Here is a 57,671-nt window from a genome sequence, read left to right on the forward strand (position 1 = left end):
AGTGTTATAGGTTGTTACATATTATATGCAAAAACCATAGATCATGTGGTGTTTTTGCCAGCAATTACTATTGGTTTATTAAGCGCAGCTGTTTTAAACCTTAACAATATGCGTGATGTTGAATCGGATAAAAAATCGAATAAAATAACCTTGGTTGTTAAAATGGGTATTGAAAATGCTAAAATATACCATACAGTAATTATTGGTTTAGCTATCGTTCTATCGGGGTTATTCGGCATATTATATTTCACTTCATTCTATAATTTAATGTTTGTGGTGGCATATATTCCTTTAATTATTCACATAAAAAAAGTATTAAAAAATACAGATTCTAAATTATTAGATCCCGAATTGAAAAAAGTGGCTTTAACAACGGTGCTTTTAGCTATACTGATGGGGATAGGGCATTTGTTATAGAACTTCAATAAAATTAAGTCATGAAAAAAACATCAATTCTACTAGCATGTTTTGCTTTATTTATAGGCTTTTCCCAAAACAAAACAGCGCTTAAGGTTTTAGAAAGTCCAGAATTTCATGACGAAGTAAAATCAGGAGAAGTTCTTTCAATGCATACTTCTGAATCAGGTTTGATAGGTGTCGTTAGAAATAGTCGAGACCATTTGTTGTTTGATATTTTTAATGAATCATTAGGAAGAATTAAAAATGTTCAAATTGAAACAGACAGAAATGAAAATTATTGCGGCAATTTATCTTTTGATAATATTATAAAGATTTTTACTGTTTTTTCACCATCAAGAAAAGAACGCATTTTGTATTGTCACGAATTTAATATTAATGATGGTAGTCATAAAAAAACGGAACTTTTTAAAGCCGAGGCAGAAAAGAACCAACCTATCTTCTCTGGTAGCAACAAACGCCAAACAGGGTTTGCCATGTCTCCTAATGGAGCATATTTTGTTGTTTCAACAGATGACATAAAGAAAAATTCGAACTCATATACCGTTCGTGTGTATAACACAAAAGATTTAAGTTTGGTCTACACAAAAAAATATCAAGAAAATATTGAAAAGTTTTATGAACCAAATGATTTATCAATAGATGATAAAGCGAATGTTTACGCGCTGGGAAAATTATTTTTGGAAGGTAGGTCTCAAAAAAGGGGAGGCAAAGCGAATTACTATTTTGTTTTAAATAAACTAACAGCTTTAACATATAAAACCACAAAAGTCGAATTTAGCAATAATCTACATATCAGTTCTTTAATTATAACAAATCGAGAGAATAAAATACGCTTAATTGGTTTTTATTCTGAAGAAAACGTTAGAGGTATTAAAGGCGCATTATTTTTTAATGTAGATTCTGATAATATGACGATATCACAGAGCAAATCATTCAACTTACCAGAATCTGTTTATAAAGATTTATATACTGAAACCAAAGCAGACAGAAAAAAGGATGATGAATTATCTAACTTTTATGTAGATTATGTTATAAAAGATAATCTAGGGAATACTTATATTTTGGCTGAAGAATTTTTTGTAACTTATGTTTACGTTTCAAATGGTATGGGAGGTGGTTATACACAAGCGGTGTATCACTACAATACTGTTTTAGTTTTGAAACTCAACCCTAATGGTGATTTAGAATGGGGTAGAAGCATCTTTAAAAGAGATAAGTTTCCTTCTTATAATGCCTTTTTAAAAGATGGCGAATTACACGTTATTTTAAATTCTGGAAAAAATTTAACCGATAAAGAAGACGGAAGGGTCAAAGTTTCAAAGGGATGGTTTGAATCTACTTCGTTATATGACATTGTGTATAATTCCAACGGCGATGTGATTTATAATAAGATTCAGGATAACAAAAATAATACTTATTATTTGCCTTTTTATGGTATCTTTAGTGACGAACGTTTTATTACCATTAGTAGTGGAGTAGAAAAAAAGCAATTCTTAATTTTAGAATAACTAATTATAGTATGAAAATCACATTTTACGGTCACGCTAGTTTAGGCATACAAGTTAATGACGTAAATATTCTTGTAGACCCTTTTATTTCGGCAAATCCCAAAGCATCTCATATAAATATCGATGCACTTAAAGCAGATTATATTTTATTAACCCATGCACATCAAGATCATATTGTAGATGTGGAAGCGGTAGCAAAACGGACCAATGCTATAATTGTATCTAATTTTGAAATTGTGTCGCATTTTGAAGCTTTAGGTCTGGAAGGACATCCAATGAACCTTGGAGGAAGTTGGGATTTTGAATTTGGAACCGTAAAATACGTCAATGCCATTCACACGTCATCGTTTCCCGATGGCAAATATGGTGGTCAGCCCGGAGGTTTTGTTATTGAAGGTGAACATAAAAACATTTATATAGCTGGAGATACAGCTCTAACCTCCGATATGAAATTAATTCCCATGAGAACGGATTTAGATCTCGCCATTTTCCCTATAGGCGATAATTTTACTATGGGAATCGATGATGCCATTATTGCAAGCGATTTTGTAAAATGTGATAAGGTTTTAGGTTATCATTTTGATACCTTTGGCTATATTGAAATAGACCACGAGGAAGCTAAACGTAAATTTTTTGATAAAGGCAAAGATTTGATGCTTTTGGAAATTGGTGAAAGCATAGAACTATAGATGATACTTGCATCATACAAAAAACATATTTTAAACTTTAAACAAGCCAGTGGGACTTCTCGAGGTATTCTTAAAACCAAGGAAACCTGGTTTATCCTTTTAAATTCCGGCGAAAAACAAGGTATTGGTGAATGTGGTGTTTTTAGAGGATTGTCGGTTGATGATAGAACCGATTATGAAGAGAAACTACAATGGGTTTGTGAAAATATCTCTTTAGGATTAGAAACTTTATTGGTTGAATTAATCGAGTTTCCAAGCATTCAATTTGGTCTGGAAATGGCTTTTAAATCTTTAGAAAGCAAAAATACATTTGAATTATTTCCTTCAAAATTCACACAAAGTCAAGATTCAATTGCTATAAATGGATTGATTTGGATGGGTTCTGAAGCATTTATGAAACAACAAATTCAAGATAAAATCGATAGTGGTTTCAATTGCATAAAAATGAAAATTGGCGCAATCGATTTTCAAACGGAAATCAATCTTTTAAAATCAATCAGAAAAGAATTCACTCCAAAAGACATGGAACTTCGGGTAGATGCCAATGGTGCTTTTACGCCTTCAGAAGCTTTAGAAAAACTAAAAACACTATCAGATTTAGATATCCACTCCATAGAACAACCCATAAAACAAGGGCAAGTTGAAGCTATGGCAACACTTTGTGCACAAACACCGTTGCCCATTGCTTTAGATGAAGAATTAATAGGCGTGTTTACTGTAACAGAAAAGAGAAAGTTGCTACAAACCATAAACCCACAATATATTATTTTAAAACCAAGTTTAGTTGGTGGTTTTCAAGGGTGTGATGCGTGGATTGAAATTGCAGAACAAAACCAAATAGGGTGGTGGATTACCAGTGCTTTAGAAAGTAATGTAGGGTTGAATGCTATAGCGCAATACACCTATACAAAACAAAATAAACTACCACAAGGTTTGGGTACGGGCGGTTTATTTACCAACAATTTTGATTGCCCATTACAAGTAAAAAACGGTACTTTACGGTACAATAATAAAATAGATTGGAACTTTAATTTATAGATATGTATATAGCTCAGGCATTTAATGTATTACACGATTGGTGGCGGTATTTAGTAGGACTTGTGATTGTTGTTATTGCTGTAATAATAGGTCAGATTCCTTTTACCGCAGCGGTCATGTTAAAAGCTGTTAGGAATGGGGATAATTTATTAGGAATGGATGAAACGAAAATGATGACGCTCTTGGAACCAAATCTAAATCTATTTTTAATGTTACTGTCATTTGCTGTTGGTTTATTAGGGTTATTATTAGTTGTTAAATACATGCATAATCAATCGTTTACCAGTTTAACTACATCAAGAAAAAAGATTGATTGGAAACGCTTTTGGTTCATATTTTTTGTTTGGGGCATTATTTCAAGTGGTTTAGTGATAGTCGATTATTTTATGTCTCCGGAAGATTATATGATAAACTTTAAACTCATACCATTTTTAATACTATGTGTTATTGCCATTATTTTTGTGCCACTCCAAACAAGTTTTGAAGAGTATTTATTTAGAGGGTATTTGATGCAGGGAATTGGAGTTTCTAGTATTAAAAAGGAATTTCCTTTTATATTAATATATACTATAGCTTCAATTTTAGGATTTATTTATTTGAATAGTTTATTTTCGTTTGGAGTGTTTTTAAGCTTACTGATTTTTATAGGTTTATCTATAATTTTAATGCTAATTCTTAATTATAAATTATTTGATAATTTTTTTAATTCAAACACTTATTTTGTATTAATCAAGATTTTTAAAAGAAATTCAACACCACTAATCATAACATCATTAGTTTTCGGGTTATTACATATAGCAAATCCAGAAGTAGATAGATTAGGATCTGTAATTATGATTTATTACATAGGAACGGGTTTGTTTTTAGGAATTATGACTTTAATGGATGAAGGCATGGAACTAGCTTTAGGTTTTCATGCAGCTAATAATTTATTTACGGCTCTTTTAGTAACTGCAGATTGGACTGCTTTTCAAACGCATTCTGTTTTAAAAGATATGTCAGACCCAACAGAAATGGGTTTTACTGAAATTTTTATGCCCGTTTTTATTGTATTCCCCATACTACTTTTTATTTTGGCTAAAATATACAAATGGACCAATTGGAAAGAAAAACTATTCGGAAGCGTAGTTGAACCATTAAAAGAAGATAGTTTAATTTTAGAAGATAGCCATTCAAGTGATAACTAGTTTTAAATTCATTCACGAAAAATTCAAATTAAATGGAGTTCATTATTCCAATGAAGCCCTTTTGCGTGTTGCCTCTAATTTTATAAAAGAAGGTGAGCCATACGAAAAAGAAGTTGGCAAGTTTTTACAATATTGGTTAGATGAAAATGAGTTTATGGAAGTCAATACCTCTGGCTCAACAGGAACACCAAAATCCATAAAAATAAAGAAACAAGCTATGGTTAATTCAGCCTTAGCAACAGGTGAATTCTTTGATTTAAAACCAAGTGACAAAGCATTGCATTGTTTGCCGACATGGTTTATTGCAGGAAAAATGATGTTGGTTAGAGCGATGGTTCTAGGTTTGGAATTAGACTTGGAAGCACCAACAGCCCATCCAGATTTTAATATTTATAGAGCATATAACTTTTGTGCCATGGTTCCGCTGCAACTTGATAACATCTTAAAGGATTTTAATCTTATTAAAACCATTATTGTGGGAGGGGCTCCAGTTTCAACGGCATTAATAGAAAAACTTCAAGGCATCGATTCCCATGTTTATGAAAGCTATGGCATGACAGAAACAGTTACCCATATCGCACTTAAAAAACTAAACAATCTACCGCCATCGCTAAGAGGCAAGGCGAAGCAATCTGCGGAATCTTTCAAAACACTTCCAAACATTAGCATTTCAAAAGATGAAAGAGGTTGTTTGGTCATTGATGCACCAAAACTTTCAGAAGAAAAAATAATAACCAATGATATCGTAGAAGTCTATTCTGAAACCGAGTTTAAATGGCTGGGACGTATAGATAATGTGATTAATTCAGGCGGATTGAAATTTTTCCCAGAACAAATAGAAGCCAAACTTCAAGATAAAATACAAGCACGTTTTTTTATTGCTTCAAAACCCCACGATACGCTAGGGGAACAACTTATTTTACTTATAGAAGGTGATATAGAATCAATGGATCCTTCTGCCTTTTCAAGCTTAAAAAGAAACGAAAGACCTAAAAACATTTTTACCTTAAAGCAATTTGCTGAGACTGCTTCCGGTAAAGTTCAACGTAAAAAAACAGTGGCGTTAATAAGCCATAATTGGAGTTAATAAACTTTAGTTAACTCACTCAAAAGTACACTTCCCTCATTGGTGGTTTTATTGTAAAGTGATTGGGTTTAGTTTTATGCTAAACTTTAAAATCGACTACAATGAAAGCACTATTAAAAATCATTTTTGTGTTGACAATTTCAATGCAAATACAGGCACAGGAACGACTAATTACGGGTAAAGTAACAGCAGCAGATGATGATTCGCCCATTCCAGGAGTAACTATTGTAATAAAAGGAACATCTACAGGTGTAACAACAAATTTTGATGGGTTATACCAAATTAAAGCGAACAGTACAGATGTTTTAGTGTTTTCATTTATTGGTTATAAAACTGAAGAAAAGCTAGTTGGGAAACTAAATACCATTTCGGTAGCACTACAAGCAGATGTTTCACGCTTAGAAGAAGTGGTAGTTGTTGGCTATGGAACACAAAGAAGTCGCCATGTAACTGGATCTGTAACACATGTTTCTGCATCTCAAATTAAAAAAAGCAAGCAAAAGGCCTATCATAATAAATTGGCAAACCAAATGCAATATCATTCGGTTTCTAATTCACTGCAGGGTAAAATTGCAGGTGTTGCTATTACAAATGGTACAGGGAATACCGGTTCAAACACGCATATAGTTATACGAGGGACTTCAGCCATCTCTAAAAACAGCGAACCGTTAGTGGTTGTAGATGGTAAAATAATGCCTTATAATACAGTAGAATCTATAAACCCGAAGCAAATAAATGACATAACGGTACTTAAAGATTCTAATGCAACGGCTATTTACGGAAATAGGGCTAATAATGGTGTTATTATAATTTCAACAAAAAATAATGATGATACATCAAAAGAACCATTATACATTGTTGATGGTGTTCCTATTAAGAAAGAGCATAATTACATTATTAAAAACCTTCCTGAATCTGATATAGAAAATAAAACAAGCTACGGAAAAGCCGAGGCTAAAGATAAGTTTGGTAAAATAGCAAAAGATGGATGTGTGGTCATTACAACACATCAAGGAAATTTTAGATTAAACAATCAAGAAAGTTATGCTGTAATTGAGGAGAATGCATTTGAAAGAACCTCGCTTGCTCCACTTTCAACATTTTCAATTGATGTTGATAAAGCGTCATACAGTAATATTAGACGTATGATTAACAATGGAATAGCTATTGATCCAGACGCGGTTAAAATTGAAGAAATGATTAACTATTTTGATTATAACTATCCACAACCAACAGGTGAACACCCATTTTCAATTAATACTGAAGTCGCTGAAACACCTTGGAACAATACGACTAAAATTGTTAAAATTGGCTTACAAGGAAAAACCTATGACAATGAAGAATTACCAGCCTCGAATCTAACTTTTTTAATAGATGTGTCTGGATCTATGAGTACGCAAAACAAGTTACCGTTGCTAAAATCGGCTTTTAAGTTATTGGTAAATCAGTTAAGAGACCAAGACAAAGTATCTATTGTAGTGTATGCAGGTGCAGCGGGCGTTGTATTAGAACCAACTTCAGGAAAACATAAAGAGAAAATTATAAGTGCTTTAGACAATTTGAACTCTGGCGGTTCAACCGCTGGTGGTGCAGGTATTTTACTGGCGTATAAATTAGCTGAAGAAAATTTTAAAAAGAATGGGAATAATAGAGTGATTTTGGCAACCGATGGCGATTTTAATGTTGGGGCTTCTAGCAATAAAGCGATGGAAACCTTAATAGAAGAAAAGCGTAAATCGGGTGTGTTTTTATCGGTTTTAGGCTTTGGTTATGGAAACTATAAAGATGCAAAATTGGAAATTTTAGCCGATAAAGGAAACGGAAACCATGCTTATATTGACACTATGCAAGAAGCGCAAAAGGTTTTTGGAAAGGAATTTGGAGGTACTTTATTTACCATTGCAAAAGACGTAAAAATTCAAATTGAATTCAACCCTAATAAAGTACAAGCATATAGATTGATTGGTTATGAAAACAGAATGCTAGAAGATGAAGATTTTATTGATGACACAAAAGATGCAGGTGAATTAGGCAGCGGACATACTGTTACTGCACTATACGAAGTGATTCCTGTTGGTGCAAGAAGCGATTATTTAAAAGATGTTTCCGATTTAAAATACACAAAACCGGAAGTGACTAAAGCGTATTCAGATGAATTGTTTACTGTGAAATTTCGCTACAAAAAACCAGATGGTGATAAAAGTATTGAAATGGTACATGTTCAAAAGGATGTGGTTTCAGAAGCTTCAAAAGACTTAGAATTTGCATCAGCAGTAGCGTTGTTTGGAATGCAATTGAGACATTCTAAATACCATAACAATTCAAAAATAGAAGATGTTATTATACTAGCAAAATCGGGCAGGGACAATGATAAAGATGGCTATAAATCAGAATTTATGCGATTGGTTTCTTCCTATCAAAATTTATAGATAAAAATAAGAGGCTAAAAAGTCCTTTAAATTTATTAAAACAAATCTAAAAGAGCTCGTTAAAATTTATACTGATTACCAGTAAGTTAAAATATTTTGACAAGTTATATGACATAGAGCTAGACTTTTTAGCCTCCTTTTTTATTGCTGCATTTTAAAATAATAATCTAAAGAATGCTTTCCAGAGCCATACAATAAAAAGAATGCACTTATTAATAAAATTACAATGGCTAAAATTAAATTGTTAGCATGCATTTCTCCAACAAAATTTATTAGTATTGCCCCAATTAAAATAGGTAACTGTGCAATTATTGCCCATCGTGTTAGTAAACCAAAGGCAATTAAAATACCTCCAATAAAATGTGCAGGAGCAACATAGTGTACAACGATCATACCTCCAACCATATTTTCCATTGGTTTAAAAAGTTGTAAAAGCATCATACTGTCGGCCATAAAGCTAATTCCTTTAATAAAAAGGAATATGCCCAAAGCAACACGGAGCAAATCAAGCGGGAAATAGGTATGCCCATTCGCCCACTTATTGAGTGTTTTTATTGTTTCCATGATTGAAATTGTTGATTTTCAATACAAAAGATACAAAATTATAATGAGAAGTTAAAATTTAAACCTGTAAAACACCCAAATTGAATGGCTTTTCAATAGGAGCGTGGTTAGCAGCTTCTATACCCATACTAATCCATTTTCGGGTATCCAAGGGATCTATAATGGCATCTGTCCAAATGCGTGATGCAGCGTAATATGGAGAAACTTGCGCATCATAGCGGTCTTTTATTTTATTGTAAAGTTCGTCTTCTTTTTCTTTTGTGATTTTTTCTCCTTGTTTTTCTAAAGAGGCTTTTTCTATTTGAAGCAGTACTTTGGCTGCTGAGTTACCGCTCATTACAGCAAGCTCTGCACTTGGCCATGATACAATCAATCTTGGGTCGTATGCCTTTCCACACATAGCATAATTACCGGCACCATAACTATTGCCTATAATTACTGTAAATTTAGGTACTACGGAGTTACTAACGGCATTCACCATTTTTGCACCATCTTTTATAATGCCTCCATGCTCACTTTTGCTGCCCACCATAAAACCAGTAACATCTTGTAAAAACACTAAAGGAATTTTTTTCTGATTGCAATTAGCAATAAAACGGGTCGCTTTATCGGCACTGTCGTTATAAATAACACCTCCAAATTGCATTTCGCCTTGTTTGGTTTTAACTAATTTTCGTTGGTTAGCCACAATACCAACTGCCCAACCATCTATTCTGGCGTAACAGGTAATGATGGTTTTTCCATATCCTGCTTTATATTCGTCAAATTCGGAATTATCAACCAATCGCTTGATAATCCCATGCATATCATATTGATCTGTTCTTGATTTCGGCATGATGCCATAAATATCTTCGGGCTTTTCTTTAGGTTTTTTAGAGGCTATTCGGTTATAACCTGCTTTATCATAATCACCAATTTTTCCAATGATACTCTTTATGGTATCTAAAGCATCTTTATCATCTTTGGCCTTATAGTCGGTTACCCCAGAAATTTCACAATGTGTAGTAGCACCACCAAGCGTTTCATTATCAATCGTTTCTCCAATAGCTGCTTTTACTAAATAACTACCAGCTAAAAAGATGCTTCCCGTTTTGTCGACAATTAAGGCTTCGTCGCTCATAATAGGTAAGTAGGCACCACCAGCAACACAGCTTCCCATAACTGCAGCTATTTGGGTAATACCCATACTGCTCATTATGGCATTGTTTCTAAAAATACGCCCGAAATGCTCTTTGTCTGGGAAAATCTCGTCTTGTAAAGGCAAATACACCCCGGCACTATCTACTAAATAGATGATAGGCAACTTATTTTCAATAGCAATTTCTTGGGCTCTTAAATTCTTTTTTGCTGTAATAGGAAACCAAGCACCTGCTTTAACGGTGGCATCGTTGGCAACGACAATGCATTGTTTTCCATTAACATAACCAATTTTCACAACAACACCAGCTGAAGGACAACCGCCATGGGATTCGTACATGCCTTCTCCTGCAAAAGCAGCAATTTCAATAGATTTCGAGTTACTGTCCAATAAATAATTTATGCGTTCGTGTGCCGTCATTTTTCCTTTGGCACGATGTTTTTCAATATTACTTTTTCCGCCTCCTAAATGTACTTTAGCTAGACGTTTGTTAAGTTCTGATACTAATAGTTTATTGTAATCTTCGTTTTTGTTGAAGTTTAAATCCATTGACATTTTGTTTGAAGCTAAAATACAAAAGTTTCAATTACGGAATAACGAATGTTAATGTTTTATTAAATTATATTACATGGAAATAGTTTCCTTGGAAACTAAATTGTTTTACATTACATTTGTATCAACAAAAAGATAATTACATGAAACGCCTATGATAATGGCATTCATATACTAGGATGATTATTCAGGGTAATCCGTGTAACCAAATTAAAACAAAAATACAAACAGATGAAAAAAATCATAGTCTTTGCGGGTACAAATAGTAGAGAATCAATAAATAAAAAATTAGCAACTTATGCTTCAGGTTTTGTAGATAATGTTTCCATAGATATTTTAGACTTAAATGATTTTGAAATGCCCTTATTTGGTGTTGATTTGGAAAAAGAGAAAGGTATTCCTGAAAACGCACATAAGTTTTTAGATTTAATAAAAGCTTCAGATGGTATTATAGTATCATTGGCAGAACATAATGGAGCTTATTCAACTGCCTTTAAAAATATATTTGACTGGATGTCCAGAATTGATGGTAAGCTTTGGAACAACAAACCCATGTTGTTGATGGCAACATCACCGGGAGCTAGGGGCGGTGCAAGTGTGTTGGAAATTGCAAAAAGTAGATTTCCGTTTATGGGAGGCAATATAGTATCGGAATTTTCATTACCAAGTTTTGGAGAGAATTTTAAAGAGGGTAAAATTGTGGATCCTGGACTTTATTCAAGTTTGTTAAAGGCAATAACAGAATTTCGAAACAATTTATAAGATGGAAATAAAGCAAATAGACAATGGGAAAAAAGGGGCTTTTTATGTAGAAATTGATAATGTAAAGCTAGCAGAAATGACCTATTCACATGCTGAACCTAATAAAATTATAATAGACCATACCGAGGTGAGCGAAACACTAAAAGGACAAGGTGTGGGGTATAAATTGGTTGAGGCATCGGTAGATTATTTGCGAGCTAATAACTTAAAAGTAATTCCTTTATGTCCATTTGCTAATGCTGTTTTTAAGAAAAAATATAGTGAGTATGCAGATGTTTTAGTCTAAATAAGTTATAAAATGGGGGACATTAGTAAAGATATTAATTCAAAGTTTGCAAATAACAGAATTAAAGCGCTGTTAAACATTTTATATACAGCGAATTGGATTTCAAGTTACCAAAACGCTTTTTTTAAAACTTACGGAATATCTCCACAACAATACAACATTCTTAGAATATTAAAAGGAGCCGGAGAGCCTATAAATGTTCAGGTTGTTAAAGATAGAATGATTGAACGTTCACCAAACGCTACACGATTGATGGATAAACTATGTTCTAAAAACTATATTGAACGTTTAGCTTGCGACCATGATAGGCGCGTAGTTAAAATAACAATTACAAAAGAAGGAAATGCCCTTTTAGATGCCATTCCAGATGATTTAAACAAAGAATTATTAAAAAATTTAAGTGAAGAAGAAGCAGAACAATTAAGTAATCTGCTAGATAAAATGAGATAATTATTCCTGCGCAGGCAGGAATCTTATGAAAGTTATAGTAATTAATAAAAAGATTTCCGCCTTCGCGGAAATGAAAAAAAAAAGGAAGAATACATAAATGAAAACAATAATTCATAAAGCCGATAGTAGGGGATTTGCAAACCATGGTTGGTTACAGGCAAATCATTCGTTTAGTTTTGCAAATTACCATAATCCGGAAAAAGTGCATTTTGGTGCATTGCGCGTGTTGAATGATGACATTATTGCGCCAAAAATGGGTTTTGGAACACACCCGCACGATAATATGGAAATAATTACCATTCCGTTAAAAGGTGTTTTAAAACATAAAGACAATATGGGTGACGCATGGTTATCCGTGTTGCCAGGAGAAGTGCAGGTTATGAGTGCTGGTACTGGTGTACAACATTCCGAGATTAACGGGTCTGTAGACGAACATTTGAGTTTGTTCCAAATTTGGATATTTCCCAATAAGCAAAATGTAGCACCGCGATACGACCAAAAATCGTTTGATATCAATGAAAGAAAAAATAAACTTCAAACATTAGTAAGTTCTATAGATGAAAACCATGAAGGTAGTTTGAAAATCCATCAGGATGCCGTAATTTCTAGAATTGATTTAGACGAAAACACCTTGTTTGAATACAAACTTAAAAGTGAAAATCATGGAGTTTATATTATGACTATTAGCGGTAAAGTGTTGATTGATGACACTGTTTTAGAAACACGTGATGCAGCGGGTATTTCTGAAACGAAATCTTTTACGATTAAAGCAGAAGAAAGCTCTAGTTTGGTGTTTATTGAAGTGCCTATGGAATTTTAGCGATAGTTTAAGTTTTTATTAGCAAAAAGCATCCTTGTTTAGGGTGCTTTTTTTATATAATGGGAATTTCATTTTTAAGACAAGAATCCTGAAAGAATTTTATTATTAAAAACTGAATTAAATCGTGTTGTCGGTTATTTGTGCTATTCAAAGTAAATATTTTATGTAACCTTAAATGAAATTTACTTTCGCGTGAAATTTTTTACTCTCAAATTAAAATGACATTTAAAAAAGAAGTTTTATTAGTCTTTCTCATTGCTAATATTTTCACAATTAATTCTCAAATCCCAAAACTCACAAAAAAAGACTCTACGATTGTTAGTTCGTGGATTTTTGGAATAGGTTTTAATGTGGTTGATGATTCCGATGATAGATTCCATAAATTGTTTGATTTTAAAGATGGGTGGAATGCTGTTCCATTTCCTTCAAGACTAAGTATTGGAAAATATTTTAAAAGCGGGTTCGGACTTGAGGCAATTACTTCTTATAACAAATATAAGAAAGGTAAGATTGCTGATGGTTTGCCACTTACCAATGATAAAGATTATTATTCTATTGATTCCAGATTAAGTTACGATTTGAATAAAATTATTGGAGAAACAGGTTGGTTTGATCCGTATATTGGTGCAGGAGTTGGCTATACACATGCTAATGACATTTCCAAAGGTACCTATAATGGTGTATTAGGATTTAGAACATGGTTTTCCGACAGATTGGGATTGGATATAAACACATCGGGTAAATGGACCATGAATAATAATTATACAGATCATTTGCAACATGCTGTTGGTGTGGTATATAGATTCCATATTAAAAAGGAATTAACAGAAGAAGGAAAAGCTAAGTTAGAATTAATTAATGCAGAAAATGAAAAAACTAGAATTAATGATTCTATCATTGTTGTAAATAAAATGGCGGAAGAAGCTAGATTATTAAACGAAAGGCTAGAAAAGGAAAAGGAGGCCAAAAGACTTGCTGAGCTTGAAAAAGAAAAAACTGAACTTAGAAACAAAATACAAAACGAAATTGATAGCTTACAAGATATATATTTTGCTTTAAATTCACCTCATTTAACAGTTTCATCCAAAAACATTTTAACTAAATTGGTATCCATATTAAATAAGTATCCTAAATTATTGTTGGAAATAAGTTCACATACAGACTCAAGAGGCTCATCAATATATAATCAAAAACTTTCTGAACGAAGATTGAAAAGTGTGTTAGATTATTTATTTGATAATGGTATAGAAACCAGTAGAATTGAGGGAAGAGCTCATGGCGAAGAACAATTGGTTAATGAATGTGACGATAAAACAAAATGTTCTGAGGTTAAACATCAACAAAATAGAAGATCTGAAATTAAAATTATCAGTTATTAATTGGTAATGTTTGTTTGCTGATTAAATCATAGCATCGTTATGAAGAGAAGGAGGGAAATCGAGTGCAGCATCATATTTTGCAGATATTTTAGAGGTAGTATCTTATTAAGTGTGTAAAGTTTAAATATCGAGGGTTAAAACTCTCGATATTTTTTTGTTTAATTTTAAATCGTATTGTCTGTCCTGAAATATTATTTAAACAAGGGAAGTTTTAGTAAAAGTAGCGTTGGCAAAACTTCCATCTCTATAATAATATAAAAACTATTTAAATTGATTTTTTTATTAAAACATTAGGGTCATCAATATTTATTTGAATAACATCAATAACAGGGTTTATTACTAGCTCATTTACTTTTTTGTGCTTGATTCCAAACTTATTGGTTTCTATAAAATCACCTGCTTCATTATTGTTTTTATCTAAAGATGTAACTACAAATACTTTAGTGTTCATTTGTGTTTGGGTTAATGCCAATTCATTTCCTGCAACAATATCAAGTATTTTGGAACCATCATTCCTGTTCAAAATGGCTTCAGTAGCATTATCAAAGGCATAAACAACATACTTCACAGGCAAATCACCATCTGAAGCTGTTTCTGGCGTGTCCCATAAAATCTTTAAAGGTTCAAATCTAATGTTTGCCGGCTTTATAGGGCAGATACTATCTTTACCTAAGCCTAAAATGGGCGGTGCATACGATTTATATTTAAATTGCGTATTGTTCAAAGCACTATTTAGTTCCTTTAAATTATTTTTTATGCTAGTATAGCTATATGCAATTTGGCCAAAAGTAGCATCCATATGAGCCAGTCTATTTTGATCTATTTGGTTTTGAATTTCTGTGATGTCCCAAGGGTTTGTGTGGTGTGCCACTTTGTAATAACCCTGACTTACATATAGTTGTTTGCAATAAATTTTTGCTTGATCGTTCCACCATTTCGATAGTGAAATATAATCTTGGGCTTTTGTTATTTTCCAGTATAATTGTGGTGCTAGGTAATCTACTTTACCTGAATTTAACCAAGCAATGGGGTCGCAAAATAAAGCGTTGAATGAAGAAGTTCCACTAATGCCTGATGGTGTACCCGATTTCCAAATTCCAAATGGACTAACGCCAAATACGATATTTTTGTTTTTTGAGTTGTTAATGGTTTGTATGGCGTCATAAACCATTTCTATCATTAGATTTACATTATTTCTACGCCAATCTTCTATAGTGGCAATGCAGGTTGGATTATTATCTATATATGTTTGGGCATCTTGTGGAGTAGATTCCATACCAGAATACGGGTAGAAATAGTCATCAAAGTGGATGCCATCAATATCATATCTATTAGCAATATCTTGGACTACACTAACTATGTAATCTCTAACGGCGGGAAGTCCCGGATTTAACATTTTTAAAGATAATGCTTTATCGGTTTTATTTAATTTAGCTTGAAAAGTCCATGTTGGATGTAAATTTGCCACATTATTTGGGGCTAATACCATTGCAGGTGTTTGTTTAACTCTGTACGGATTTAACCAAGCGTGTAAATCCAGACCTCGTGCATGGGTCTCTGTAACCGCAAATTCCAAAGGATCCCATAATGGAACGGGAGCTTTTCCTTGTGTTCCCGTTAGCCAATAAGACCAAGGATCGATTGATGAGGCATATAAAGCATCACTTTCTGGACGTACCTGCAGGAAAATTGTATTGTAACCGTTAGCTTTAAGATTATCTAAAATTGTAATTAGTTCTTCCTGTTGTTCAGTGGGTGTTGCGTCGCGATTTGTTGGCCAAGACAGACTAGATATAGATGGCACAAAAACACCTCTTAAATCTGCTTTTGGAGTTGTAATTCCTTTACCGGTTTGTGCATGTATAGCAATAAAAAAAAACAGAAAATAAGGGACAAATATTTTCATCTGTTTATTATGTTTTTTGTTTTTTAATTGTCAGAAGGAATATCCTTTACAATCATCTTTGTGTGTGAATGCGATTCTCATAGGTGTTTCATATTAGCTATTTTTTGAAATCCTATAATTTCCAAGTTCAAGTTTTAAATGATTATATTCCTTCAACTTGTCTTCTATGGATTTATTATAAAATAACAAGTAAATTTAAATAATTTATAGACATGAATTAAAATTAATGCGGAGAAGCATAGACGAAATACACTTTTGTAGTATAAAACAAAAGATGTTTATTGCTTTTTGTAATTTTTAAATGCTAAAATGGATTTCTTGTTAAGTTAAAATTAAGCTTTCAAAAGGCTGTCTTTTTTATTTAAAAATACGATATTTGTGCTGTAAATTTGCGCAAGGGATTGTAGCGGCATCCTTTTTTATGTGTTATCAATCATTGAGACACTTAAGTACACATAAAAAAGATATAGCGTAAAGCCCGACCTTGTTTTTTTCAAGGATGCGCCCTAAAACTAAATAACTAATTATGGCAATGAATAAAAATACAGTATTGGCTTGGGCCACAACAATTATGATTATAGTTGGTGTCGCATTAATTTTAATGGGCGCTTTTAGGTACGATGATGTAGCTGGTTGGGGTTTTGCAGCTGTAGGAATTGGTTTTTTTGCCATTGCTTGGGTGTTTAACGCTTTAAAAGGTAGAGTATAATGAGTGACGATAAGAAAGTTATCTTTTCAATGTCTGGTTTAACCAAGACGTTTCCAGGGGCAAATACGCCTGTTTTAAAAAATATTTATTTAAGTTTTTTTTACGGAGCTAAAATTGGAATTTTAGGTCTAAATGGTTCGGGGAAATCTACATTGCTTAAAATAATTGCTGGTGTTGAAAAGAATTACCAAGGAGATGTTACATTTTTACAAGATTATTCGGTTGGGTATTTAGAACAAGAACCAAAGTTAGATGAGAGTAAAACCGTTTTAGAGATTGTAAAAGAAGGTGCTGCTGAAACCGTAGCTATTCTTGATGAGTACAACAAGATAAATGACATGTTTGGTTTAGAAGAAGTTTATTCTAACCCAGATAAAATGGACAAACTAATGGCCAGACAAGCTGAGCTTCAAGATAAAATTGACGCATCAAATGCTTGGGAACTAGATACTAAGTTAGAGATTGCCATGGATGCTCTTAGAACGCCTGATGGTGATAAAAAAATAAGTGTATTGTCTGGAGGAGAGCGCCGTCGTGTCGCTTTATGCAGATTGCTTTTACAAGAACCAGATGTATTATTGCTCGATGAGCCTACCAACCACTTAGATGCAGAATCGGTGCATTGGTTGGAACACCATTTGGCACAATATAAAGGAACAGTAATTGCCGTAACGCATGATAGATACTTTTTAGATAATGTAGCAGGTTGGATTTTAGAGTTGGATAGAGGAGAAGGTATTCCGTGGAAAGGTAATTATTCATCGTGGTTAGACCAAAAATCGAAACGTTTAGCGCAAGAAAGTAAAACCGCTTCAAAACGTCAAAAAACCTTAGAGCGTGAATTGGAATGGGTACGTCAAGGTGCTAAAGGGCGTCAAACCAAGCAAAAAGCACGTTTGAATAATTATGATAAGTTAATGAGTCAAGACCAAAAACAGCTTGACGAAAAACTGGAAATATATATTCCTAATGGGCCACGTTTAGGAACCAATGTTATTGAAGCAGTTGGGGTAAGCAAAGGTTTTGATGATAAATTGCTGTATGAAGATTTAAATTTCAAACTACCACAAGCAGGAATTGTTGGTGTTATTGGACCAAATGGTGCTGGTAAAACAACCATTTTTAGAATGATTATGGGTGAAGAAACCCCAGATAAAGGTGAGTTTTTAGTAGGTGAAACAGCAAAGATTGCATACGTTGACCAAGCACATTCTAATATAGATCCTGAAAAAACCATTTGGCAGAATTTTAGTGACGAACAAGAGCTTATTTTAATGGGTGGTAAAGAGGTAAATTCCAGGGCTTATTTAAGTAGGTTTAACTTTTCAGGAGGTGAGCAAAACAAAAAAGTCAAATTGCTTTCAGGTGGAGAGCGTAACCGCTTGCATTTAGCCATGACACTTAAAGAAGAGGGTAACGTATTGCTTTTGGATGAACCTACTAACGACCTTGATGTGAATACCTTGCGTGCTTTAGAAGAAGGTTTGGAAAATTTTGCAGGTTGTGCGGTAGTCATATCACATGATAGATGGTTTTTAGATAGAATTTGTACACATATTTTAGCTTTTGAAGGTGACAGTCAAGTGTATTTCTTTGAAGGTAGTTTTAGTGAATATGAAGAAAACAAAAAGAAACGTTTAGGGGGCGATTTAACACCTAAACGTATTAAGTATAAAAAATTGGTTCGTTGATAATGGACTATGAAGTGGTTTAAACTTTTTCTAATTGGCTAAAAAATCGCCCTTTTTTACCCACTCTATGTCTTTTTTTCTTTCCGTAGCGATGCTATGCAACTTAAAAAAGGCTTCGATTGGTCAAAAAATGACTGATTTTCGCTTCAATCGAAAAAATTTAAACCACTTCTGTTTATAAATAAAAAAGCCTGCAACTGCAGGCTTTTTTATTTATAAATTATGATTAATTGCCACCATACATGTGGCCATCTGTAAAATCTTTATAGGTTTCTTCTTCTTTTGCCATTTCCTCACTTATTTTATCTAAACGTTCATTCTCTTTTTTCAGTTTATAAGATTTTCTAATACCTAAAACTAATAATATAGAAAAGAAAACAACAACGATAATTAAAATAGTTACAATGTCCGATTGACTTATTGCGAGTATTATAGGTTGAAATTTGATTAAAAAATTTGATGTCATTATAGATAAAAAGTTTGATTTAATAGCTAGTCAAATATAATGTATTTTACTTACTAAACAATTATAAATGATGACATTAAAAACATAAATGTAAGATGTGTATCACGAATAAATATAAGATATTTTGTTTATTTTAAGCATTATAAGCAGAAAGTTAAATAATGACTGGTAATAAATTTATCAATAATAGTTAAATGTTGTGGTAATTTGACAATTTTTTACCGAAATTGCCTCTTATACTTAATAAACTTATTTACTGTTAATAATGTCATCTGATAGATTAAAGAACATAAAAAAAGAATTACTTTCAAACCACTATTATATATTAAATAAATTAACATTCGATTACAAGTTAAGTAACGGAAACTGGGTAACTCAGGTACGGGAATGTTACGATAGGGGTGATGGTGCAGGTATTTTGCTATACAATAAAGAAAGGGGTCGCATTATTTTAACTCGACAATTTAGAATGCCCACTTTTTTAAACGATAATAAAGATGGCTTATTGATTGAAATTTGTGCAGGCATGTTAGATAAAGATAATCCTGAAGCTTGTATAATAAGAGAAACAGAAGAAGAGGTGGGGTATAGGTTAAAGGAAGTTAAAAAAGTATTTGAAGCTTACTCTTCGCCTGGTGTTATGACCGAAAAAATGCATTTTTTTGTTGGAGAATATACCGATGCTATGAAAGTAAGTGCTGGTGGAGGTTTGGAAAGTGAACACGAAGATATTGAGGTTTTAGAATTACCATTTACTGAAGCTATTGAAATGCTTAATAACGGCGAGATACATGATACCAGAACCATTGTATTATTGCAGTATGCGCTAATACATAAATTGGTTTGACACCTTAGAAACTGTTTAAATTTTATCTAAAAGCCATTTTTTGTTTCTTTTATAGAGATAATTTCAACTGTCATACGCTTCAATAAAATCGGCAATTAAATAGGAGATGAGCTTCCCAACTTGTGTTTCTGTTTTTTTAGTAGGGGCAGCTTCGCATATATGCAAATAACAAGCGTTTTCATACTTGCCAAAATAAGAAACGAAACTTCTCGCTTTATTAACACTAAAGCCACTTGGGGTCATGGCACTACTTGGTATGTTTTCTATAGCATCACAATCTACTTCAACACCAAAAGGTCTGTCGACTACATGATTTAAAGCACGTTCAAGCTCTTCCTTAAACTTTAGTTCTTTGGCAACAGTCAAATCTTCAAACACATTATATTTGATTAATTTGAATTTTTTCAAGGATTTAAATAGTTTGTCTGAAGTGTAGTTTCTTTGCAATCCGAAAATAAAATAGCTGTTTAAAAACCCTTCCGCGTAAGCGTAACTAAAACCGTTTCCGCTATGGCGGCCTTCTTCGGGTCTAAAATCGGAATGCGCATCAAAGTTGATAACATTTATAGGTTTTTTTAAAGCTAAACTGGCACCTTTTATATTACCGTAAGCATTGTTATGTCCACCACCAATAATAATAGGTTTTTTTCCAGCTGAAACAATTAATTGAATAATATATGTAACGTGTTTATCTATACTGCTCACAATTTTTCTAGCTTTAGTAATGCTTTTCTTTTTACTTGAATCTAGCTCAGAAACCTTTATTAGTTCTTCAGTAAAATCAAGATGTCCTAAAATTAAAATCTTATTTGCCTTGATATACTCGTTACTTTGTATGTTTAATAAAACTTTTAATGTAGCATCCCAAGCTTTTGAAGCACCCATTTTTCCGTAGTTGGCATATACTCCAACATCTTCAGGCAAACCAATTATTACATGCGTAACATCCAAACTCACAAGTTGTTCGTATATATTGGAAATGCTGGTTAATATTTGAATATGTTCACCAAATTTGGATTCGCCTTGGCGTATGTTTAATAATTCGTTTAAAGTTGTGTTGTTAAATAAAACCAGTTTATCCATGGAGAAATAAAATAAATTTTGAAATAAAAATACATCAATTATTTATTTACAGCATTAAAAAAAATAAAGTATTATATTTAAAGAACATTAGATTTTTAAAAACATTAAAAACAAGTAATTATGGAAAACAACAAAAGTAGTATGGGGCTTAAAGTAGCGTTGGGTATTGCATTGGTTCTATTTTTAGGAACTGCATTTTACACAATGAGTTTGTACCAAAGTAGCTCGAAAGTTCAAAAAGATTTAAGCGAGCAAAAACAATTGGTAATGAATGATTTAAGCGCAATGGCAAAACAATATGATGAAGCCATTAGCGAAAATGAAGTAGCTAATAACGATTTGATTGAAGCAAGAGGACGTATTCAAGGATTAATCGATTCGTTAAAAATTTCTGAAACTAACGTTAAGAGTTTATGGAGTTACAAACAAAAATATGCATCATTACAAAAAGAAATGGATGTTTTGTTAGCTGAAAACGATAAACTAAAAGTACAAAATTCTTATTTAGCAACATCTTTGGACAGTACACGTGTTCGTTTGGAAGAGCGTACTATGTTTTCAGATTCATTGTTAATACAAAATACGGCGTTAGCTGATGTGGTTTCAAATGCAGCAGTATTAGGAGCTGTAAACATGAAAGGTTTTGGGGTCATTGAAAGAACTTCTGGTAAATTAATACCCACCGAAAGAGCTAGTCGTACTGATAAAATTAGAGTGTGCTTTACAGTGCCAAAAAACAAGTTAGTTCAGTCTGGTGACCAAGAATTATATGTCCAAGTTATAGACCCAAAAAGTAATACTTTAGGTTTAAACGAGCAAGTTATGTTTGGAGATAAAGCTTTTAACTACAGTATTATAAGTAAGTTCAATTATGAAAATTCAAGTTTAGATGTGTGCGAATTTGTTGCATCAAAAGGTGATGCTGAATTTCAAAAAGGACGTTACATTGTAAATGTCTTTAACGAAAAAGATTTAGTAGCTACATCAGAGTTCACTTTAAAGTAAACCATATATATACTTAATGGAAAAGCCTTATGATAATCATAAGGCTTTTTTATTTTAATAATGTTTTGTATCCGCGAGATTTAATACACCTAAACAAATTTATATGCAAATTGTAGAAAAATTGACGAAATAAGTATGAGAAAATGTAATTTTAAAGTATATATAAATATTCTATGTATTTAAAAAATGAATATTTTCGTATTATTCTAAAAACCTACACAGATTAAACATTTTAATTTAGTCTCTTTTATATGAATCAAACAGGCTCTCACGCAAACTTTTTGAATTCCTTTAGTAATATATCGCAAGACATTAAAGAAGAACTTTTAAAAATTTCTGAATTAAAAACTGTAAAAGCAGGTAAGCAAATTGTTAAGCTAGGCGAAACGCCTTCAAAAGTTTTTATGCTTGTTTCTGGAATTGTTAGATGCTATTTAAGTACAGAGTCTGGAAAAGAATATAATAAAAGTTTTTATATGCCATTAAGTTTTGTTGGTCCTTTAACAGCTTTAATTCAAAGAACACCATCATTGTTTGTGTTTGAAACCCTTGAAGATTCTGAAATGTATGAGGTAGATTATTATAAGCTTACAGATTTGTGCAAAAAGAATGAATCACTTAGAACGTTGTATTATAGAATCTTAGAAGTAACATATATGATGTATGAAAAGCGACTGGTAGAATTAATTTCATTAGATGCCAAAGCACGATACATCGAATTACAAAAGCAAATACCAAACGTAGATGCCTTAATACCACAGTATCATATAGCCTCTTATTTAGGAATTACAGCAGTTCAATTAAGTAGAATTAGAAAGAAAATTTACGGTAATTAACATTTGTTAACACATAAGAAAATGTTAAATTATATATTTGAAACGATTTCCTATTTAGAATAAAAAGGATTGATAGCTAACCAACCAAAAAAACAGGTAAATTAATTTACCTGTTTTTTTATTTATAAAGGTCTTGAATTTTATTTTAAACCGCCAACCATATCCTCTGGTTTTACCCAAGCATCATAATCTTCAGCAGTAACATAGCCTAAATTAATGGCTTCTTCTTTTAAAGTTGTACCGTTAGCATGGGCAGTATTTGCAATTTCAGCAGCTTTATAATAGCCAATTTTTGTATTTAATGCAGTAACCAGCATTAATGAATTGTTTAATAGTTTTTTAATTACTTCGTGGTTTGGTTCGATACCAACGGCACAATGTTCATCAAAACTAGCACAAGCATCACCAATTAATTGAGCAGATTGTATGGCATTTGCAGCCATTACTGGTTTAAACACATTCAATTCATAGTGCCCCTGTAACCCACCTACAGAAATAGCCACATCGTTGCCAATGACTTGTGCACAAACCATTGTTAGAGCTTCACATTGTGTAGGGTTTACTTTTCCTGGCATAATAGAACTACCCGGTTCGTTTGCAGGAATAATAATTTCACCAATACCACTTCGCGGTCCAGAAGCCATCATTCTAACATCATTTGCAATTTTGTTTAAAGAAACCGCTAATTGTTTTAGCGCTCCGTGTGTTTCAACTATCGCATCGTGTGCAGCAAGTGCTTCAAACTTATTTGGTGCTGTAACAAAAGGAAGCCCAGTAAATTGAGCAATGTATTCTGCAACTCGTTTACTGTAGCCTTTTGGAGTATTTAAACCAGTTCCAACAGCAGTACCTCCCAATGCTAATTCACTTAAATGTGGTAAGGTGTTTTCTAAGGCTTTTAAACCATGGTCTAACTGTGCAACATAACCAGAAAGCTCTTGTCCCAACGTTAGTGGTGTAGCATCCATTAAGTGGGTACGACCAATTTTCACAACGTTTTTAAATGCTTCCGATTTTTTCTTTAGTGTGTCACGAAGTTGTTTTACACCAGGAATGGTTACTTCTATAATTTTTTTATAAATGGCAATATGCATACCTGTAGGGAAGGTATCGTTTGATGATTGCGATTTGTTAACATCATCATTAGGTTGAATAGCTTTTTCACCTTCGCCAATAACTTTACCTGCTAATTGCTGCGCTCTATTGGCAATGACTTCATTAGCATTCATATTGCTTTGTGTTCCAGAACCCGTTTGCCAAATTACAAGCGGAAATTGATCATCATGCTTACCAGCTAAAATTTCATCACAAACCGCAGCAATTAAATCGCGCTTTTCAATTGGCAAAACGCCTAACTCGCAATTGGTATAAGCAGCAGCTTTTTTTAGATAGGCAAATCCGTAAATTATTTCTAGAGGCATAGACGCCGAAGCCCCTATTTTAAAGTTATTTCTTGAGCGTTCTGTTTGTGCTCCCCAAAGTTTATCGGCAGGTACTTTTACCTCGCCCATGGTATCTTTTTCTATTCTAAAACTCATCGTAAAATGATTTAATTTAAGTTGCAAAGTTAACTGTTTTATGGTTTTTATTAGTATGATATTTGTTAGTTTTTATAAGTTTTTTTAACAGAGATATAACGCCTTCATTTTTAATAATTGAATAAAAAAAAGTAACTTAGCACGTAGATAATACATTTATTAATTTTCAATAAAACACGATAAAGTATGGCAACAATTAGATTAGGAGACGTTGCTCCAAATTTTACAGCAAAGTCTACCGAAGGAAACATTAATTTTCACGAATGGCTAGGGAATAGTTGGGGAATATTATTTTCACATCCCGCGGATTACACACCAGTTTGTACTACCGAATTAGGTACCGTAGCAAAATATAAACCAGAGTTTGACAAGCGTAACGTAAAAATAGTTGCATTAAGCGTCGATGGTTTAGAGTCCCATAAAGGTTGGGTTAAGGATATTAATGAAACCCAAAATACCACAGTAAACTTCCCAATTATTGCAGATGAAGACAGAAAGGTTTCTGAATTGTATGATATGATTCATCCAAATGCGAGCGATAAATTTACGGTGCGTTCAGTGTTTGTAATTGGTGATGACAAAACAGTAAAGCTTATTATTACATATCCTGCGTCTACAGGTAGGAATTTTGAAGAGTTATTACGTGTTATAGATAGTTTACAATTAACAGCATACCATAAAGTAGCAACACCAGCTAACTGGAAACATGGTGAAGATGTTGTTATTTCTCCTGCTATTACAAATGAAGAAATACCGGCGATGTTCCCAAAAGGACATAAAGAAATAAAGCCTTATTTAAGAATGACGCCACAACCTAATTTAAATTAAGTTTTTTTAATAAAGATAGAGGCTGTTTAAAAAGTCTAGTTCTATGTCATATTGCTTGTCGGAATATTTTAACTTGCTGGTAATCAGTATTAGTTTAGACAAACTCCTGACAAATTAAATTTAAAGGACTTTTTATACAGCCTATTTTTTTCGCTTAATTGTCTGCTAAAGAAAACTTATTTCGATAATCTATAGGAGTCATATCGGTAATTTTTTTGAATACATCTCTAAAAGCTTTAGTGTCACTATAGCCAACCTCATACATAACTTCACTTATCGTTTTTCTGCCATGTTCTAACTCTTTTTTAGCTGCTTCAATCTTAACACGTTGAATATATTCCAATACTGTATTTGCTGTAGCTTTTTTAAATCGGCGTTCAAAAGTTCTACGAGCTACATTACTATTCCCGCAAAGTTCATCAACTGTTATTTTGTTGTTATAATTTTGTTCTATGTAGTTTTGAGCTTCAAGTATTTCCAAATCTTTATGTGTCTTTTGGCCTTTAAACATCATAAAAGGTGATTGGCTTTCTCTATCAATATCTATCATAAACCCTTTTGATGCCATAACGGCCACCTCACGTCCTGCATATTTTTCAATAAGGTAAATCATCAAATTGGTAAATGAATATGCGCCACCGCTAGTATAAATACCATTGGATTCTGTCATAATTTTATCGTCCATCAATATCGCTTTAGGAAACATTGCCCTAAATTCATTGGCATATTGCCAGTGCGTGGAGCAGGGCTTCCCATTAAGTAATCCAGAAGCTGCTAAATAAAATGTTCCTATACAAAAACTCACCAGTTCAGCACCTTGGCTGTATTGTTTAACAAGCCAAGGCAGCAATTCAGCATTGGCTTTTAAATTATCTTTTAAATCACCATGAATGGCTGGAATGATAATAAGGTCTGTGTGCTTTACGTCTTTGATCAAACGCTGCGGATTAATAGCAAACAAGCCGTTGGCTTGAGTTGATGTTTTTTCAATACCTACCAGCTCAACGTTAAATAAAGGACTTTTGCTAATTTGCTCATAGTAGCTGTTTACCCAATTAAACATTTGGTAAGCCCCTTCAATATTAACCATACTGTAATGTCCTTTTGGAATGTAAACCGATATATGTTTCATTGTCATGTGTTTTGTTAATTATCAAAAGTAATTAATTATAGTGTCGCAATCAACCCTTTATATTGACGTATTTACACATTAAAGGATTGGGTTTGCATTGCTAACTTTGTAAAAGAACACTAAAAACAAAACCCATGGCAAAAGAATTTTGGTTTAATCTACCTGTAAATGATTTAAAGAAGTCAAAACAATTTTTTAATGAAATTGGATTTACCGAAAACCCACGCCATATTGATAATGATCACTTAGGAAGTTTTTTTATTGGTGATAAGAACGTTGTGATGATGTTGTTTTCTGTTGATACTTTTAAGGGATTTATCGCACATAACGTATCAAATACAAATGTGGGTACAGAAGTATTATTCAACATTGATGCCCAAAGCAAAGAAGAAGTAGATGCTATGGCTAAAACAGTAAAGAATGCAGGAGGGAATATTTACGCAGCCCCAAATGAAAAAGATGGTTGGATGTATGCTTTTGGATTTTTAGATCCCGATGGACACCGTTGGAGTGTGCTTTATATGGACATGAGTAAAATGCCACAATAAATTATAAACAAATAAAACGATTATTATGACAACAACAATTAATCCTTATTTAATATTTAATGGCAACTGTGAAGATGCGTTTAATTTTTACAAATCCGTCTTTGGAGGTGAATTTGAATATATTGGGAGATTTAAAGACATGCCCCAAGAAGAGGGTTGCAACGAAATGCCTGAAAACTATGCTAACAAAATTATGCATGTATGTTTCCATATAGGTAAAGAAACCTATTTAATGGGTAGCGATAACAATCCAGAATTTGGGGAAGTTACGTTTGGGCAAAATATGAATATTTCAATTGTTACAGACACAAAAACCGAAGCCGACAGGTTGTTTACTGGTTTGTCTGATGAAGCTACAATAACAATGCCTATGAAAGATATGTTTTGGGGCGATTATTTTGGAATGCTTACCGATAAATTTGGAGTCATGTGGATGATAAGCTATCGTAAACCTCAATAAATAAATTAAGACTATGTTGCAGAAAATAAATTTTGAAATAACAATACATGCTCCAAAAGAGACGGTTTGGTCAGTTCTTTGGGAAGATACCTCGTATCGTGAATGGACTAAAGTTTTTAGTGAAGGTTCTCATGCTGTTTCAAGTTGGCAGGAGGGAAGCAACGTATTGTTTTTAGATGGCAATGGCAGTGGTATGTTTAGCAAAATATATAAAAACATTCCAAATACGTTTATGGGTTTTGAACATTTAGGAATTGTTAAAGATACTATTGAACAGCCTTTAGATGAAAAAACAAAAGTTTGGTCTGGAGCAAAAGAAGATTATTCATTAACTGAAAAAAATGGAGTTACGTATTTAGAGGTTAGTATGGATTCTGATAAAGAATTTGAAAATTACTTTAAAAACACTTTTCCTAAAGCACTTGAAATTGTAAAACAATTATCGGAGAAATCAATTTAAAATTTTAATTATGGTACAACAACTTTTTGTTAATCTGGCAGTAGAAAACCTAACTAAATCTATAGATTTTTTCAAAGCCATAGGATTTACGTTCAATTCTAAATTTACTGATGAAACCGCAGCATGTTTAGTGTTGGGCGACAAGTTATACGCTATGTTACTTACTAAAGCAAAATTTAAAGAATTTACTAAAAAGCCAATTTCAAATGCGAAAAAGCAAACCGAAGTACTAGTGGCTTTACAGTTAAACACTCGTAAAGAAGTTGATAATATAGTTAAAAAAGCAGTTAAAGCAGGTGCGTCTATTTATATGGAACCTCAGGATTATGGGTTTATGTATCAGCATAGTTTTGAAGATTTGGATGGTCATCAATGGGAAGTGTTTTTTATGGATGAGAGTCAGTTTCCAGAACAATAAACAATTATGATCGAGGTTTTTAAGACAAATATTATTGACGAAAATACAGCTAAAATGGTGTTGAGTGATTTAGCAATTCATTTGCCAAATTCTTATATTAATTTTGATTTAGAAGATTGTGATAAAATTTTAAGAATTGAAAATTGCAGCATTCGTATAGACTCAGTAGTCGATATTTTAAATAAAAACGGGTTTTATTGTGAACCTTTACAATGAAATGAATCTTGAAAAGTCTGTTAATTTAAAGGATTCCTCGGGGCTTGCCCCGGGAATTGTTCGTTTCAAGAAATTTGTTTATTAAATTTTAATTTGATATTGTATAACAAGTAGCTTTGCATTATCTTTGCGTTAGATTTTAAAAAGATACTTACAATTATGTTTGATTTTGACCAATATTTAGGATTTTTAGCTTTTTTAACCATTTTAACAATAGGCTTTTGGTTAATGATTTTCTTATTGACTTTTGTAATTCCTTATTGGATAGGAGGTTCTTTAATTGAAAGATTAAAAGAAATTAGAGAAGAGAAGAAAGCTAAGCGTCAAAATTCTTAACGTAACTTATTAATATTCATAAAATAAGGGAAGCTAATAAAGCTTTCCTTTTTTTTTTTGCGTTAGAGGTTGAAATGGCATCCTTTTTAAAAGAGGAAGAGGGTAGGACTAAAATTTACTAGATTACAAAGTCCTTTGTAATTTGTACACACATTTTTAAAAGATATAACTGAAACGCTCCTTGGGTAACACCCTAATTATATTATCCTTCAATATCAAAACCTTGTCCGCCTCCTTGGTTTTGGCGTTCAGGTTTCTTTTTCTGGTTAAACCTGTAAGTAAATGATAAGTTAAAAGTTTGCCCTCCACGAAATTGTACATCTCTGGTACTGTAAAATGTAGGGGTATCTATTTCACCTTTATATCTTCGGCTATTTAATAAATCGTTTATGTTGAAAGCTATGGACGCTTTTTCTTTAAACAAATCTTTACTTAATGCGAGGTTTATAGAAAATATGCCTTTTCTTGTATTTTGAGCATCTTTGCTAGGTCCTCTATAATCCATATTAGTTTGCCAATCTATATTCCCTGGAAGTGTATACTTATTGCTTAATCGAATATTCCAGCTTAAGTTTTCAGCATCGTAGTTTACCCCATTATATTCACCTCTGGTAATATTTTTAAATAGATTAAAATCGGTATTTATACGCCATTTTTTTGTTGGTGTATAGTTGATGTTAAATTCATAACCAAAACGGTCTTCCTTAGCCATATTAACGGGAGTTCTTTGCACAATAGGAACTTCTTGACCGTTTATTAAAACGGTATCGCCTGTTTCAAAACTTACCCAATTACTTTCGTTTTTTTCATGCTGAAAATAAATAGAAGTGCTTAGCGTAACTTTATTGAGTCTATTTAAATAGCCTAAATCATAAAGACCAGAATAACTGGGGTCTAAATCTGGATTTCCCTGAAAAATATTTGTAAGACTTGTTCTTGATGGAAAAGGGTTTAGATGGAATCCATGAGGTCTTTGTATGCGTCTGCTATACCCTAAGGATATACTTTCTTTTTCACTTAATTCATAACTAAAATTAATAGTTGGAAATAAGCCAGTAATGTTTTTCTTTTTAAAGTCTCCGCTTGTAGGCTGGTCTATGGTCGTTTGTGTGTTTTCCATACGTAAACCCAATAAATATGAGAACTTATTTATTTTACTACCGTATTGTGTGTAAAGCGCATTTACATATACTTTAAAGTTAAACAGGTTTGAAAGATTGGTGTCAACCCCAAAATTATTAGTTGTTGGATTAAAAATCTCTACAGAATAATCTGTTGATTTTGTATTAAAATTACCTCTATATCCGAGTTCGAACTGGCTATTTTCACCAAGTGGCAAAACGTAGTCAGATTGTAATAAAATATTTTGTTGATTATCTATAGTCCCAATTTTTTCACTATCAATACCATTATTATTTATTGTAGATTTTTCGTTATCATTATTGTCTTCATATTGAAAATCGAACGTTAATTTATGGCCACTTGTATCAAAATTTTTAGTAAAATTGATGGCATATTGAATAGTTTTATTATTGCCAAATTCCGGTTCTAAACGCAGACTTTCACCTGTTAGATTTAGGTTCTCATCAAATTGAAATATTTTGTTTTTAGAATCTTGTTCATTATCAGAATCTCGGTATACCAATGAGGTTGTTAAAGAAGCAGAATCGTTTATATACCATTCTAATCCTATATTGGAGGTAATGCCTTTACTTAGGTTGTCCCAATCATTTTTTTCTTCAATATAATCCCCTGTTGTTTTATAGCTAGTATTAGAATAGGAGTGTCCTACAAATTCTCTGTAGTTGTAGCTGGTAGTATTAAAAAAGTTAACATCGCCTGTTCTATAATTTATATTTCCAGACAGCCCTGCAGATTTTGGGTAACCTGCGTTTGCTGTAATGGCACCATTAAACCCTTGTAATTTACTTCGGCGTAAAATAATATTTAGAATACCCGCAGTTCCTTCTGATTGATAACGGGCTGAAGGCGATGTAATCACCTCAACTTTTTCAATGGCATCAGCAGGAAGTTGGCGTAATGCTTCTGTAGAATTTAAACCCACTAATCCAGAAGGTTTTCCATTAATAAGTATAGTAACATTGTTGTTTCCTCTAAGAGCAACGTTTCCTTCAACATCTACAGAAACCGAAGGGATGTTATCTAAAACATCACTAACATTACCACCACTTACAGTAAGGTCTTTACCTACGTTGTATATTTTTTTGTCAAGTTTAATTTCTACCGTAGTGCGTTCGGCTATAATTTCAACTTCTCCTAACGATGCATAATCAATTTCTAAAGCAATCGTGCCTAAATTTAAATTAGAATCTATTTTTTTATTAGAAAGGGTTATTTTTTTATAAGATATATATTCAATAGTAATATTATAAAGGTCTTTAGAAACTTTAATACTAAATTCTCCATTAACATCTGTGACGCAACCATCAACTATTTTATTTTCTTTTTTGCTGAAAAAAGTCACAGTAGCATATTCTAAGGGGGCTTTTGTGTCTTTGTCTATAACTTTTCCTGTAATGGTTATGTCTTTATCTGAAACGGAATTTATGTTCTTTGGTAACGTATGTGCATGCAGTATAAAAGATATAAAGGTAAAAAAGGGGATGAAAATTTTGGTCATGTTTAATTTTTCCAAGTTAGACTTGCAAAAATACCCATGGTTTAACGTGTTTCTGTTAAATAAAAGTTAATTAACTTAGCTCGGTTTATACCCGTATTTTAGATGATTTCAGAGATTTTCTCTGCAGGTCTCCCAATAACGGCTTTGTTGCCATTTATAACTATGGGGCGCTCAATTAATTTTGGGTTTTTAACCATGGCTTCAATTATTTGGTCATCACTTAAGGTTTTATCTTTAAATTCCGTTTTCCAAATAGCCTCATTTTTTCTAACTAGATCTATAGGTTTTATGCCTAAAAGCTGGATTAAGTCTTTTAATTCTTCAGTAGATAAAGTATCTTCAAGATATTTTATGATTTCAAATGGCTTTCCTGATTGTTCTAAAAGTTCTAATCCGCAACGCGATTTGCTGCATCTGCTATTGTGAAGTATTTTTATCATTATAGTTGAATATTATATTCTTTTAACTGTTGAATGAGTTTTTCTGGAGTTTCGAAATGAATCCCGTTGATGCCTAAAGCATTGGCTGCTTCGATATTTCTTAAATTGTCATCAATAAACAATGATTTTTCTGGAGTAATATTAAATCTGTTAAGCGTTATATCATAAATACTCTTAAAGGGCTTTCGTGTTTTTTCATCGCCAGAAACTACAATACCTTCAAACCATCTTAAAAATTCAAAACGCTTTTGGGCAATAGGGAACGTTTCATGGCTCCAATTTGTTAAAGCCACCAGTTTATACTTTTCAGTTTTAATTAGGGTTTCAAGAACTTTCACAGTGCCATCAATAGAACCACCCAGCATATTTTCCCATCTTCCGTAAAACATCTTAATATAATATTCATACTCAGGAAATTTTTCAACCAAATCTTTAGTTGCCTGTGCTAAAGGATAGCCGGCATCTTGGTTTTCGTTCCATTCGCTTGTACAAATGTTGTCAAAAAACCATTGCATCTTTTCTCTGTCGCCGTTAAATGCATCCAAAAATACGTATTCAGGATTCCAATCGATTAAAACGCCACCTAAATCGAAAATTATGGTGTTTATTTGACTCATAACGTATTATTGTCTTCAATTTTTTGTCCCATCATCATTAAATAGGCTTTTAAAAACGGACCGATATTTCCATCCATAACGGCATCTACATTACTGGTTTCATGTCCGGTCCTAACGTCTTTAACCAATTTGTAGGGTTGCATAACGTAATTACGGATTTGGCTTCCCCATTCAATCTTCATTTTACCAGCTTCAATATCGTCACGCTGTGCCATTTGTTTTTGAAGTTCAATTTCATACAATTGTGATTTAAGCATTTGTAAGGCTCTGGAGCGGTTATCGTGTTGCGAACGTGTTTCGGAACACTGTATTTGAATACCCGTTGGTTTATGGGTTAATTGCACCTTGGTTTCAACCTTATTTACATTTTGTCCACCAGCTCCACTGGAACGCGCTGTGGTAATTTCAATATCGGCAGGATTTATTTCAATCTCAATGGTGTCATCAACTAACGGATATACATAAACCGAAGCAAAGCTTGTATGGCGTTTAGCGTTACTATCAAATGGCGAAATGCGTACTAAGCGATGTACCCCATTCTCACCTTTTAGCCAACCAAAAGCAAAATCGCCTTCAATTTCTAAAGTAACTGTTTTAATACCTGCAACATCACCTTCTTGAAAGTTGAGTTCTTTTACTTTAAATCCGCTTTTTTCGGCATACATTAAGTACATACGCATAAGCATACTTGCCCAATCGCAACTTTCGGTACCACCAGCGCCTGCGGTTATTTGTAAAACAGCACTTAAACTATCACCTTCATCGGAAAGCATATTTTTAAACTCAATATCTTCAAGCAACGTAAAGGCTTTTTGATATTGTTCTTCAACATCTTCGGCAGTAGATTCACCTTCTTTATAAAATTCGTAAAGAACTTCTAAATCTTCGGTAAGTGTTTTGGCTTTATTATAATCTTCAACCCATTTTTTAGTCACACGAAGCGATTTCATAATGGCTTCAGCAGCTTTTGCATCATTCCAAAAATTGGGATCAAAGGTTTTTTCTTCTTCGTTTTGTATTTCAATAAGTTTTTTGTCTACGTCAAAGATAGTGCCTAAGTTTGTCAAGGCGGGTGTTAAGATCTTTAATTTGATCGGAGGTTATCATGATATTTTTTTTTGTAAAATTAAAATTTAATACTGAATGATTAAATTTTATTTAAGTTATTTTAAATAACATGCAATTGGTAGTTTATGGTATAAAAGTGTATGTAACAGATTTTTTTGTTTAAAAAATTATTTAACTTTAAATTGATAATAACCTAAAACAAACCAGACTCATAGTATTCATATTAAGCATTACAGTTTTTATCTTAATTGTAGATAAAATAAAGTTCTACGATTAGATAACAAGAAGCTAATTAACATAATCAGAAATAAATTTTAATTACTTTACTAAAAATAACGATTTATATGACAAAAAATAATTTCTCTGTTCTAATTACTGTTGGTGAAAATAATTTATTAATGTTTGTTGTCCATTGTTTATCCCAAGTAAAAGGTATTAAAATTTATATTATTGGTCGTAAAGAGTTTTCTGATATTAAACATTCAAATAAAATTTCAAATTATACATACTATCCGAATCTGAACGATGGTGTAAATTGGGTTGAAGGAATAAAAAAGGAAATTGAAAAATTCAATATTGATTTGATAATGCCTATTGACGAGTACGGTATTAGAAAAACCATTAAATACAGAGATCTTATTGTTCCTTTATGTAAGGTTGTGATTTTACCATCATTGGAAAGTTTTGACATAGCCAATGACAAAGAATTATTATGGAAACATATGCAAGAACATGAAATTCCATGTCCAAAGACGTATTTGAGTAGTGAAATGCTTAATGAAGACATAATAAGCTTTCCGGTTTTAATAAAGCCTATAGAAGGAGGTGGGGGTAAAGGTATTTTTACCATTAAGAATAAAGAAGCTTATCGAGACTATTTTTTAGACAATAAAATCAACTATTCTTACCTTATTCAAAGCTATATTACAGGATATGATATTGATTGTAGTGTTTTATGTGATAAAGGACAAGTTCTTGCATATACAATTCAGAAAGGAACATTGGTAGGAGAAAATGATTTTGTTCCAAAAATAGGTGTGGAATTTTTGATTAATGAAGAGTTATTGGCAATAGTGAAAAAATTAATGTTGTCTCTAAATTGGTCTGGTTTGGCACATATTGATATGCGTTTTGATAAAAATGATAATACGTTTAAAGTAATTGAAATAAATCCTAGATGCTGGGAATCAATTGAAGCTTCGGAAATTGCAGGAGTGAATTTTCCATATTTACATGCTCTTAAAAGTTTAAATTTTGAATTTGATAAGCCAAAATATAAACAGATAAAATACTTAAATTTGTTAGGTTTAAGTAAAACTTTTAAAAACAACAAGTGGTTTCTTTTTAACTTTAGATTTATACTAAACAACACACCTATCAAATATTTCAAAAAAGACCCGTTGCCTTTACTGTATATTATATATTACAAAATCAAAAGCCTATTTTAAGTCATTAAATCTAAATAATTCCCGAAGGCTCTGCCTCGGGGTATCCAATTTACCTCTCCTTTGGAGGAGAGGTCAGAACTGCTCGAAAAAGCAGTTCCGGGTGAGGTAAAATACAAAATTTCGGTTTTTGACCCAGAGGTCAAAATGAAACAGGCGAAACCTGTACTGAGCCTAGTCGAAGTATACCTCTATGGCTCTGCCTCGAGGATAGTCTGTTTCAAGAATTTTTTATTTCCAATGGTTGTAATTTGTGTAAAAGAGCGTTGTAAGCTGTTATCGAAAAAAACAGCATCCAATTAATTAAGCCTATAAATTTAAAGCTATCTTCAATAAAGTATTGTAAACCCTTACTTTTAAAAATTAAATCGGTAAGTACAGATAAACCAAAAAAGCCTATAGCCAAAACTAAAAAGATATAAAGAGTGCTTAAAATAAATTTTAAAAATCTTAAGATGTACCAAAACAAAAAAATAGCATACGCTATATATACTATAAGCTGCACTATATCAGAATTAATGAATGTGTAAAAAATATAATCATGAAACATAAAAAAATCATCAATTAATAAAATACTGGTAAAAATTCCTGAGCACATAAAAAAAAGAGCCTTTTTTTTATCGGTTGTTTTGAATAATATTAATGCGGAAAAAAAACAGATAGAAGCTGTGTAGCACCATATAAGAGCACCTATATTTGATAAAAATCCAATAAAAGGGTGGGATTTGAATGTTAATGCAGGATCTCCAGTGATTTTTTCAAATGGGATATTGAATTTTTTACCCACAAAAAAAACACTAGATAATAATAGCACCATCAAAAAATAAATAGCAAATACAAAATAAGATATTTTATCTTTCCTTAGTTTTTGTTTAGTTTTAATTATTTCAGAATTTAAAATATTCATTTTGCGTGGGTTTTTATAAATTGTTTTAGGTTTGCTAAAATAAACTTAGCAAAAAGCATAACAGCGAACAAAATTTACTGGTTATTAAGCATGAAAATACGTTTATAAGAATAAGTTGATAAATGATCATAGACCTAAGAAGCGATACCGTAACAAAACCATCAAAAGCCATGTTGGATGCCATGATGCAAGCCAAAGTAGGTGACGATGTTTTTAGAGAAGACGAAACCGTTAACCAATTAGAAGCGCGTGTAGCAAAGATGTTTGGTAAACCAAGTGCCCTGTTTTTCCCTAGTGGTACGATGGCAAACCAAACAGCACTAAAATTGCATACAAGTCCGGGCGATCAAATTATATGCGACAAATTTGCTCATATATATAATTATGAGTCGGGAGGCGCCTCATTTAATAGTGGTGTGTCTTGTAAATTGATAGAAGGTCACAGAGGGATGTTTACAGCTCAACAAGTTATAGAAGCTATAAATCCAGACGCCTATTATTACAGCCCCACACGATTGGTTGAAATTGAAAATACAGCCAACAGAGGCGGTGGTTCTTGTTGGGATTTTAACGAAATCTTAAAAATTAGAAAAGTCTGCGACGATAATAACTTAGGATTTCATTTAGATGGAGCTAGACTATGGAATACTTTAGTTGTTAAAAAGGAAACTCCAAAACAATACGGAGAGGTGTTTGATACCATTTCGGTATGCTTAAGCAAGGGTTTAGGTTGTCCTGTGGGGTCGCTTTTGGTTGGTGATGAAGCTATTATGAAAAATGCTATTAGAATTCGTAAAGTTTTTGGCGGTAACATGCGGCAAGCGGGCTTTTTAGCTGCAGCAGGACTTTATGCTTTAGACAATAACATTGAAAGATTAGCTGAAGACCACAAAAAAGCCAAAGAAATAGGGGAGGTATTGACAACATTAGCAATCATTAAAACTGTGGAGCCTATTGAAACCAATATTGTTATTTTTGAACTAAATAATGATGTCAATGAAAAGTCATTTATTCAAAAGCTAAAGGATAAAAATATTCATATCATAGGTATGGGCACTAATAAACTGCGAATAGTAACCCATTTAGATTATAGCGATGCTATGCATGAAAAATTTCTAGAAACTCTACAAACTTTATAAATCCTTCTAATATTTAAGCTAAAATCAGCACTATTTTATTCTATTTCAGCTCAAACCATGAATTTTTTTTCTAATTCATGCAACCCTTTATTTTTTCATCTGTCTATAATAGTTGAAATAAAATAAGAAGTATTTTTAAAAAGAATTACAGCTAGCAAATTTAATTGGAAACCAACATCTTATATACTCATAAAGAACTTGTTGAAAAGAGCAAGTTGGGAAACAGAAATGCACAGTATAATTTATATGAGTATTATGTGGACGCTATGTATAATGTAGCAATGCGTATGGTAAGGATAAAAGAAGATGCAGAAGATGTGGTGCAAGATAGTTTTGTTGAAGCGTTTAAAAATCTATCATCTTTTAGGTATGAAAGTACGTTTGGGTCATGGTTAAAACGGATAGTAGTAAATAAAAGTGTTAACCATTTGAAATTGAGAAAAATCCCGATAGTTCCGATAGAAAATGAAATGTATCGAATAAAAGATGATGTTGAAGAAGAAGTACAACAGGCTGATACAAAAAAAGTCATTAAAGGCATAAGTCTTTTGCCAGCAGGTTATCAACAGATAATTAATCTCTATTTAATTGAAGGTTACGACCATGTAGAAATTGGAGAGATATTAGGAATAACAGAGTCAACATCAAAATCGCAATACCACAGAGCTAAGAAAAAACTAATAGATATAATAAACGGATTATAATGGACAAGTTCGAAAAACATATAAGAGATAACAAAGCCCAATTTGAAGAGCATAAAGCTGATAGAGCTAAACTTTGGGCAAATATAGAATCCGTATTAAACTCCACAGAATCAAAACCAAAAGTTGTGAGATTATGGCAATCGCCCATGTTTAAAATAGCTGCAAGTATTGTTGTTGTCGTTGGTATATTCACATTAATAAATATTTCAAGTATAAATAACACCAAACAAAATGTTGTTGTAAATCAGGAACTTAATGACATTGATATGCATTACCAAGGCTTAGTAGCATATCAGGTAAAACTAGTAAACAAAAATACGAAGCTATCTTCTGAAGAAAAAAAGGAATTCCTTTCGTTTATTGATGATTTGGATAAAGAATATGCCGTATTAAAACTAGAACTGCAAAAAAATTTAGACTCAGAACGCATTTTAGAAGCCATTGTAATTAATTATAAAAAAAGAATTGAATTAATAGAGAACTTATTAAAGCAAGTTAATAGTTCAGAAAAAACAGAGAATAGTCATGAATACGTATTATAAAAAAGTAATGTTAGGAGCCATATTAATGGTAAGCATTTCTTTGTTTTCTCAAGAAACTTTCACTAAAAAAGTTGAAAAAGCATTTGAAATGAATAACACTGGCGAATTGCATATAGATAACAAGTATGGAAATGTTAATGTTACTGGTTGGAATAAAAACAAAATAGAAATCATTGTTGAAATTAAGGTAACTAACAAGAAAACAGAAAATGCTAAAAGCCTGCTAGACCGAATTGAGACCAATTTTAGAACAGCGAGCAATTTTGTAAGCGTAGCTTCAGAGATTTCAGATAAAGACACCAGTTTTTTCTCTCGATACTTTAATAAGGTAAATCCTTTTGAATTTGATAAAGGAAACATAGAAATTAATTGTACAGTTAATTTGCCAATAAATGCAGAAATAGAGGTTATAAACAAATTTGGAGATGTTGTTATTGGTAATTGGACGGGTAAATTAAAAGCTAATTTAGAACATGGTGATTTATGGATAAATCAATCTATTGTTAATGCTAATATTGATATGAAATTTGGAAAACTTAGAACAAAATCTATGACTTATGGCACCCTTAATTTAAAAAACGGAAGTGCTGATATAGATGTCTGTCAAGATTTAGTTTTAAAAACAAGCGGTTCAAATATTGAAATTAATAAGGTTGATAAGTTGAAGTTAATATCAAGTAAAGATGAAGTTGCCATTGAACAAGTAGGAAGTATAGATGGAGATATTAAGTTTTCGGATGTACAGATTAATCAGCTTGACAAAAATATAAATCTCACCATGAAGGTGGTTGATTTTAAAGTTTTAAAAATAAATCAACCCGATGCTCTTGTAAACATCAATCAAGAATCATCAGACATCAGTATCAATATTACAGGACTCTCTTTTAAATTCGATGCCACTTTAGAAGAAGGTGTGCTAAGATTACCTAAATCTTTCAACAACGTTAATAGTGATGTTATCGATTTGAGTAAAAGAATTCGTAAAGTTAGCGCTAATTATGGCAAGTCAAAATCTGGAACCTTCACTTTTACAGGCAATAAAGGCATTATTGCTTTGAAAGAGTAAAGTATCTTGCTAGCATTTATTTTTTTTATTAGTGATCTAAAGTTAGCTTGATCTAAGGGTGTGCTTACCATTCAAACAGAGTTTTATATGTAAATTAAAAAAACTTCAAAAAAAATATCATTTCTGCAACCTATATAAAGTTGCGCTGTCTATAATAGTAACAAATCAATTAAATTAAAAACATGAATCAAATTAAAACAACTTTTCTGCTATTACTATTGGGGTTTGCTTACTCAATAAATGCCCAAGAATCTGATGATTATATTGAGTTTAACGACCGTAAAAATACGGTTCATGGCGTGTATATGGGTTTGGCAACTTATTACGGAACTATTGACCAAAAAGACACGTATTCAGCTAGTTTTAAGATAGCCTATGTTGCAAACCAACAATTCGAAATAGGTTTTGAAGGTGTAGGTCTTTATTCTGATTTGAATAAGTTAGGACTTTCTGAAAACGATAACGACCTAGTCGGTGCTTATGGCGGTTTACATTTAGAACCGATATTATTTAGTAAATCCACATTAAATCTATCGTTCCCATTACTTGTTGGAGGCGGGGCAGTAGCAATATTAAATGGGGATTTAGATGATAATTACGTTGTTAGCGATGACGATTGGGAAGCCGTTTTTGTAGTTGAACCGGGAATTAATCTGCTATTTAATATTAATAGATATATACAGTTAGAAGCTGGAGTTAAACATCGGTTTTCAAGTAGACTAAATTTTGTGAATAATCCTTTAACAAGAATTAATGGATTTTCAGGTGGGATAGGTGTTAAGATTGGGGTATTTAATATGGGACGAAATAGATATAAAAAATAAGAGTATGAAAAATAAAGTTAAGACAAATACACAATTAGTATTCTCAGAAAACAATCAGGTTTTTATTAATCTTGATTTCGATAACGAAGAATGGTATCCTATAAATTTTCAATGGATTCCAATTATAAAACTTCACAACAGTATGAAGAAATAACTGTAACTAATCAAAACAGTTTTAAAATTAAAAATCAAATATTAATTTAAAATCAATCAAAGTGAAAACGAACAATTTATTTATTATACTAGCTATTTTCGGCTTAATAATCACATCTTGTAGTGTAGACACCATTAGAGTAGATGGTAATGATTATATAACTACAAAGAATTATAATTATTTTAATTATTCAGCTATAGAAATATCTTCAGGATTTAATGCGTATGTAACTTTTTCTGATACGGAAGAAAGCATAGAAATTGAAGCTAATGATAATTTGTTTCCATATATTATTACTTCAAACAACAATAATACACTAGTTGTTAAACTCAAAAACAATATAAATATTAGAGGAGCTTCAACTTTAAAGGTGCATATTAAAACAAAGTCGATTACAAGTTTTAAAGCATCTGCCGACACCAGAATTTATTTGCAAAATAAATTTATAGCCAATAATGCTAAAATTAGTTTATCAGCAGATAGTTTCTTTACTGGAGAGTTAGATGTTAATAGTTTACAATATTATGGTTCTGCCGATACTAGATCAGATTTAAAAGGGAAAGTCAACTTTTTAGACGCTAACCTAACTGCCGATTCTAAAATCTCAAATTATGGTCTAGAAATAAATGATTTAAAAATAAAGATGTCTGCAGATTGTGATGCCTATTTAACGATACTTGGTACTATAGATGTCAATGCAGTTGCCGACTGTACTTTGTATTATAAAGGCAATGCGACTATTATCAATCAACATTTAGTGGCAGATTCAAGGATTATAAAGAAGCAATAAAAACTTAAAGCCAATAACTTTTATGTAAAAGTTATTGGCTTTCTAATTTTGTCTAAAAGTCTAACTATCTAATTTGTCCAATAAATCTACTTAAACAAATCCATCCCCGGAATATTTGGCATCCCTTCTTTAGCAACAGCAGCAAGTTCTGCTTCGTTTACGCTAGTCGCTTTTTCAATAGCTTTATTTAATGTAAGAATTAAATAATCTTCAAGTTGTTCCTTGTCTTCAAACAAACTTTCATCAATGGCAATAGATTTTATCGTTCTATTAGCTGTTAAAGTAATTTTAAGTTTGTTGTCGCTGCTTTTTTCATCAATTAAAACAGTATCTAAACGTTTTTTAGTCTCTTCAACCTTACGCTGGGTTTCTTTAAGCTTGCCCATCATATTCATCATATCTCCAAACATAATTTTATAATTTATTATTCGCTACAAAGCTATTTAATTTTTATATTTTTGCCCCTTAATTTTAAGAATAAAATGCTGTTGAAAACGATACTCCAAATACCTCAAGCCACTAAAAAGCCAAAAAAAATAGTAAAACATAACGATATAAGAATTGATAATTATTATTGGCTAAACGATAGAGAAAACCCTGAAGTGATTGATTATTTGAATGCTGAAAACACTTATACAAAAGAAGTCATGCAGCATACCGAAGCATTTCAAAAGGACTTGTTTGAAGAAATGAAAGGTAGAATTAAAGAAGATGACACTTCGGTTCCTTATAAATTAAACGGTTACTGGTATATAACACGTTACGAAAAGGGGCAAGACTACCCTGTTTATCTTCGTAAAAAGGAATCTTTAGAGGCACCTGAAGAAATACTTTTTGATTGTAACGAAATGGCTAAAGGTTTTGCTTTTTTCAACTTAGGGAGCATGTCTGTTAGTCCAGATAATACTTTGGTGAGTTTCTCAACCGATACCGTTGGAAGAAGACAGTATACCATTCAAATCAAAAACTTAGTAACAGGCGAAATTTATTCAGATAAAATTTTAAATACCACAAGTAGTTCTACTTGGGCGAATGATAATAAAACCTTGTTCTATTGCATGAAGGATGAAGTGACTTTGCGTTCACATAAAGTTTTCAAACATAAATTACATACAGACACAAAGGGAGATGTTGAGGTTTTTCATGAAGTCGATGAAACGTTCAATACGTTTGTATATAAATCAAAATCAAAGAAGTATATTATTATTGGGTCGTCAAGTACCGTGTCGTCAGAGTATCGTTTTGTAAATGCCGATACGCCCGATGGAGAATTTAAAATATTTCAAAAGCGTAAACGCGATTTTGAATACAGTATAGCACATTATAATGATAGTTTTTATATTATTTCAAATTGTGACGGTGCTACAAACTTTAAACTTTTAAAAACAAGTGCGCTTAAAACCGAAAAGCGTTATTGGAAAGACGTTATTCCGCATAGAAAAGATGTTTTATTAGAAGATATTGAGATTTTTAAAGACTATTTGGTCGTTAACGAACGAGAAAATGGACTTAACAATCTAAGAATTATGAGTTGGGATGGGAAAGAAGATTATTACCTTCCCTTTGAAAGCGAAACCTATACAGCTTATATAAGCAATAACCCCGATTTTGATAGTGATGTGTTGCGTTATTCTTATAATTCGCTAACGTCTCCAAGCTCGGTTATTGATTATAATTTCAAAACAAAACGAAGCGAAATTAAAAAAGAACAAGAGGTTTTAGGCGGTAAATTTAAGAAAGAAAATTATGAATCTAAACGAATTTGGGCACCTGCCCGTGATGGTGTAAAAGTGCCTATTTCGTTGGTTTATAAAAAAGGGACGAAGCTGGATGGTTCAAGTCCGTTATTACAATATGCTTATGGGTCGTATGGCTCAACTATCGATCCTTCATTTTCAACGGTGCGTCTAAGTTTGTTAGATCGCGGATTTATTTATGCCATAGCTCATATTCGTGGCGGTGAATATTTAGGTAGAGACTGGTACGAAAATGGCAAATTGCTTCATAAATTAAACACCTTTTACGATTTCATTGATTGTTCAAAATATTTGATAGATCAAAAATACACATCACCAAAGCATTTATATGCATATGGAGGGTCTGCAGGAGGGATGCTAATGGGTGCTATTATAAATATGAATCCGGAATTATACAATGGTATTTTGGCAGCGGTACCTTTTGTTGATGTTGTTACAACCATGCTCGATGATACCATTCCTTTAACCACAGGTGAGTATGACGAATGGGGAAATCCGAACAAATTGGAGTATTATAATTATATGAAATCATATTCACCATACGACAACGTTGAAGCAAAACAATACCCTAATATGCTGGTTACAACAGGATTGCACGATTCGCAGGTGCAATATTGGGAACCAGCCAAATGGGTGGCCAAACTAAGAGAGCTAAAAACAGATGCCAATAAATTACTGCTTCATACCGACATGGATGCTGGTCATGGCGGGGCTTCAGGACGTTTTGAAAGCTTAAAAGAAGTGGCTTTAGAATATGCCTTTTTGTTAGATTTAGAAGGAATTCATGGTTAATAAAAAAAAAAGTTTTACTTTTGTCAGGTTTTAAGTTACAAATATTTTTATTAATATTACAGTAGCTTCCCTAAAAGGCATTTATGAAACACAGAAATCAAGTTTTTGATAATGTATTAGACTTAGTAGGCAATACACCGCTTATTAAACTTAATAAAGTAGCTTCAAAATTCAAAGGTAACTTTTACGCAAAAGTAGAATCTTTTAACCCAGGCCAATCTTCAAAAGATAGAATAGCAACATACATTATAGACGAAGCAGAGCGAAAAGGGATTTTAACTCCAGGTTCAACTATAATAGAAACGACCTCTGGTAACACAGGGTTTAGTATAGCTATGGTAAGTATTATTAAAGGATACGATTGCGTTTTAGCTGTAAGTTCAAAATCTTCTGCCGATAAAATCGATATGTTAAAAACGATGGGTGCTAAGGTGTATGTATGCCCAGCACATGTAAGTGCAGATGATCCTAGATCTTATTATGAAGTAGCAAAAAGATTGCACAACGAAATAAAGGGCTCTGTGTATATCAATCAGTATTTCAACCAATTAAATATAGATGCACATTATGCTTCTACGGGGCCAGAAATATGGAAACAAACAGAAGGCAAAATTACACATCTGGTAGCTTGTAGTGGTACAGGTGGTACTATTTCTGGAACAGCAAAATATCTAAAAGAACAAAACCCGAATATAAAAATTATTGGTGTTGATGCTTTTGGTTCGGTAATTAAAAAATACCACGAAACAAAAGAATTCGACGAAAAAGAGATTTATCCCTATAGAATTGAAGGTCTAGGGAAAAATTTAATCCCTACTGCTACCGATTTTGATATTATTGATGAATTTGTAAAAGTAACCGATGAAGAAAGTGCCCACACAGCAAGAGAATTGGCAAGAACCGAAGGGCTTTTTGTAGGCTATACATCGGGTGCTGCAACCCAAGCACTTAAACAACTTGGTGAACAAGGTATATTTAAAAAAGATGATTATGTCGTGGTTATTTTTCCAGATCATGGTTCGCGTTATATGAGTAAAGTCTATAGTGATAAATGGATGCAAGAACAAGGCTTTTTTGATAGTATGAATGAAGCCACAGTACAGAATATAGAGTATATAAAATAATGTAAATAGTACATAATTAAGAGGTAGCATTTGTTTTAGCAGCAAAAAGCTGTCTCTTTTTTTATTTTATAAATAATTGAACGCTAAAAATTATGTACAAAGGATATAAATATTTAATTTTGCACGAACTAACTAAGAACTAAAAAAGCTTATAATTAATTTGATTAAGCACTTAGCAAAGTGTTTTTTTAATTTTTAATGAGCCACTTCAAGTTGATGGTTAAGTCTTAATTTTTAATAGCAATAAGATTTATAATAAATGAAAGATTTATTCGAAAAAATTTATAAAGACAAAGGTCCGTTAGGAAAATGGGCGTCTCAAGCAGAAGGATATTTTGTGTTTCCAAAATTAGAAGGGCAGATATCAAACAGAATGAAGTTTCAAGGAAAAGACGTTATTACTTGGAGTATAAACGATTATTTAGGATTAGCTAATCATCCCGAAGTCCGTAAAGTTGATGGAGAAGCAGGTATCGCGTATGGTTCTGCATATCCTATGGGAGCTCGTATGATGTCTGGTCACACAGATCTTCATGAAACACTTCAAAAAGAACTAGCTGAGTTTGTTGGGAAAGAAGCAGCCTATTTATTGAATTTTGGATATCAAGGTATGGTATCTACCATAGATGCCTTGGTGTCTAAAGATGATATCATTGTGTATGATGTGGATGCACATGCTTGTATTATTGATGGTGTGCGTTTGCATATGGGTAAACGTTTCACTTACAAACACAATGATATTGTAAGTTTAGAAAAGAATCTTGATAGAGCCACTAAAATGGCTGAACAAACGGGAGGCGGTATTTTAGTCATTTCCGAAGGTGTTTTTGGTATGCGTGGTGAACAAGGAAGACTTAAAGAAATTGCAGCCCTTAAGCAGAAGTATAATTTTAGATTTTTAGTTGATGATGCACACGGTTTTGGTACGCAAGGTGCTACGGGTGCTGGTACAGGTGAAGAACAAGGTGTTCAAGACGATATCGATGTGTATTTTGCTACGTTTGCAAAATCCATGGCAGGAACCGGTGCGTTTATTGCTGCCGATAAAGAGATTATAGATTATTTAAAGTACAATCTACGTTCTCAAATGTTTGCTAAATCATTACAAATGCAATTGGTTGTTGGAGCAAGAAAGCGTTTAGAAATGCTTAAAACCATGCCCGAGCTAAAAAACAAGCTTTGGGAAAACACCAATGCCTTACAATCTGGACTTAAAGAAAGAGGTTTTGATATTGGAACAACACAAAGTTGTGTCACGCCAGTATATTTAAAAGGAAGCATTCCAGAAGCTATGGCTTTGGTAAAGGATTTACGTGAAAACTTTGGAATATTCTGTTCTATAGTAGTTTATCCAGTAATACCTAAAGGATTAATTTTATTAAGATTAATACCAACTGCAACACATACATTAGAAGACATACAAATTACTTTAGATGCTTTTGACGCCATTAGAACACGGTTGGAAAACGGTACTTACCAACGTTTATCCGCTGCTGTAATGGCTGCTATGGAGGAGTAAAATTTATATAAATCTATAAAAAAAAGAGCTTCAATTTGAAGCTCTTTTTTTTTGGTTATAAGTCTTTTTTGAACGTTTTTCTACGTCTATAAACTTCAGGATTAAAATGTTTCCATATTTGATGTATGGCGTAATTATCTTCTAACTCGGGAGTTCTAATGCAGGTTTTAATGCCCTTTTCTTTAAACGTGTTGTAATATTCGTTAAAAATTACTGCATGAACACCTTTGTTTTGATAATCGGGATGGATGCCTATTAAATAAAAAATAACCTCTTTACTGTGTTTTTTAGCATGCAAAATATGTCTAAACCCAAAAGGGAAAAGTTTTCCTTTCATTTTTTGTAATGCCTTTGAAAATGCAGGCATTACAATGGCAAAAGCCACTAAGTTATCATCTTTATCAACAACAAACTTGATGTATTCCGGATTTATAAAACTGATGAATTTCTTTTTAAAATATTCCTTTTGAACATCAGTAATCGCAACAAAAGATGATAAAGCAGCATAACTTTCGTTAAATAGGTCAAACATTTTATCAGCATAAGGCATAACCTCTTCTGTTTTTGTAAATGTTAATGCCTTAATTTGGTATCGCTTTTTTATCAGTTCCTGTGCTTTAAGGAAGAATTCTGGTTTTACGTTTTCAAAAGGAAATCTGCTTTCAGAATATGATTTTTCCACTACATAACCCGCTTGTTCATAATGCTTTGCATAATATGGATAGTTGTACCAAGTTACCATGGGAGCTATGGCGTCGAACCCTTCCGTAATAACACCTACTTTATCTAAATTAGAAAACCCAACGGGACCTTCGGTAAATGTTAAGTTGTGGGATTTCCCTATGCTTTCAACTTGATTTAAAAGTGCTTTCGAAACTTCTAAATCATCAATAAAATCAAACCAACCAAATCGCATTTTTTTTAGCGTTTGGTTATTGACCTCAAGCCAATTAATAATGGCGGCAACACGACCAACAAGTTCGCCGTTTTTGTATGCTAAAAACAACCTGGCTTCGGCATCGTTAAACACCGGGTTTTCTTTCTTGTTGAAGGTTTTTAGTTCTTCGCTAATAATAGGAGGTGCCCAATATTTTGAGTCTTTATATAGTTTGAATGGAAATTTTACAAAAGCTTTTAAGTCGCTTTTTGTTGTTACTTCTTTTATTGAAATCATTTATGGATGGCGTAAATTTTTTAATTGAAACTTTGGTCTTTTCTTTTATGCTTTTTGTTGTATTCCTCTATAACATCTGTGGTTTTCTTCGATTTGTCTTTTCTAGACCTTCTGTCTCCTTCGTCTTTTGCAGAAGTACCATTGTCTATTTCTTTATCCTTATGAAAATCCAAGCGGTAAGACATGCCCAAATTAACACCCAAAACAGACGGCGTGTCTTTTGTGTTGAAAACGACGGAAGTATCTAATTGAAAGTTTTTGCTCCACAAATAACCACCACCAAACCTAAACAAGTTATCGGCATAAAAATCGCTTTGTATGCCTTGGGTTTCTCCAAACACGACCCATTTTGGGCTGAATGAATGGGTTAATGTTACTATATATTGAAAATCAGACTGATCGGTCCCAATTCTATCTTTAATAAAATTCATCACAAATACCCAACCGCCCGAAAAATTATGTTGAGTTGCAATCATTACTTTTGGGCTAAATCCTTCAATACCTGGAGCAGTATATGGGTTGTTATCAGTATCGTAATTAGCCCCTGCATAAACTGATACTGCGGGTATTAACGACTTCCATTTAAAGCGATTATTTGCTTTCCAACTGTACAAGTTTGGCTTTTCGTTTTCAGAATTTTTATAAGGATCGTACACCAGATATTTAGCGCCAATGGTTAGAAATTTAAAATTGGCACGATCGTCTTCAGCAGAAATATTAGTGGTATAAGTTTTGGTGTCACTTTGAAAAGTCCCTTCAATATTAAGTTCTAATTCTTCCCATATTAAGCCATAGCGTGCTGCAAAATCCACACCAAAACCATCAACTTCATAACTGGCTGCAGGTGTTCTTTTTTCCTTGATCATGTAGGGTCCAACTTCTAATTGCGCGACGTTGGTGCCAACAGAAAAGGCACTTCTAGATACGCCTGGGCGGTTGGAATTTATAACATCGGTATATTGCGAAAAGGCCTGTAGGGTTGTTAGGCTCAGTAAAAGGCATAAAGTAGGTTTGATTAGGTTCATAAGTTTTATTTTAGTCATCGTGAATAGATACTGAACTCGTTAAGGCTTTTCAAATATAGATATTTTATACTTTTTTTATCATTTTTGAACGCTTTTTAAGTAGATAGAATTGTATTTTTGCAAAAAAAAATATTTTTATGTTACAACAAGCATCTGTAACGGGTTTTGTGAGGACTCTACTAATTATCCTACTTATTTATTATGGAATAAAGATTCTTTCAAGACTTTTTGCACCTTTATTACTTAAATATATAGCCAAAAAAGCCGAACAAAAGTTTGGAGATCAATTTGGTCAATTTCAACAAAAACCCCAAGAGCAACAGGAAAAAAAGGAAGGTGAAGTGACTATTGATAAAATACCGAATGCAAAATCTTCAAATAAAGATGTTGGCGAATATGTGGATTACGAAGAAATTGACTAATTTCACGTCCATTCTTTTTTAAAATATATTCATGCAGTTTTCAATAAAAAAACTTCTTCCGCACGTTCTAGTTATTCTAGGATTTGTCATTGTATCATTAGCCTATTTTAATCCGATTTTAAAAGGAAAGCAAATCTTCCAAAGCGACATCATGCAATATATGGGCATGAGCAAACAGCAAAATGATTTCAGAGCAGAAACTGGCGAAGAAACCTATTGGACAAATAGTGCCTTTGCAGGGATGCCAACGTATCAATTAGGCGCAAAATATCCACACAACTATATTAAAAAACTAGACTTAACACTTCGTTTTTTACCACGTCCTGCCGATTATTTGTTTTTATATTTATTAGGGTTTTACATCCTTTTGTTGGTATTGAAAGTCGATTTTAAACTGGCAACCATTGGCGCACTTGCGTTTGGTTTTTCAACATATTTAATAATAATCTTAGGCGTTGGGCATAACAGTAAAGCACATGCTATTGCTTATATGCCATTGGTTTTAAGTGGTATTTTGCTAACATTTCAAAAACGCTATGTTGCAGGTTTTTTGTTGACCACCATAGCGATGGGGCTGGAAATGGTGGCAAACCACTTTCAAATGACTTATTATTTAATGCTGTTGATTCTTGTTTTAGGTGTTGTATATTTAATTGACGCTTATAAAAAGAAAGAGCTGCCTCATTATTTTAAAACTGTTGGTATTTTAACGGTTGCCGTTATTTTATCTATTGCTTTAAACGCTACTAACGTATTGGCTACTCAAGAATATGTTAAAGAAAGTACACGTGGTAAAAGTGAGTTAACCATCAATCCTGATGGTTCGCCAAAAGAAGCAAGTTCTGGTTTGGATAAAGATTATATTACACAGTTTAGCTATGGATTTGCTGAAACATTTAACCTGTTTATCCCTAGATTTATGGGAGGCGGTAATGGTGAAGATGTTGGTAAAGATTCAGCTACTTACGAAGCTTTTAGAGAATTAGGAGCGACCACAACCCAAGCAGCACAAGAAGCGAAACGGGCGCCTATGTATTGGGGCGATCAGCCTATTGTAGAAGCACCCGCATATATTGGTGCTGTCGTGTTATTCTTATTTGTTTTTGCGTTGTTTTTGGTGAAAGGACGCTTAAAATGGTGGCTTGTTGGAGGGTCGGTAGTTTCACTATTGCTGTCTTACGGGAAGAATTTAGAATTCCTAACGGATTTCTTTATTGATTATGTGCCCATGTACAATAAATTTAGAGCAGTCACTTCCATTCAGGTTATTTTAGAATTATGCATACCTGTATTGGCAATTTTTGGATTGGTAAGATTGTTTGGCGATTTCGAGAAGAAAGAAGAAAAACTGAAAGCTTTGAAGTATTCAGCCATTATAACTGGTGGTTTAGCACTTGTGTTCTTACTATTCAAATCGTCTTTATTCGATTTTGTTGGAGCGAATGATGGTTTTTATCGTCAGAATTACGGCGAAGCGTTTGTTGATGCTTTAAAAGAAGACAGGCAGACCATTTTTACTAATGATACTATTAGAACATTAATCTTGGTATTGCTTTCAGTAGGTGCTATTTATATGTACTTGCAAAACAAGCTTAAAGAGACATGGGTAGTTGTCATCTTTGGAATGCTTATTTTGTTTGATTTGGTTGGTGTGGATAGACGTTATGTGAACAACGATGACTTTATATCGGCTATTCAAGTAAACAAACCTTTTGAGGCAACCGAAGTCGATAATTATATTTTAAAGGACACCGATTATTATCGCGTGTTCGATTTGGTTGGCGGTGCGGCAAAACCATCGTATTTCCACAATTCACTAAATGGGTATAACGCTGCTGAATTAAAACGTTACAGCGAGTTATTTGACTTTTACGTAGTCAAGAACAATATCAATGTGCTTAATATGCTTAACACCAAGTACATTATTGCGCAAGATAAAGATGGAAACCTATTTCCTTATAAAAACGATGAAGCCAACGGGCATGCATGGTTTGTTAAGGAGCTAGAGCGTGTTGATTCTGCAAATGAAGAAATAAAAGCATTGGATAGTTTGGACAATAAGAACGTTGCTGTATTTGATAATTCCGATTTTGGATCGTATTATAAATCTTCCGAAATTCCTAAATTCAAAATGGATTCTTTAGCTTCCATAAAATTAATTGAACATAAACCAAACTATCTTAAATATCAATCAAACAACTCAAACGATGGGTTTGCAGTGTTTTCTGAAATTTATTATGGTAACGGTTGGAAAACATTTATTGATGGCAAGGAAACGACCCATATCCGTGTAAATTATACCTTAAGAGGTATGGGGATTCCAGCAGGTAAGCATACCATTGAATTTAAGTTCGACCCTGATGTGGTAAAAACAGGCAGTAGTATTGCATTGGCAAGTTCTATTTTGGTTGGCTTGTTGTTGCTAGGCGGTTTGTTCTACGAGTTTAAAAAGAAATCAGGAAAAGGTGCGTAAAAAAGCACTCATAATAACTTATTATTGGCCGCCTGCTGGTGGTCCAGGGGTGCAACGTTGGTTAAAATTTGTAAAGTATTTGCCCGATTTTAATATGGAGCCGATTGTTTATATCCCTGAAAACCCAAGATATCCTTTAATAGACGACAGTTTGAATTCTGAAGTTTCTAGTGCGCTTACTATCATTAAGCAACCTATTAATGAGCCTTATAAATTGGCGGATTTATTTTCGAAAAAGACAACGAAAACCATTAGCAAAGGGGTGATTTCCGAAAAGAAAACCCAAAGCTTCATTGAAAAATTACTGCTATATATAAGAGGGAATTTTTTTATACCCGATGCCCGTAAAAACTGGGTAAAACCTTCGGCTGCATTTCTTTCAGAGTATATTTCAAAAGAAAATATAGAAACCATAATTACTACGGGACCACCACATAGTATGCATTTAATTGGTTTAAAATTAAAAGAACAACTAGGCGTGAAGTGGGTGGCAGATTTTAGGGACCCATGGACGACCATTGGGTATCACAAGCAATTAAAACTGACGGAGTCTTCAAAAGCAAAACACAAAGAATTAGAAAAGCAGGTTTTAATTACTGCCGACCAAATAATTGTTACGAGTTTCAAGACGAAAAAAGAGTTTCAGCAAATAACGAATCAGCCTATTGAGGTTATAACCAATGGTTACGATAAAGAATCGATTGTGGATTTTGAAATGGATTCTAAATTCACATTAGCACATATTGGATCATTATTATCCAAGAGGAACCCTGAAACTTTATGGAGGGTTTTAAGTGATTTAATTGCAGAAAACGATTCCTTTTCAAAAGATTTTCAACTTAATTTTATAGGTTTTGTTAGTGATGATGTGCTTCATTCCATCAAAGAGAACCATTTAAGTGATTATGTAAATAATATAGGCTATGTATCGCATAAAGAAGCTATTAAATTTCAAAAAAAATCACAAATTTTATTATTGATTGAAATAGATTCAGAGGATACGACCTGTATTATTCCTGGGAAATTATTTGAGTACATGGTTTCTAACAGACCTATTGTAGCTGTTGGACCAAAAGATTCCGATGTTGAAAAAATTATTAAAGAAACCAATACTGGCAACTACTTTAATTATACGGATTATGATTTGTTAAAAACAACTATCTTAGAGCATTATAAAGCATATAAAAATAAGTCATTGCAAGTACACCCCATAGGTTTGCAAAAATACAGCCGAAAATCGCTAACAGAAGCATTATCGAAATTATTATAAATGGGCATTGTAACATCACAATCTTTTAAAAACACCATTTCAACCTACATTGGCTTTGGTATTGGTGCGCTCAATACCTTATTTTTATATACCTATTTTATTTCTGATGTATATTATGGTTTGGTAGCATTTATATTAAGTACTGCTAACATTATCATGCCTTTGATGGCATTTGGTGCCCACAACACTATAATAAAATTCTATTCTGCATTTAAAACCAAGAATTCGTTAAACAGTTTTTTAACACTCATGCTATTTTTGCCTTTGGCGCTTATTATTCCAATTGGTTTGATAGGATGTTTTACTTACGAAGCTATTGGCGAATTGTTTTCGCAAAAGAACCCCATTGTTAAAGATTATGTTTGGTATATTTTTGTATCAGCTATTGCTATGGCATATTTCGAGGTGTTTTTTGCATGGTCTAAAACGCAACTGCAAACCGTTTTTGGTAATTTTATGAAAGAAGTGTTTCACAGGGTAGGTGTAATGCTCCTTTTGTTTGCGGTATATTTTAAATGGCTGGATGTTGAACAATTTATCGTAGGTGTTGTAGGCGTTTATATTTTACGCATGCTTATTATGAAGTTATATGCCTTTACAGTAAGATATCCTGTTATAAAGTTTTACAGAATCGAAGGCTTGCGTGCTATTTTGAAATATTCTGCGTTAATAATTGTTGCAGGGTCTATTGCAACGATTATTTTAGACATCGATTCGTTTATGTTAGGCATGTACATTCCTATTCAGGAGGTAGCGTATTATGGTGTGGGCATCTATATTGCTACGGTTATTGTTGTGCCATCTCGCTCTATGCAACAAATCCTTCAACCATTAACGGCACAGTATTTAAATGATAAGAATAGAGTAGCCCTTAAAGATTTATACATACGAAGTTCGCAAACCTTATTTATTATTGGTGGATTTATATTTATAATGATAATTATAAATATAAACACCCTATATCTTCTTATACCAAAAGAGTTTAGTGGTGGGCTTGTTGTGGTTTTTTTAGTAGGAATAGCAAAACTTTACGATTGCTTGATGGGCTGCAATAATGTGGTACTATTCAATAGCGATTATTATCGAGTAGTTTTGTTGTTTGGCGTTATTTTGACGGTTTTAACAGTGTTTCTTAATATACTATTTATACCCGTGTTTGGTATCGATGGGGCTGCATTTGCTACGTTTTTGGCAGTTTCAATATATAATTCCATTAAAATTTATTTTGTGAAGATCAAGTTTAATATGATGCCTTTTAATAAAGATACCTCCAAAGTTTTGTTGCTGATTATATTTAGTGTATTGCTTTTTTACTTTTGGGAATTTCCATTTCACCCCATTATTAACATTGGTTTAAAAACACTGCTAGCAAGCGGTTTTTATGTTCTAGCTATTTTGAAACTGGATGTTTCCGAAGATATTTCGTTGGTTATAAAGAAGTATTTGAAATTTCTTAATTAACTCGATATAATAAAGAATCTATTTAATTAAAAATAAGTTGCTTATATTTTGATGTCAGGTTGAGCGCAGTCGAAACCTTTGTCAAGCTCTTTTTTGTTAAGCATTTCGCAAGCTGCGCTTTTATCTTCAAATGAAAATACATTTTCATTTTCTATAATGCTCAATGTGACAATTTATAATAAACCATGGACTTGAAGTCCATAGTTTTGTTTGCAGACTAAAAGTCTTCAAGGTTAGTTTGCGAAATTAATCAGTGAAATTTTACCACAGATTCGCAAATTTTTAACATTTTAGGTAATCTGCGAATTTGCGGTAAAAATTTTTAGAACCTAAAAGGGAAATGCACTAAAGTGCATAGTTTTAACTATTTCTGTGACCAATAAACGCGCATAATTTAATGACATTGAGATTCCCGCCTGCGCGGGAATAGAAACAGAAAACCCCACGATGTTGCTTTGAGGCAAACTTATCGCAGGGATTTCCAAACTAACCAACCAAAATTGTTATGATCGTCTTCTTGTTGGAGTTTCCGATCTTGTATTTTTATTACCAGAGTTACCTCTACTTTGCGTAGCCATTGGTTTGCTTTGTGTAGACCTGGTAACAGTTCTTTGTTCTGCAGCTCTTGGTTTACTTTGCGAGGTACGTTGTTTTACTTGCGGTACACTTCTGGTATTTGTATTGCTTTTAGTATATGTACGAGAATCATTGTTATTTGGTTTTTGAACAATCATATTTTCTCTTGTACGCTTTACATCATTTGTTCTGGAATTGTTTTGTATTACAGTTCTATTAACGTTTTCCCTGGTTCTTTTAGTATCATTGTTTTGATAATTATTATCTCTAGAAATTCTATTATTATTTGAGTTATCATATCTATTATCAATTCTATTTACCGTAGAACTTCTATTGGTATTGTTATCATAACGTCTAGAACTGTTAGTGTCTGAAAGGTCTCTTCTAGAAGTTGCATTCCTATTAATTTGAGTGACGTTTCTATCACTTCTGTACGCAGTCGCATAATTTCTGTTTCTTTCAATCGTTTCACCACGTCTGCTGTAAATAGCAGTTCTTGGTCTATAATTGTTGTAAAACGGTCTGTTATACACGTAGCGTACTGGTTGGTAATACTGTCTGTATGGTCTGTTGTAAACGACACAATAATCGTATGCAGGAATGCTGTAGTAACGATGCCAAGGTCTATACACATAATGTCTGTTATAAACATTTATATAGCCTGTACAATGTGAAAAAACATTGTAATTGTTATAATGCACATACAAACCACCTACACGGGTAACATAACCACGGTTGTTATAGTTTATATTTAAGTTGCCTACTTGGGAAACACGCCCGTAATAGTCATAATAGATAGGCGTGTTTTCTATTTGAATAATAGCACCATATTCATCATATTGTACATAGGCATTATAATCGTATCCAGAGTTAAAACTGATATTTACATTTGGTGATCCAACAGAAACATTTAAACGCGAATTGCCACGTAAAATATTAAAATCGAATTGCCCATCGGGAAATACTGAAAATTCGATACCATCTTCTACAAAAATAAAAGAGTTACCGTAACCTCTGTCGTAGATAGCATTTGTGTTTCCTGTATGGGTTGTGTTTGCATTAACGGTAAATCCCGTAAAGATTAAACCTACTAATAAAAATATAAATCTTTTACTCACGACATTTAATTTGATTACGTGTTCGTGAAATTTATTTGAAATTTTCATAATTGTGAGTATTAATTTGTGATACGTTTATATAATTACAAACAGCGTGCCAAAAAATAACGTATATATATAACTAACTGTAATTAAATACTTTATTTTGAAATTTTAACAATCTATATAGATAATCCTATCAAACGATCTTAATTATTAAATCAAAAAATCCTGAACTTAAAGTTTTAAAGTTCAGGATTTTTTCAACTAACTAATACTATTTAATCTTTTAATGCCATTTATTCTTTTTCTGCTTTTTCACTTTACCATGTTGCTCGTAATAGTAAAAATCGTCATCGTTATCACAATGTTGGTTGTTATGTGCCCATGTATTATGGTTATCAATATGGTAATCATTAAAACGATTATATTGGTTTACTACGCCTCGTATCGAAACAATTTCTCCCCAATGGTTGTAGTTGACTCTTAAGCCACCAACTTGTGACAGGGTAGCGTTTCTGCCTCGGCTATAATCTATAAACACAGAACCAATTCTGGTAACTTTTCCATATCTATCATAATTTAAATACACATTGCCAATACTTCTTATGTTACCACTTCTATCGCGAGAAATATAAGTATTTCTTGGTGTCGATGACGTATAGTTGATGCTTACCCGTGGACTATTGTAGGATGCATTGATCGTGTTTCGTTTAGAGTTAGAATTATAATGAGCCTCATGAAAATTCGTGTTAAAATCGAAACTACCATCGGGAAATATTAAAAATTCTATACCTCGTTCTACAAACACTATAGGTTGCGCGTAGCGGTAGCGTTTTGTAACATCGATATCGTTCTCTTTGTTGTTTTTGCTTAAATCTGTTGCTGATGCAGTTGTTAATACCATTAATAAACCTGCAATTAAAAGTACTGTTCTTTTCATAATTCAAATATTTAATATTCTGCCTACTCTTAAGCGTTTCGGCTTTCGCAATTACTTTTCAAATTTTCAACATGTGTGCCAAAAAAAAAAGTTTGAGCCTATTTAACAATTTTTTGTGCAAAAACGTAGATGATTTAAATTTTTAAAAAACTAAATAAGAGATAGTTATAAAAATAATGAGGGTTTTCATTTTTATTGAAAAAATATTTAATTTTATGCAAACCAGCTTTTTCAATGAGAAAAAAATATATCATTTGCGATAATTGTGAACAAAAATTTGAAGATAGATTTCAATTTTGCCCGCATTGTGGACAGAAATCGAACGAAAACCTAACCTTAAAAGTATTGTTTTACAACACTATAAGTAATTATTTTTCGGTAGATGCCCGTTTTTTTAAAAGTTTTATACCACTCATGATTAAACCTGGTTATTTGGCACAACGTTTTGTAGAGGGAAAGCGGTTGCTGTATTTGCATCCCGCTCAAATGTATTTGTTTATTTCAGTGGTATTCTTCTTTTTATTCTCTTTTATCAGTCGCAATCAAGTAGAAGAAATTGATAAAAATTTACAAAAATTAAACCCTGTTATGACTAACTCTACTAACTATGATAACATATTGGACTCTTTAAAGATAAATGAAATAGACCAAAACTTAAAAGACAAAAGTATTGCAGCAGATTTGGGAAATAAGGATTTAAAAGCGGGTTTGAGTTTTGATTTTAGCCAAAAGAAAATAGATTCATTAATTAAAATTAATGCTCCAGACAAGGACATATACAGGGCTATGGGTATGAAAGATGATGCTGGAGCATTTAGCCGAAAAGGGTATTCGCAAATGCTTAAATTTTATAAACAAAGAAATGGCGGCTCGATTTATCAAGCTTTTTTAGATACTATCCCAATTGCAATGT

Annotated in this window: 56 protein-coding genes (2 of these 56 running past the window's edge); 39 read left to right on the forward strand and 17 right to left on the reverse strand. The window is 32.7% G+C overall.

The annotated features are described in order from the left end of the window. The 7 genes from menA to ACGLWY_RS05830 form a co-directional block, all read left to right on the forward strand. Positions 1-417: the end of a 1,4-dihydroxy-2-naphthoate octaprenyltransferase gene (gene menA / locus ACGLWY_RS05800; RefSeq protein WP_396618730.1), read on the forward strand. Its footprint begins 486 nt before the window's first position; only the last 417 of its 903 coding nucleotides appear in the window; the start codon falls outside the window, past its left edge; the stop codon is at positions 415-417. 20 nt (positions 418-437) lie between these two features. Beyond that, complete coding sequence (locus tag ACGLWY_RS05805; RefSeq protein ID WP_396618731.1) at positions 438-1,928, forward strand: hypothetical protein; 1,491 nt, start codon at positions 438-440, stop codon at positions 1,926-1,928. An 11-nt stretch (positions 1,929-1,939) separates the two neighbouring features. Beyond that, positions 1,940-2,617, forward strand: coding sequence for a metal-dependent hydrolase (locus ACGLWY_RS05810; RefSeq protein WP_396618732.1), 678 nt, complete (start codon positions 1,940-1,942; stop codon positions 2,615-2,617). Continuing rightward, positions 2,618-3,655, forward strand: a complete 1,038-nt coding sequence (locus tag ACGLWY_RS05815) for an o-succinylbenzoate synthase (RefSeq protein WP_396618733.1) — start codon at positions 2,618-2,620, stop codon at positions 3,653-3,655. Between the two features lie 2 nt (positions 3,656-3,657). Next, positions 3,658-4,842: a type II CAAX prenyl endopeptidase Rce1 family protein gene (locus ACGLWY_RS05820; protein ID WP_396618734.1), complete on the forward strand. Its 1,185-nt coding sequence runs from the start codon at positions 3,658-3,660 to the stop codon at positions 4,840-4,842. After that, entirely contained in the window at positions 4,832-5,929 is a 1,098-nt protein-coding gene (locus ACGLWY_RS05825; protein WP_396618735.1) for an AMP-binding protein, read from the forward strand. The genes ACGLWY_RS05820 and ACGLWY_RS05825 overlap by 11 nt, the downstream gene beginning before the upstream one ends. 101 nt (positions 5,930-6,030) lie before the next feature. Continuing rightward, positions 6,031-8,358 (forward strand): von Willebrand factor type A domain-containing protein, encoded by a 2,328-nt coding sequence (locus tag ACGLWY_RS05830; protein WP_396618736.1) that lies wholly within the window; start codon positions 6,031-6,033, stop codon positions 8,356-8,358. A 141-nt stretch (positions 8,359-8,499) separates the two neighbouring features. On the opposite strand, the gene ACGLWY_RS05835 is transcribed toward ACGLWY_RS05830, so the two are convergent. Together ACGLWY_RS05835 and ACGLWY_RS05840 are read right to left on the reverse strand one after the other, a co-directional pair. Beyond that, entirely contained in the window at positions 8,500-8,922 is a 423-nt protein-coding gene (locus ACGLWY_RS05835) for a DoxX family protein (RefSeq protein ID WP_396618737.1), read from the reverse strand. Between the two features lie 58 nt (positions 8,923-8,980). Then, a complete protein-coding gene (locus tag ACGLWY_RS05840) occupies positions 8,981-10,609 on the reverse strand; it encodes an acyl-CoA carboxylase subunit beta (RefSeq protein ID WP_396618738.1) in 1,629 nt (542 codons plus the stop codon). A gap of 234 nt (positions 10,610-10,843) precedes the next feature. Here ACGLWY_RS05840 and ACGLWY_RS05845 point away from each other — a divergent pair, with 234 nt between their 5' ends. The 5 genes from ACGLWY_RS05845 to ACGLWY_RS05865 all read left to right on the forward strand — a co-directional run bounded on the left by ACGLWY_RS05845 (position 10,844) and on the right by ACGLWY_RS05865 (position 14,309). Beyond that, on the forward strand, positions 10,844-11,374 hold the full coding sequence (locus tag ACGLWY_RS05845; protein WP_396618739.1) for an NADPH-dependent FMN reductase: 531 nt from the start codon (positions 10,844-10,846) through the stop codon (positions 11,372-11,374). 1 nt (position 11,375) lies between these two features. After that, positions 11,376-11,660 (forward strand): GNAT family N-acetyltransferase, encoded by a 285-nt coding sequence (locus tag ACGLWY_RS05850; RefSeq protein ID WP_396618740.1) that lies wholly within the window; start codon positions 11,376-11,378, stop codon positions 11,658-11,660. Positions 11,661-11,672: 12 nt separating this feature from the next. After that, positions 11,673-12,110 carry a MarR family winged helix-turn-helix transcriptional regulator gene (locus ACGLWY_RS05855; protein ID WP_396618741.1) on the forward strand — a complete coding sequence of 146 codons (438 nt, stop codon included), beginning with the start codon at positions 11,673-11,675 and terminating at the stop codon, positions 12,108-12,110. A 97-nt stretch (positions 12,111-12,207) separates the two neighbouring features. Continuing rightward, a complete protein-coding gene (locus tag ACGLWY_RS05860) occupies positions 12,208-12,930 on the forward strand; it encodes a pirin family protein (RefSeq protein WP_396618742.1) in 723 nt (240 codons plus the stop codon). Positions 12,931-13,148: 218 nt separating this feature from the next. Continuing rightward, on the forward strand, positions 13,149-14,309 hold the full coding sequence (locus tag ACGLWY_RS05865) for an OmpA family protein (protein ID WP_396618743.1): 1,161 nt from the start codon (positions 13,149-13,151) through the stop codon (positions 14,307-14,309). A 265-nt stretch (positions 14,310-14,574) separates the two neighbouring features. On the opposite strand, the gene ACGLWY_RS05870 is transcribed toward ACGLWY_RS05865, so the two are convergent. After that, complete coding sequence (locus ACGLWY_RS05870; protein ID WP_396618744.1) at positions 14,575-16,215, reverse strand: glycoside hydrolase family 10 protein; 1,641 nt, start codon at positions 16,213-16,215, stop codon at positions 14,575-14,577. Positions 16,216-16,741: 526 nt separating this feature from the next. Between ACGLWY_RS05870 and ACGLWY_RS05875 the strand changes: the two genes are divergently transcribed. Beyond that, positions 16,742-16,924: a CAL67264 family membrane protein gene (locus tag ACGLWY_RS05875; RefSeq protein WP_117177248.1), complete on the forward strand. Its 183-nt coding sequence runs from the start codon at positions 16,742-16,744 to the stop codon at positions 16,922-16,924. Continuing rightward, positions 16,924-18,615 (forward strand): energy-dependent translational throttle protein EttA, encoded by a 1,692-nt coding sequence (gene ettA, locus ACGLWY_RS05880; RefSeq protein ID WP_396618745.1) that lies wholly within the window; start codon positions 16,924-16,926, stop codon positions 18,613-18,615. The genes ACGLWY_RS05875 and ettA overlap by 1 nt, the downstream gene beginning before the upstream one ends. A 226-nt stretch (positions 18,616-18,841) precedes the next feature. On the opposite strand, the gene ACGLWY_RS05885 is transcribed toward ettA, so the two are convergent. After that, a complete protein-coding gene (locus ACGLWY_RS05885) occupies positions 18,842-19,081 on the reverse strand; it encodes a hypothetical protein (protein WP_396618746.1) in 240 nt (79 codons plus the stop codon). Positions 19,082-19,346: 265 nt separating this feature from the next. Between ACGLWY_RS05885 and ACGLWY_RS05890 the strand changes: the two genes are divergently transcribed. Then, positions 19,347-19,928 (forward strand): NUDIX domain-containing protein, encoded by a 582-nt coding sequence (locus tag ACGLWY_RS05890; RefSeq protein ID WP_396618747.1) that lies wholly within the window; start codon positions 19,347-19,349, stop codon positions 19,926-19,928. Positions 19,929-19,991: 63 nt separating this feature from the next. Here the strand turns inward: ACGLWY_RS05890 and ACGLWY_RS05895 are convergent, their stop codons facing one another. Next, the gene (locus ACGLWY_RS05895) at positions 19,992-21,011 is read right to left on the reverse strand and encodes a formimidoylglutamase (protein ID WP_396618748.1); all 1,020 of its coding nucleotides are present in this window, start codon (positions 21,009-21,011) and stop codon (positions 19,992-19,994) included. Between the two features lie 120 nt (positions 21,012-21,131). Here ACGLWY_RS05895 and ACGLWY_RS05900 point away from each other — a divergent pair, with 120 nt between their 5' ends. Next, positions 21,132-22,016, forward strand: coding sequence for a chromosome partitioning protein ParA (locus ACGLWY_RS05900; RefSeq protein ID WP_396618749.1), 885 nt, complete (start codon positions 21,132-21,134; stop codon positions 22,014-22,016). 251 nt (positions 22,017-22,267) lie between these two features. After that, positions 22,268-22,852 (forward strand): Crp/Fnr family transcriptional regulator, encoded by a 585-nt coding sequence (locus ACGLWY_RS05905; protein ID WP_396618750.1) that lies wholly within the window; start codon positions 22,268-22,270, stop codon positions 22,850-22,852. A 140-nt stretch (positions 22,853-22,992) separates the two neighbouring features. Here ACGLWY_RS05905 and fumC read toward each other — a convergent pair whose 3' ends face one another. Next, the gene (gene fumC, locus ACGLWY_RS05910; protein WP_396618751.1) at positions 22,993-24,390 is read right to left on the reverse strand and encodes a class II fumarate hydratase; all 1,398 of its coding nucleotides are present in this window, start codon (positions 24,388-24,390) and stop codon (positions 22,993-22,995) included. A 186-nt stretch (positions 24,391-24,576) separates the two neighbouring features. Here fumC and ACGLWY_RS05915 point away from each other — a divergent pair, with 186 nt between their 5' ends. Then, on the forward strand, positions 24,577-25,218 hold the full coding sequence (locus tag ACGLWY_RS05915; RefSeq protein ID WP_396618752.1) for a peroxiredoxin: 642 nt from the start codon (positions 24,577-24,579) through the stop codon (positions 25,216-25,218). Positions 25,219-25,372: 154 nt separating this feature from the next. Here ACGLWY_RS05915 and ACGLWY_RS05920 read toward each other — a convergent pair whose 3' ends face one another. Then, entirely contained in the window at positions 25,373-26,350 is a 978-nt protein-coding gene (locus ACGLWY_RS05920) for a GlxA family transcriptional regulator (protein ID WP_396618753.1), read from the reverse strand. Positions 26,351-26,484: 134 nt separating this feature from the next. Here ACGLWY_RS05920 and ACGLWY_RS05925 point away from each other — a divergent pair, with 134 nt between their 5' ends. From ACGLWY_RS05925 to ACGLWY_RS05950, 6 genes are all read left to right on the forward strand, one after another. Continuing rightward, positions 26,485-26,898, forward strand: a complete 414-nt coding sequence (locus ACGLWY_RS05925) for a VOC family protein (protein ID WP_396618754.1) — start codon at positions 26,485-26,487, stop codon at positions 26,896-26,898. A gap of 25 nt (positions 26,899-26,923) precedes the next feature. After that, on the forward strand, positions 26,924-27,358 hold the full coding sequence (locus ACGLWY_RS05930; protein ID WP_396618755.1) for a VOC family protein: 435 nt from the start codon (positions 26,924-26,926) through the stop codon (positions 27,356-27,358). A 13-nt stretch (positions 27,359-27,371) separates the two neighbouring features. Further along, positions 27,372-27,818: an SRPBCC domain-containing protein gene (locus ACGLWY_RS05935; protein WP_396618756.1), complete on the forward strand. Its 447-nt coding sequence runs from the start codon at positions 27,372-27,374 to the stop codon at positions 27,816-27,818. 10 nt (positions 27,819-27,828) lie between these two features. Then, the gene (locus ACGLWY_RS05940; RefSeq protein WP_396618757.1) at positions 27,829-28,236 is read left to right on the forward strand and encodes a VOC family protein; all 408 of its coding nucleotides are present in this window, start codon (positions 27,829-27,831) and stop codon (positions 28,234-28,236) included. 6 nt (positions 28,237-28,242) lie between these two features. Continuing rightward, entirely contained in the window at positions 28,243-28,452 is a 210-nt protein-coding gene (locus ACGLWY_RS05945) for a hypothetical protein (protein WP_396618758.1), read from the forward strand. A 159-nt stretch (positions 28,453-28,611) separates the two neighbouring features. Further along, the gene (locus ACGLWY_RS05950; protein ID WP_162880248.1) at positions 28,612-28,788 is read left to right on the forward strand and encodes a hypothetical protein; all 177 of its coding nucleotides are present in this window, start codon (positions 28,612-28,614) and stop codon (positions 28,786-28,788) included. A gap of 202 nt (positions 28,789-28,990) precedes the next feature. Here ACGLWY_RS05950 and ACGLWY_RS05955 read toward each other — a convergent pair whose 3' ends face one another. The 4 genes from ACGLWY_RS05955 to prfB form a co-directional block, all read right to left on the reverse strand. Further along, entirely contained in the window at positions 28,991-31,429 is a 2,439-nt protein-coding gene (locus ACGLWY_RS05955; protein WP_396618759.1) for an outer membrane beta-barrel protein, read from the reverse strand. Between the two features lie 98 nt (positions 31,430-31,527). Beyond that, a complete protein-coding gene (gene arsC / locus ACGLWY_RS05960) occupies positions 31,528-31,869 on the reverse strand; it encodes an arsenate reductase (glutaredoxin) (RefSeq protein ID WP_396618760.1) in 342 nt (113 codons plus the stop codon). Next, entirely contained in the window at positions 31,869-32,486 is a 618-nt protein-coding gene (locus ACGLWY_RS05965) for an HAD family hydrolase (RefSeq protein ID WP_396618761.1), read from the reverse strand. Before ACGLWY_RS05965 ends, arsC begins: the two co-directional genes overlap by 1 nt. After that, positions 32,483-33,593 (reverse strand): peptide chain release factor 2 gene (gene prfB, locus ACGLWY_RS05970; protein ID WP_396618762.1). Its coding sequence is split into 2 segments (ribosomal slippage): positions 32,483-33,529 and positions 33,531-33,593, totalling 1,110 coding nucleotides; the frame shifts between segments, so codons are not numbered across the junction. Before prfB ends, ACGLWY_RS05965 begins: the two co-directional genes overlap by 4 nt. Before the next feature lie 305 nt (positions 33,594-33,898). Here prfB and ACGLWY_RS05975 point away from each other — a divergent pair. Further along, the gene (locus ACGLWY_RS05975) at positions 33,899-35,002 is read left to right on the forward strand and encodes an ATP-grasp domain-containing protein (RefSeq protein ID WP_396618763.1); all 1,104 of its coding nucleotides are present in this window, start codon (positions 33,899-33,901) and stop codon (positions 35,000-35,002) included. Between the two features lie 217 nt (positions 35,003-35,219). Here ACGLWY_RS05975 and ACGLWY_RS05980 read toward each other — a convergent pair whose 3' ends face one another. Further along, a complete protein-coding gene (locus ACGLWY_RS05980; RefSeq protein ID WP_396618764.1) occupies positions 35,220-35,906 on the reverse strand; it encodes a hypothetical protein in 687 nt (228 codons plus the stop codon). A gap of 122 nt (positions 35,907-36,028) precedes the next feature. On the opposite strand from ACGLWY_RS05980, the gene ACGLWY_RS05985 reads away from it, so the two are divergent. The 6 genes from ACGLWY_RS05985 (at position 36,029) to ACGLWY_RS06010 (ending at position 41,125) form a co-directional block, all read left to right on the forward strand. Beyond that, entirely contained in the window at positions 36,029-37,045 is a 1,017-nt protein-coding gene (locus ACGLWY_RS05985; RefSeq protein ID WP_396618765.1) for a threonine aldolase family protein, read from the forward strand. A 164-nt stretch (positions 37,046-37,209) separates the two neighbouring features. Beyond that, on the forward strand, positions 37,210-37,749 hold the full coding sequence (locus tag ACGLWY_RS05990) for an RNA polymerase sigma factor (RefSeq protein WP_396618766.1): 540 nt from the start codon (positions 37,210-37,212) through the stop codon (positions 37,747-37,749). Then, positions 37,749-38,291 carry a hypothetical protein gene (locus ACGLWY_RS05995; protein ID WP_396618767.1) on the forward strand — a complete coding sequence of 181 codons (543 nt, stop codon included), beginning with the start codon at positions 37,749-37,751 and terminating at the stop codon, positions 38,289-38,291. The genes ACGLWY_RS05990 and ACGLWY_RS05995 overlap by 1 nt, the downstream gene beginning before the upstream one ends. After that, positions 38,275-39,357, forward strand: a complete 1,083-nt coding sequence (locus ACGLWY_RS06000) for a hypothetical protein (RefSeq protein ID WP_396618768.1) — start codon at positions 38,275-38,277, stop codon at positions 39,355-39,357. Before ACGLWY_RS05995 ends, ACGLWY_RS06000 begins: the two co-directional genes overlap by 17 nt. Before the next feature lie 182 nt (positions 39,358-39,539). Further along, positions 39,540-40,181, forward strand: coding sequence for a hypothetical protein (locus tag ACGLWY_RS06005; RefSeq protein ID WP_396618769.1), 642 nt, complete (start codon positions 39,540-39,542; stop codon positions 40,179-40,181). A gap of 215 nt (positions 40,182-40,396) precedes the next feature. Continuing rightward, positions 40,397-41,125 (forward strand): GIN domain-containing protein, encoded by a 729-nt coding sequence (locus tag ACGLWY_RS06010; protein ID WP_396618770.1) that lies wholly within the window; start codon positions 40,397-40,399, stop codon positions 41,123-41,125. Between the two features lie 86 nt (positions 41,126-41,211). On the opposite strand, the gene ACGLWY_RS06015 is transcribed toward ACGLWY_RS06010, so the two are convergent. Beyond that, complete coding sequence (locus ACGLWY_RS06015; RefSeq protein ID WP_396618771.1) at positions 41,212-41,535, reverse strand: YbaB/EbfC family nucleoid-associated protein; 324 nt, start codon at positions 41,533-41,535, stop codon at positions 41,212-41,214. 72 nt (positions 41,536-41,607) lie between these two features. On the opposite strand from ACGLWY_RS06015, the gene ACGLWY_RS06020 reads away from it, so the two are divergent. The 3 genes from ACGLWY_RS06020 to ACGLWY_RS06030 all read left to right on the forward strand — a co-directional run bounded on the left by ACGLWY_RS06020 (position 41,608) and on the right by ACGLWY_RS06030 (position 46,317). After that, positions 41,608-43,674, forward strand: coding sequence for a S9 family peptidase (locus tag ACGLWY_RS06020; protein WP_396618772.1), 2,067 nt, complete (start codon positions 41,608-41,610; stop codon positions 43,672-43,674). Positions 43,675-43,757: 83 nt separating this feature from the next. Beyond that, on the forward strand, positions 43,758-44,798 hold the full coding sequence (locus ACGLWY_RS06025) for a PLP-dependent cysteine synthase family protein (protein ID WP_396618773.1): 1,041 nt from the start codon (positions 43,758-43,760) through the stop codon (positions 44,796-44,798). Positions 44,799-45,057: 259 nt separating this feature from the next. Beyond that, positions 45,058-46,317, forward strand: a complete 1,260-nt coding sequence (locus ACGLWY_RS06030) for an aminotransferase class I/II-fold pyridoxal phosphate-dependent enzyme (RefSeq protein ID WP_396618774.1) — start codon at positions 45,058-45,060, stop codon at positions 46,315-46,317. Between the two features lie 55 nt (positions 46,318-46,372). Here ACGLWY_RS06030 and ACGLWY_RS06035 read toward each other — a convergent pair whose 3' ends face one another. Both ACGLWY_RS06035 and ACGLWY_RS06040 read right to left on the reverse strand, forming a co-directional pair. Next, on the reverse strand, positions 46,373-47,491 hold the full coding sequence (locus ACGLWY_RS06035; protein WP_396618775.1) for a GTP cyclohydrolase: 1,119 nt from the start codon (positions 47,489-47,491) through the stop codon (positions 46,373-46,375). A 20-nt stretch (positions 47,492-47,511) separates the two neighbouring features. Then, on the reverse strand, positions 47,512-48,516 hold the full coding sequence (locus ACGLWY_RS06040) for a transporter (RefSeq protein WP_396618776.1): 1,005 nt from the start codon (positions 48,514-48,516) through the stop codon (positions 47,512-47,514). 137 nt (positions 48,517-48,653) lie between these two features. Here ACGLWY_RS06040 and ACGLWY_RS06045 point away from each other — a divergent pair, with 137 nt between their 5' ends. From ACGLWY_RS06045 to ACGLWY_RS06060, 4 genes are read left to right on the forward strand one after another with little or no spacing between them, the layout of a single operon-like run. Further along, positions 48,654-48,938, forward strand: coding sequence for a DUF4834 family protein (locus tag ACGLWY_RS06045; protein ID WP_396618777.1), 285 nt, complete (start codon positions 48,654-48,656; stop codon positions 48,936-48,938). A gap of 31 nt (positions 48,939-48,969) precedes the next feature. After that, a complete protein-coding gene (locus ACGLWY_RS06050) occupies positions 48,970-51,411 on the forward strand; it encodes a YfhO family protein (protein WP_396618778.1) in 2,442 nt (813 codons plus the stop codon). Next, positions 51,404-52,681, forward strand: coding sequence for a glycosyltransferase family 4 protein (locus ACGLWY_RS06055; protein ID WP_396618779.1), 1,278 nt, complete (start codon positions 51,404-51,406; stop codon positions 52,679-52,681). The genes ACGLWY_RS06050 and ACGLWY_RS06055 overlap by 8 nt, the downstream gene beginning before the upstream one ends. Beyond that, on the forward strand, positions 52,682-54,142 hold the full coding sequence (locus ACGLWY_RS06060; RefSeq protein ID WP_396618780.1) for an oligosaccharide flippase family protein: 1,461 nt from the start codon (positions 52,682-52,684) through the stop codon (positions 54,140-54,142). 503 nt (positions 54,143-54,645) lie between these two features. Here the strand turns inward: ACGLWY_RS06060 and ACGLWY_RS06065 are convergent. Further along, on the reverse strand, positions 54,646-55,884 hold the full coding sequence (locus ACGLWY_RS06065; RefSeq protein WP_396618781.1) for a hypothetical protein: 1,239 nt from the start codon (positions 55,882-55,884) through the stop codon (positions 54,646-54,648). Positions 55,885-56,104: 220 nt separating this feature from the next. Then, the gene (locus ACGLWY_RS06070) at positions 56,105-56,758 is read right to left on the reverse strand and encodes a hypothetical protein (RefSeq protein WP_396618782.1); all 654 of its coding nucleotides are present in this window, start codon (positions 56,756-56,758) and stop codon (positions 56,105-56,107) included. A gap of 234 nt (positions 56,759-56,992) precedes the next feature. Between ACGLWY_RS06070 and ACGLWY_RS06075 the strand changes: the two genes are divergently transcribed. Beyond that, positions 56,993-57,671 carry the 5' portion of a DUF3667 domain-containing protein gene (locus ACGLWY_RS06075; protein ID WP_396618783.1) on the forward strand. It continues 341 nt past the right edge of the window, so only the first 679 of its 1,020 coding nucleotides appear in the window; the start codon lies at positions 56,993-56,995; its stop codon lies off the right edge, out of view.

The sequence above is a fragment of the Mariniflexile sp. HMF6888 genome (genome assembly GCF_044335535.1).
Classification (GTDB): Bacteria; Bacteroidota; Bacteroidia; order Flavobacteriales; family Flavobacteriaceae; genus Mariniflexile.

Bases quoted from the DNA above. Each gene is read 5' to 3' on its own strand.
- ACGLWY_RS05845 (WP_396618739.1), top strand. From the start codon at position 10,844: ATGAAAAAAATCATAGTCTTTGCGGGTACAAATAGTAGAGAATCAATA.
- ACGLWY_RS05930 (WP_396618755.1), top strand. From the start codon at position 26,924: ATGACAACAACAATTAATCCTTATTTAATATTTAATGGCAACTGTGAA.
- ACGLWY_RS06040 (WP_396618776.1), bottom strand. From the start codon at position 48,516: ATGAACCTAATCAAACCTACTTTATGCCTTTTACTGAGCCTAACAACC.
- ACGLWY_RS06070 (WP_396618782.1), bottom strand. From the start codon at position 56,758: ATGAAAAGAACAGTACTTTTAATTGCAGGTTTATTAATGGTATTAACA.
- ACGLWY_RS05955 (WP_396618759.1), bottom strand. From the start codon at position 31,429: ATGACCAAAATTTTCATCCCCTTTTTTACCTTTATATCTTTTATACTG.
- ACGLWY_RS05885 (WP_396618746.1), bottom strand. From the start codon at position 19,081: ATGACATCAAATTTTTTAATCAAATTTCAACCTATAATACTCGCAATA.
- ACGLWY_RS05975 (WP_396618763.1), top strand. From the start codon at position 33,899: ATGACAAAAAATAATTTCTCTGTTCTAATTACTGTTGGTGAAAATAAT.
- ACGLWY_RS06015 (WP_396618771.1), bottom strand. From the start codon at position 41,535: ATGTTTGGAGATATGATGAATATGATGGGCAAGCTTAAAGAAACCCAG.
- ACGLWY_RS05875 (WP_117177248.1), top strand. From the start codon at position 16,742: ATGGCAATGAATAAAAATACAGTATTGGCTTGGGCCACAACAATTATG.
- ACGLWY_RS06005 (WP_396618769.1), top strand. From the start codon at position 39,540: ATGAATCAAATTAAAACAACTTTTCTGCTATTACTATTGGGGTTTGCT.
- ACGLWY_RS05900 (WP_396618749.1), top strand. From the start codon at position 21,132: ATGGAAAACAACAAAAGTAGTATGGGGCTTAAAGTAGCGTTGGGTATT.
- ACGLWY_RS06000 (WP_396618768.1), top strand. From the start codon at position 38,275: ATGAATACGTATTATAAAAAAGTAATGTTAGGAGCCATATTAATGGTA.
- ACGLWY_RS05965 (WP_396618761.1), bottom strand. From the start codon at position 32,486: ATGAGTCAAATAAACACCATAATTTTCGATTTAGGTGGCGTTTTAATC.
- ACGLWY_RS05865 (WP_396618743.1), top strand. From the start codon at position 13,149: ATGACATTTAAAAAAGAAGTTTTATTAGTCTTTCTCATTGCTAATATT.
- ACGLWY_RS05925 (WP_396618754.1), top strand. From the start codon at position 26,485: ATGGCAAAAGAATTTTGGTTTAATCTACCTGTAAATGATTTAAAGAAG.
- ACGLWY_RS06035 (WP_396618775.1), bottom strand. From the start codon at position 47,491: ATGATTTCAATAAAAGAAGTAACAACAAAAAGCGACTTAAAAGCTTTT.
- ACGLWY_RS05920 (WP_396618753.1), bottom strand. From the start codon at position 26,350: ATGAAACATATATCGGTTTACATTCCAAAAGGACATTACAGTATGGTT.
- ACGLWY_RS05950 (WP_162880248.1), top strand. From the start codon at position 28,612: ATGTTTGATTTTGACCAATATTTAGGATTTTTAGCTTTTTTAACCATT.
- ACGLWY_RS06065 (WP_396618781.1), bottom strand. From the start codon at position 55,884: ATGAAAATTTCAAATAAATTTCACGAACACGTAATCAAATTAAATGTC.
- ACGLWY_RS05915 (WP_396618752.1), top strand. From the start codon at position 24,577: ATGGCAACAATTAGATTAGGAGACGTTGCTCCAAATTTTACAGCAAAG.
- ACGLWY_RS05895 (WP_396618748.1), bottom strand. From the start codon at position 21,011: ATGGATAAACTGGTTTTATTTAACAACACAACTTTAAACGAATTATTA.
- ACGLWY_RS05985 (WP_396618765.1), top strand. From the start codon at position 36,029: ATGATCATAGACCTAAGAAGCGATACCGTAACAAAACCATCAAAAGCC.
- ACGLWY_RS05860 (WP_396618742.1), top strand. From the start codon at position 12,208: ATGAAAACAATAATTCATAAAGCCGATAGTAGGGGATTTGCAAACCAT.
- ACGLWY_RS05855 (WP_396618741.1), top strand. From the start codon at position 11,673: ATGGGGGACATTAGTAAAGATATTAATTCAAAGTTTGCAAATAACAGA.
- ACGLWY_RS06045 (WP_396618777.1), top strand. From the start codon at position 48,654: ATGTTACAACAAGCATCTGTAACGGGTTTTGTGAGGACTCTACTAATT.
- ACGLWY_RS05850 (WP_396618740.1), top strand. From the start codon at position 11,376: ATGGAAATAAAGCAAATAGACAATGGGAAAAAAGGGGCTTTTTATGTA.
- ACGLWY_RS05890 (WP_396618747.1), top strand. From the start codon at position 19,347: ATGTCATCTGATAGATTAAAGAACATAAAAAAAGAATTACTTTCAAAC.
- arsC (WP_396618760.1), bottom strand. From the start codon at position 31,869: ATGATAAAAATACTTCACAATAGCAGATGCAGCAAATCGCGTTGCGGA.
- ACGLWY_RS05815 (WP_396618733.1), top strand. From the start codon at position 2,618: ATGATACTTGCATCATACAAAAAACATATTTTAAACTTTAAACAAGCC.
- ACGLWY_RS05935 (WP_396618756.1), top strand. From the start codon at position 27,372: ATGTTGCAGAAAATAAATTTTGAAATAACAATACATGCTCCAAAAGAG.
- ACGLWY_RS05840 (WP_396618738.1), bottom strand. From the start codon at position 10,609: ATGGATTTAAACTTCAACAAAAACGAAGATTACAATAAACTATTAGTA.
- ACGLWY_RS05820 (WP_396618734.1), top strand. From the start codon at position 3,658: ATGTATATAGCTCAGGCATTTAATGTATTACACGATTGGTGGCGGTAT.
- ACGLWY_RS05805 (WP_396618731.1), top strand. From the start codon at position 438: ATGAAAAAAACATCAATTCTACTAGCATGTTTTGCTTTATTTATAGGC.
- ACGLWY_RS06030 (WP_396618774.1), top strand. From the start codon at position 45,058: ATGAAAGATTTATTCGAAAAAATTTATAAAGACAAAGGTCCGTTAGGA.
- ACGLWY_RS06020 (WP_396618772.1), top strand. From the start codon at position 41,608: ATGCTGTTGAAAACGATACTCCAAATACCTCAAGCCACTAAAAAGCCA.
- ACGLWY_RS05905 (WP_396618750.1), top strand. From the start codon at position 22,268: ATGAATCAAACAGGCTCTCACGCAAACTTTTTGAATTCCTTTAGTAAT.
- ACGLWY_RS05810 (WP_396618732.1), top strand. From the start codon at position 1,940: ATGAAAATCACATTTTACGGTCACGCTAGTTTAGGCATACAAGTTAAT.
- ACGLWY_RS06025 (WP_396618773.1), top strand. From the start codon at position 43,758: ATGAAACACAGAAATCAAGTTTTTGATAATGTATTAGACTTAGTAGGC.
- ACGLWY_RS05995 (WP_396618767.1), top strand. From the start codon at position 37,749: ATGGACAAGTTCGAAAAACATATAAGAGATAACAAAGCCCAATTTGAA.
- ACGLWY_RS05945 (WP_396618758.1), top strand. From the start codon at position 28,243: ATGATCGAGGTTTTTAAGACAAATATTATTGACGAAAATACAGCTAAA.
- ACGLWY_RS05940 (WP_396618757.1), top strand. From the start codon at position 27,829: ATGGTACAACAACTTTTTGTTAATCTGGCAGTAGAAAACCTAACTAAA.
- ACGLWY_RS06060 (WP_396618780.1), top strand. From the start codon at position 52,682: ATGGGCATTGTAACATCACAATCTTTTAAAAACACCATTTCAACCTAC.
- fumC (WP_396618751.1), bottom strand. From the start codon at position 24,390: ATGAGTTTTAGAATAGAAAAAGATACCATGGGCGAGGTAAAAGTACCT.
- ACGLWY_RS05830 (WP_396618736.1), top strand. From the start codon at position 6,031: ATGAAAGCACTATTAAAAATCATTTTTGTGTTGACAATTTCAATGCAA.
- ACGLWY_RS05870 (WP_396618744.1), bottom strand. From the start codon at position 16,215: ATGAAAATATTTGTCCCTTATTTTCTGTTTTTTTTTATTGCTATACAT.
- ACGLWY_RS05835 (WP_396618737.1), bottom strand. From the start codon at position 8,922: ATGGAAACAATAAAAACACTCAATAAGTGGGCGAATGGGCATACCTAT.
- ettA (WP_396618745.1), top strand. From the start codon at position 16,924: ATGAGTGACGATAAGAAAGTTATCTTTTCAATGTCTGGTTTAACCAAG.
- ACGLWY_RS06050 (WP_396618778.1), top strand. From the start codon at position 48,970: ATGCAGTTTTCAATAAAAAAACTTCTTCCGCACGTTCTAGTTATTCTA.
- ACGLWY_RS05980 (WP_396618764.1), bottom strand. From the start codon at position 35,906: ATGAATATTTTAAATTCTGAAATAATTAAAACTAAACAAAAACTAAGG.